This is a genomic window from Ensifer sp. LC384 (assembly GCF_001695865.1).
Classification (GTDB): Bacteria; Pseudomonadota; Alphaproteobacteria; order Rhizobiales; family Rhizobiaceae; genus Ensifer.
Genome location: NZ_MBST01000025.1, coordinates 1 through 56205, shown reverse-complemented (window position 1 = coordinate 56205; position 56205 = coordinate 1). Strand labels below are relative to the sequence as shown.

Annotated in this window: 53 protein-coding genes (1 of these 53 only partly in view); 38 read left to right on the top strand and 15 right to left on the bottom strand. The window is 62.8% G+C overall.

All coding sequences use genetic code 11. From position 1 onward, the window contains the following. From BC363_RS19975 to BC363_RS19960, 4 genes are all read right to left on the bottom strand, one after another. Nucleotides 1-639 carry the 5' portion of a sugar ABC transporter permease gene (locus BC363_RS19975; RefSeq protein ID WP_065783628.1) on the bottom strand. It extends 294 nt beyond the left edge of the window, so 639 of the gene's 933 nt are visible here — the first part of the coding sequence; its start codon is at nt 637-639; its stop codon lies off the left edge, out of view. A 101-nt stretch (nt 640-740) separates the two neighbouring features. Continuing rightward, on the bottom strand, nt 741-2000 hold the full coding sequence (locus BC363_RS19970) for a sugar ABC transporter substrate-binding protein (protein WP_065783629.1): 1260 nt from the start codon (nt 1998-2000) through the stop codon (nt 741-743). An 86-nt stretch (nt 2001-2086) separates the two neighbouring features. Further along, on the bottom strand, nt 2087-3259 hold the full coding sequence (locus BC363_RS19965; RefSeq protein WP_065783630.1) for a PLP-dependent transferase: 1173 nt from the start codon (nt 3257-3259) through the stop codon (nt 2087-2089). Beyond that, nucleotides 3256-3972, bottom strand: coding sequence for a FadR/GntR family transcriptional regulator (locus tag BC363_RS19960; RefSeq protein ID WP_065783631.1), 717 nt, complete (start codon nt 3970-3972; stop codon nt 3256-3258). Before BC363_RS19960 ends, BC363_RS19965 begins: the two co-directional genes overlap by 4 nt. A 144-nt stretch (nt 3973-4116) precedes the next feature. Between BC363_RS19960 and BC363_RS19955 the strand changes: the two genes are divergently transcribed. Next, complete coding sequence (locus BC363_RS19955; protein ID WP_065783632.1) at nt 4117-4362, top strand: hypothetical protein; 246 nt, start codon at nt 4117-4119, stop codon at nt 4360-4362. A gap of 79 nt (nt 4363-4441) precedes the next feature. Here BC363_RS19955 and BC363_RS19950 read toward each other — a convergent pair whose 3' ends face one another. The 3 genes from BC363_RS19950 to BC363_RS19940 form a co-directional block, all read right to left on the bottom strand. After that, on the bottom strand, nt 4442-5545 hold the full coding sequence (locus tag BC363_RS19950; RefSeq protein ID WP_083223511.1) for an aminopeptidase P family protein: 1104 nt from the start codon (nt 5543-5545) through the stop codon (nt 4442-4444). A gap of 279 nt (nt 5546-5824) precedes the next feature. Then, the gene (locus BC363_RS19945) at nt 5825-6511 is read right to left on the bottom strand and encodes an XRE family transcriptional regulator (RefSeq protein WP_202618588.1); all 687 of its coding nucleotides are present in this window, start codon (nt 6509-6511) and stop codon (nt 5825-5827) included. Nucleotides 6512-6704: 193 nt separating this feature from the next. Next, on the bottom strand, nt 6705-7397 hold the full coding sequence (locus BC363_RS19940; RefSeq protein WP_065783633.1) for a GntR family transcriptional regulator: 693 nt from the start codon (nt 7395-7397) through the stop codon (nt 6705-6707). A gap of 123 nt (nt 7398-7520) precedes the next feature. Between BC363_RS19940 and BC363_RS19935 the strand changes: the two genes are divergently transcribed. From BC363_RS19935 to BC363_RS35520, 4 genes are all read left to right on the top strand, one after another. Then, complete coding sequence (locus BC363_RS19935; protein ID WP_065783634.1) at nt 7521-8888, top strand: glutamine synthetase family protein; 1368 nt, start codon at nt 7521-7523, stop codon at nt 8886-8888. After that, nucleotides 8885-10198, top strand: a complete 1314-nt coding sequence (locus BC363_RS19930) for an FAD-binding oxidoreductase (protein WP_065783635.1) — start codon at nt 8885-8887, stop codon at nt 10196-10198. The genes BC363_RS19935 and BC363_RS19930 overlap by 4 nt, the downstream gene beginning before the upstream one ends. Before the next feature lie 495 nt (nt 10199-10693). Then, nucleotides 10694-11608 (top strand): transglutaminase family protein, encoded by a 915-nt coding sequence (locus BC363_RS19925; RefSeq protein WP_065783636.1) that lies wholly within the window; start codon nt 10694-10696, stop codon nt 11606-11608. A 132-nt stretch (nt 11609-11740) separates the two neighbouring features. Beyond that, nucleotides 11741-11890, top strand: a complete 150-nt coding sequence (locus tag BC363_RS35520) for a hypothetical protein (RefSeq protein ID WP_025428181.1) — start codon at nt 11741-11743, stop codon at nt 11888-11890. Between the two features lie 16 nt (nt 11891-11906). Here BC363_RS35520 and BC363_RS19920 read toward each other — a convergent pair whose 3' ends face one another. Both BC363_RS19920 and BC363_RS19915 read right to left on the bottom strand, forming a co-directional pair. Beyond that, complete coding sequence (locus BC363_RS19920; RefSeq protein WP_065783637.1) at nt 11907-12299, bottom strand: nuclear transport factor 2 family protein; 393 nt, start codon at nt 12297-12299, stop codon at nt 11907-11909. A 28-nt stretch (nt 12300-12327) separates the two neighbouring features. After that, complete coding sequence (locus BC363_RS19915; protein WP_065783677.1) at nt 12328-12945, bottom strand: TetR/AcrR family transcriptional regulator; 618 nt, start codon at nt 12943-12945, stop codon at nt 12328-12330. Nucleotides 12946-13059: 114 nt separating this feature from the next. Here BC363_RS19915 and BC363_RS19910 point away from each other — a divergent pair, with 114 nt between their 5' ends. From BC363_RS19910 to BC363_RS19880, 7 genes are all read left to right on the top strand, one after another. Next, nucleotides 13060-14157 carry an extracellular solute-binding protein gene (locus BC363_RS19910; RefSeq protein ID WP_141690377.1) on the top strand — a complete coding sequence of 366 codons (1098 nt, stop codon included), beginning with the start codon at nt 13060-13062 and terminating at the stop codon, nt 14155-14157. Between the two features lie 128 nt (nt 14158-14285). Further along, complete coding sequence (locus BC363_RS19905) at nt 14286-15149, top strand: ABC transporter permease (protein WP_065783638.1); 864 nt, start codon at nt 14286-14288, stop codon at nt 15147-15149. Then, complete coding sequence (locus tag BC363_RS19900) at nt 15149-15940, top strand: ABC transporter permease (protein ID WP_065783639.1); 792 nt, start codon at nt 15149-15151, stop codon at nt 15938-15940. The genes BC363_RS19905 and BC363_RS19900 overlap by 1 nt, the downstream gene beginning before the upstream one ends. Continuing rightward, a complete protein-coding gene (locus tag BC363_RS19895) occupies nt 15937-17037 on the top strand; it encodes an ABC transporter ATP-binding protein (protein ID WP_065783640.1) in 1101 nt (366 codons plus the stop codon). The genes BC363_RS19900 and BC363_RS19895 overlap by 4 nt, the downstream gene beginning before the upstream one ends. A 4-nt stretch (nt 17038-17041) precedes the next feature. Further along, nucleotides 17042-17776, top strand: coding sequence for an MBL fold metallo-hydrolase (locus BC363_RS19890; RefSeq protein WP_065783641.1), 735 nt, complete (start codon nt 17042-17044; stop codon nt 17774-17776). A 16-nt stretch (nt 17777-17792) separates the two neighbouring features. Next, nucleotides 17793-19226 carry an aldehyde dehydrogenase family protein gene (locus BC363_RS19885; RefSeq protein ID WP_065783642.1) on the top strand — a complete coding sequence of 478 codons (1434 nt, stop codon included), beginning with the start codon at nt 17793-17795 and terminating at the stop codon, nt 19224-19226. A gap of 226 nt (nt 19227-19452) precedes the next feature. Further along, a complete protein-coding gene (locus BC363_RS19880; RefSeq protein WP_065796761.1) occupies nt 19453-20298 on the top strand; it encodes a DMT family transporter in 846 nt (281 codons plus the stop codon). Between the two features lie 6 nt (nt 20299-20304). Here the strand turns inward: BC363_RS19880 and BC363_RS19875 are convergent, their stop codons facing one another. Then, nucleotides 20305-21483 carry an aminotransferase gene (locus BC363_RS19875; protein WP_065783644.1) on the bottom strand — a complete coding sequence of 393 codons (1179 nt, stop codon included), beginning with the start codon at nt 21481-21483 and terminating at the stop codon, nt 20305-20307. 18 nt (nt 21484-21501) lie between these two features. Continuing rightward, nucleotides 21502-22548, bottom strand: a complete 1047-nt coding sequence (locus BC363_RS19870; protein ID WP_065783645.1) for a LysR substrate-binding domain-containing protein — start codon at nt 22546-22548, stop codon at nt 21502-21504. Nucleotides 22549-22773: 225 nt separating this feature from the next. Between BC363_RS19870 and speB the strand changes: the two genes are divergently transcribed. The 11 genes from speB to BC363_RS19815 all read left to right on the top strand — a co-directional run bounded on the left by speB (nt 22774) and on the right by BC363_RS19815 (nt 32692). After that, nucleotides 22774-23835, top strand: a complete 1062-nt coding sequence (gene speB, locus BC363_RS19865) for an agmatinase (protein WP_065783646.1) — start codon at nt 22774-22776, stop codon at nt 23833-23835. Nucleotides 23836-23928: 93 nt separating this feature from the next. Then, a complete protein-coding gene (locus BC363_RS19860) occupies nt 23929-24723 on the top strand; it encodes a transporter substrate-binding domain-containing protein (RefSeq protein ID WP_065783647.1) in 795 nt (264 codons plus the stop codon). A gap of 62 nt (nt 24724-24785) precedes the next feature. After that, nucleotides 24786-25454: an amino acid ABC transporter permease gene (locus tag BC363_RS19855; protein ID WP_065783648.1), complete on the top strand. Its 669-nt coding sequence runs from the start codon at nt 24786-24788 to the stop codon at nt 25452-25454. Then, entirely contained in the window at nt 25451-26098 is a 648-nt protein-coding gene (locus tag BC363_RS19850) for an amino acid ABC transporter permease (protein ID WP_065783649.1), read from the top strand. Before BC363_RS19855 ends, BC363_RS19850 begins: the two co-directional genes overlap by 4 nt. Nucleotides 26099-26171: 73 nt before the next feature. Beyond that, nucleotides 26172-27251, top strand: a complete 1080-nt coding sequence (locus BC363_RS19845) for an ABC transporter substrate-binding protein (RefSeq protein ID WP_065783681.1) — start codon at nt 26172-26174, stop codon at nt 27249-27251. Between the two features lie 125 nt (nt 27252-27376). Continuing rightward, nucleotides 27377-28414 carry an ABC transporter ATP-binding protein gene (locus BC363_RS19840; RefSeq protein ID WP_065783650.1) on the top strand — a complete coding sequence of 346 codons (1038 nt, stop codon included), beginning with the start codon at nt 27377-27379 and terminating at the stop codon, nt 28412-28414. Then, nucleotides 28411-29265: an ABC transporter permease gene (locus BC363_RS19835; RefSeq protein ID WP_065783651.1), complete on the top strand. Its 855-nt coding sequence runs from the start codon at nt 28411-28413 to the stop codon at nt 29263-29265. The genes BC363_RS19840 and BC363_RS19835 overlap by 4 nt, the downstream gene beginning before the upstream one ends. Beyond that, on the top strand, nt 29262-30062 hold the full coding sequence (locus BC363_RS19830) for an ABC transporter permease (RefSeq protein WP_065783652.1): 801 nt from the start codon (nt 29262-29264) through the stop codon (nt 30060-30062). Before BC363_RS19835 ends, BC363_RS19830 begins: the two co-directional genes overlap by 4 nt. Beyond that, nucleotides 30059-30838, top strand: a complete 780-nt coding sequence (locus tag BC363_RS19825; protein WP_065783653.1) for a carbon-nitrogen hydrolase family protein — start codon at nt 30059-30061, stop codon at nt 30836-30838. The genes BC363_RS19830 and BC363_RS19825 overlap by 4 nt, the downstream gene beginning before the upstream one ends. Nucleotides 30839-31053: 215 nt before the next feature. Further along, nucleotides 31054-32007 carry a ring-cleaving dioxygenase gene (locus BC363_RS19820; protein ID WP_065783683.1) on the top strand — a complete coding sequence of 318 codons (954 nt, stop codon included), beginning with the start codon at nt 31054-31056 and terminating at the stop codon, nt 32005-32007. A gap of 121 nt (nt 32008-32128) precedes the next feature. Beyond that, a complete protein-coding gene (locus tag BC363_RS19815; RefSeq protein WP_065783685.1) occupies nt 32129-32692 on the top strand; it encodes an NADPH-dependent FMN reductase in 564 nt (187 codons plus the stop codon). Between the two features lie 293 nt (nt 32693-32985). Here BC363_RS19815 and BC363_RS19810 read toward each other — a convergent pair whose 3' ends face one another. Both BC363_RS19810 and BC363_RS19805 read right to left on the bottom strand, forming a co-directional pair. Further along, nucleotides 32986-34542: a VOC family protein gene (locus BC363_RS19810; RefSeq protein ID WP_065783654.1), complete on the bottom strand. Its 1557-nt coding sequence runs from the start codon at nt 34540-34542 to the stop codon at nt 32986-32988. Nucleotides 34543-34636: 94 nt separating this feature from the next. Next, a complete protein-coding gene (locus BC363_RS19805; RefSeq protein ID WP_065783687.1) occupies nt 34637-35494 on the bottom strand; it encodes an SDR family NAD(P)-dependent oxidoreductase in 858 nt (285 codons plus the stop codon). Between the two features lie 263 nt (nt 35495-35757). On the opposite strand from BC363_RS19805, the gene BC363_RS35165 reads away from it, so the two are divergent. From BC363_RS35165 to BC363_RS19790, 4 genes are all read left to right on the top strand, one after another. Further along, the gene (locus tag BC363_RS35165; RefSeq protein WP_161952480.1) at nt 35758-35901 is read left to right on the top strand and encodes a hypothetical protein; all 144 of its coding nucleotides are present in this window, start codon (nt 35758-35760) and stop codon (nt 35899-35901) included. Nucleotides 35902-36148: 247 nt separating this feature from the next. Beyond that, on the top strand, nt 36149-37207 hold the full coding sequence (locus tag BC363_RS19800; protein WP_141690376.1) for an efflux RND transporter periplasmic adaptor subunit: 1059 nt from the start codon (nt 36149-36151) through the stop codon (nt 37205-37207). Further along, complete coding sequence (locus BC363_RS19795) at nt 37204-38283, top strand: efflux RND transporter periplasmic adaptor subunit (RefSeq protein ID WP_065783656.1); 1080 nt, start codon at nt 37204-37206, stop codon at nt 38281-38283. The genes BC363_RS19800 and BC363_RS19795 overlap by 4 nt, the downstream gene beginning before the upstream one ends. Next, on the top strand, nt 38280-41378 hold the full coding sequence (locus BC363_RS19790; RefSeq protein ID WP_065783657.1) for an efflux RND transporter permease subunit: 3099 nt from the start codon (nt 38280-38282) through the stop codon (nt 41376-41378). Before BC363_RS19795 ends, BC363_RS19790 begins: the two co-directional genes overlap by 4 nt. Nucleotides 41379-41411: 33 nt before the next feature. On the opposite strand, the gene cysQ is transcribed toward BC363_RS19790, so the two are convergent. Together cysQ and BC363_RS34550 are read right to left on the bottom strand one after the other, a co-directional pair. Next, nucleotides 41412-42188 carry a 3'(2'),5'-bisphosphate nucleotidase CysQ gene (cysQ, locus tag BC363_RS19785; protein ID WP_065783658.1) on the bottom strand — a complete coding sequence of 259 codons (777 nt, stop codon included), beginning with the start codon at nt 42186-42188 and terminating at the stop codon, nt 41412-41414. A gap of 13 nt (nt 42189-42201) precedes the next feature. Beyond that, nucleotides 42202-42420: a hypothetical protein gene (locus BC363_RS34550; RefSeq protein WP_139110034.1), complete on the bottom strand. Its 219-nt coding sequence runs from the start codon at nt 42418-42420 to the stop codon at nt 42202-42204. Between BC363_RS34550 and BC363_RS19780 the strand changes: the two genes are divergently transcribed. From BC363_RS19780 to BC363_RS19730, 11 genes are all read left to right on the top strand, one after another. Continuing rightward, nucleotides 42419-43669 carry a sarcosine oxidase subunit beta family protein gene (locus tag BC363_RS19780; RefSeq protein WP_065783689.1) on the top strand — a complete coding sequence of 417 codons (1251 nt, stop codon included), beginning with the start codon at nt 42419-42421 and terminating at the stop codon, nt 43667-43669. The two genes, BC363_RS34550 and BC363_RS19780, sit on opposite strands and share 2 nt — an antisense overlap. Nucleotides 43670-43752: 83 nt before the next feature. After that, entirely contained in the window at nt 43753-44031 is a 279-nt protein-coding gene (locus tag BC363_RS19775; protein ID WP_065783659.1) for a sarcosine oxidase subunit delta, read from the top strand. Beyond that, nucleotides 44028-46985, top strand: coding sequence for a sarcosine oxidase subunit alpha family protein (locus tag BC363_RS19770; protein WP_065783660.1), 2958 nt, complete (start codon nt 44028-44030; stop codon nt 46983-46985). Before BC363_RS19775 ends, BC363_RS19770 begins: the two co-directional genes overlap by 4 nt. Before the next feature lie 10 nt (nt 46986-46995). Then, entirely contained in the window at nt 46996-47550 is a 555-nt protein-coding gene (locus BC363_RS19765; RefSeq protein ID WP_065783661.1) for a sarcosine oxidase subunit gamma family protein, read from the top strand. A gap of 244 nt (nt 47551-47794) precedes the next feature. After that, nucleotides 47795-50221, top strand: coding sequence for an FAD-dependent oxidoreductase (locus BC363_RS19760; RefSeq protein WP_065783662.1), 2427 nt, complete (start codon nt 47795-47797; stop codon nt 50219-50221). Nucleotides 50222-50512: 291 nt separating this feature from the next. Further along, entirely contained in the window at nt 50513-51415 is a 903-nt protein-coding gene (locus tag BC363_RS19755; RefSeq protein ID WP_065783663.1) for a branched-chain amino acid ABC transporter permease, read from the top strand. A 4-nt stretch (nt 51416-51419) separates the two neighbouring features. After that, nucleotides 51420-52805 (top strand): high-affinity branched-chain amino acid ABC transporter permease LivM, encoded by a 1386-nt coding sequence (gene livM / locus BC363_RS19750; RefSeq protein ID WP_065783664.1) that lies wholly within the window; start codon nt 51420-51422, stop codon nt 52803-52805. After that, the gene (locus BC363_RS19745; RefSeq protein WP_065783665.1) at nt 52805-53698 is read left to right on the top strand and encodes an ABC transporter ATP-binding protein; all 894 of its coding nucleotides are present in this window, start codon (nt 52805-52807) and stop codon (nt 53696-53698) included. Before livM ends, BC363_RS19745 begins: the two co-directional genes overlap by 1 nt. Further along, entirely contained in the window at nt 53695-54420 is a 726-nt protein-coding gene (locus BC363_RS19740) for an ABC transporter ATP-binding protein (protein ID WP_065783666.1), read from the top strand. Before BC363_RS19745 ends, BC363_RS19740 begins: the two co-directional genes overlap by 4 nt. 24 nt (nt 54421-54444) lie before the next feature. Beyond that, the gene (locus tag BC363_RS19735; protein WP_065783669.1) at nt 54445-54789 is read left to right on the top strand and encodes a DUF6867 family protein; all 345 of its coding nucleotides are present in this window, start codon (nt 54445-54447) and stop codon (nt 54787-54789) included. A gap of 115 nt (nt 54790-54904) precedes the next feature. Then, complete coding sequence (locus tag BC363_RS19730; RefSeq protein ID WP_065783671.1) at nt 54905-56023, top strand: branched-chain amino acid ABC transporter substrate-binding protein; 1119 nt, start codon at nt 54905-54907, stop codon at nt 56021-56023. Nucleotides 56024-56205: the final 182 nt, after the last annotated feature.

Here is a 56205-nt window from a genome sequence, read left to right as displayed (position 1 = left end):
AGCGCCGTCGATGCTGGCCGCCTCATAGAGATCGCGCGGGATCGCCTGCAGTGCGGCGAGCAAGGTGATGGCGAAGAACGGGATGCCCCACCAGACATTGGCGATGATCGGCCCCCACATCGCCAGCTGTGGGTCGGACAGGATGTTGGACGGCTCACTCATGATGCCGAGCGCGTAAAACCAGTGCGGCAGCGGCCCGACGACCGGATTGAACAGCCAGGACCAGTTGAGGCCGGCAAGGAAGCTCGGCACCGCCCAGGGCAGGAAAACGAGCGCCTGTGCCAGACCACGGCCGTAGAACGGCTTGTCGAGCAGCAGCGCGAGGATGAGCCCGAGGAGGAACTGCAGGAAGACGGAGGCGCCGGTCCACCACAGGGTGTTGCGCAGCGCCCGGTAGAACGCCTGATCCTGCGACAGCGCCCGGAAGTGATCGAGGCCGATGAAGGCACCGGAGAACGGATTGAGCAGCTGGATATCGCGGAAGGCGTAGGACACGCCCAGCGCCAACGGCACCAGCATGACGGTGACGATCAGGATCAGCGCCGGTGCGCTGTAGAGATAGGGTGCGGCCCCATCGGCGATATTCTTCATCAGCGGCCGGCGTGCGGGCAGGCCGTCATGGCGGGCGGCATAGGCCATCGGTCGAAATTTCCCCTGTGCGGCCGCCAGTTTTCTCGGCGTGCCCTGTTCTCAAGACATCGGGTGACCGGCGGCAGTCAGGGCCGCCGCCGGTCGAAGGCTCACTTCTTGGCGAGGTGCTTCTGCTGCGCCTTGGTGAGATACTCCGCCCACTGGGTGGCCAGATCCGTCGGCGTGATGTCACCGAGCAGGGCTTCCTGGGTCGTCTTGATCGCCAGCGAATCCTTGAAGAAGGCGAATTCTTCGAGGTAGGTCGGCATCACCGTCAGGACGACGTCCTTGTCGGCAAGCTCGTCGAACCAGCCCTTGAACTGCGGGCTGGCATAGAAGGGGTCCTTTTCCGCCGACTTGTGCACAGGCAGCGCGCCGGTGCGCTTGTTCCATTCAATGTTGCCTTCAGGCCCTTCGAGCGTTTCGATCAGCTTCCAGGAGAGGTCCTTGTTCTGGCTGGCGGACAGCATCGACCAGCCGGCAAAGCCGATGGTGGTGAAGGCCTTGCCGCTCGGGCCCTTCGGCATGGTGGTGACGCCGAAGTCTTCCGACTTCATCCGTTCGGCAATGGCGATCAGCGCGTCCGGATCCTGGTCGAGGAAGGCGCAGGTGCCGCTGTAGAAACCGGCGACGATTTCGTTGAAGCCCCAGTTGACGCTGTCCTTCGGTGCGAGCCCGTTCTTATAGAGGTCGATCACCCAGGTGAGACCCTTGACCCAGCCTTCGCTGTTCATCGTCGAGGTGCCGTCCTCGTTGAAGAAGGTGTTGCTGCCGGCCATCGTCGCGCCGAACATCACCCAGCCGTTGAGGCCGCCCGGACCGCCGCGCAGGCAGTAGCCGGACTTGCCCGGCAGCTTGGAGACGGCTTCCGACGCCTTGACGAAATCGTCCATGGTCTTCGGCGGCTCGCTGACGCCGGCTTCCGACAGCAGCTTCTTGTTGTAGAACATCGCGCGCAGATAGAAGCCGTAGGGCAGCATGTAGGCTGTGTCGTTGATGTCGCGGCCGAGCTCGAGCGTGCGCTCCGTCAGGCCCGGCGTGTGCTCCCACTTTTCGAGATAGGGCTCGAGGCTTTCGAGCATGCCGTTGTTGGCGTAGAGCGAAAGCCAGGTGTCCGGCATCTCCATGACGTCGGGCAGTTCGCCGGCCGAAACCATGGTCGCGAACTTCTGGAAGGCTTCGCCCCAGGGCAGCGAGATGATCTCGACCGTAGTGCCCGGATTTGCCGCCTCGAACTTGGCGACGATCGACTTCAGCGTTTCGGTGCGCTCGGGGCTGGTGATGACTTCGACGAGCTTCAGCTTGGTGTCGGCCAGCGCGCTTCCTGCCATCAGGGTGGCAAGCAGAGTGGCGGTAATCAGTTTCCTCATTTTTGTTCCCTTTGTTTTTTGATGGTTGATCCACATTCGAAGAGCGGGCGCGGAAAAACGTTGGCGCTTTCCTCATCCCGCTCCTGTCAGCCTGCTGAAGCGGTTGACATCGCCGCTTCAAGATCGCTCCAGAGGGCCTCCGTTCCCTCCAGGCCGACATGGAGCCGTACCGACCGCGGTGAGATGCCGAAGGCGGCCGCGGAATTGGGCTGGGCTTTCTGCGCCAGAACGACTTCGCCCGGCACGATGAGGCTTTCGTGTCCGCCCCAGGAAACGCCGAGCTTGAACAGGTCGAGGTGGTCGGCGAAGCGGCGCACGTCGACGCCGTCGCGGAAGATGAAGGAGAAGAGGCCGGATGTGCCGGAAAGGCCCGGCGGCAGGGTGTTGCCAAGGCCGGGGTGGCAGACGGTTTCGACCAGTGGATGCGCCTGCAGTCGCTGCGCCACCGTCAGCGCCGAGCGCTCGTGTGCCTTCATGCGGATCGGCAGGGTGCGAAGGCCGCGGATCAAGAGCCAGGCGTCGAAGGGCGAAAGCTTGCCGCCGAGATAGGGATAGGCTTCCGAGCGGATGCGGCCGATGAGTTCCTTCGAGCCGGCAACCACGCCGGCGACCACGTCGCTGTGTCCGCCGAGATACTTGGAGGCGGAATGGATGACGAGATCGACGCCGAGCGACAGCGGTTGCTGGAAGATCGGGCTTGCCCAGCTGTTATCGATGGCGGTGATGATACCCTGCTCCTTGGCAAGGCGGGCGAGCGCGGCGACGTCGTGGGTGTCCATCACCCAGCTCGTCGGGCTTTCCATGTAAAAGAGCTTGGCGCCCGGCAGGGCCCTGGCGACCGCTTCTTCGTCGCGGCCGTCGACATAGGTCACTTCGATCTTCATGCGCTTCAGATGCGTGCCGAACAAGCGGAACGCGTCGGGATAGACATGGTTGACGGCGACGATGCGGTCGCCCGGCTCGACGAAAGACAGCACGGTCGACGAGATCGCCGACATGCCGCTGGCAAAGCCGATCGCATCCTCGCCGCCCTCGAGTTTCGCCAGCATCTCCTCGAACATGCGCACGGTCGGGTTGAGGCCGCGGGTGTAGATCGGCCGCACGCGCTCGCCTTTGTAGGACGCGACCATGTCGTCATAATCCCTAAAGGTGAAAAGCGAGGTCTGGACGATCGGCGGTACGACGGCGTCGTAGGCATTGCCTTCGTCATGCGCGACGATCAGCGAGGCGTGGTCGAACGGATCGAGGCCGTTGTTCATTTGGACATTTCCTTGATGTCTTCCTCGACGATCGCGAGGATTTTCAGTGTTTCTTCGCGCGCCGCCTCGGGGTCCTGTGCGACAATCGCGTTGAAGAGGGTGCGGTGGAATGGAAAGGAGCGGCGGGCGAAATCCGACCGATCGAAGGGCTCTTCCCAGAAGCGTTCGAAGGCCTCGCGCATCTGTTCGAGCAGCTGCCGGAACAGGGGATTGTGGGTGGCGTCGTAGATCGCCAGATGGAAGGCGAGGTCTTCCGGGCCGGAGGTGCCCTTGGCGAGTTGCACGCGCTCCATCTCGTTGAGCTTTATCTCGATGATCTTCAGGTCGTCTTCGGTCCGCCGGCGCGCAGCGACCATGTTGGCCTCGACCTCGATGCCGCGGCGAACCTCGAGCGTCATCAGCATGATGTCGCGCAGATGGCCGGCGTCGAGGGTGAGCGGCATATGGACGGTGGCGGCGGATATGGTGCGCAGCAGATAGGTGCCGCTGCCCTTGCGCGCCTCGACGACGCCGAGCGCCTGGAAATGGCGGATGACCTCACGCACGGTCGAGCGCCCGACGGCAAGCGCCGTCATCAATTCGCGTTCCGCCGGCAGCCGATCGCCGGGTTTCAGGCCTGAATGCTGGACGTAGTCGGCAAGCGCGGCAATGACCTGCTGCGCCCGATCGGCGGGCGGCAGTGGCAGAAGCGCTGCTCTTGCTTGTTCAGTCATTCAGCCTCCCCCTCGGCGCCAAATTGGTCTGACATCTGATCAATATGACCAATGCATAGGTGCTGGTCAAGCAGGAACTTATAAAGTCCTCTGTCGGTTGACCTCGCCGCGGGCAGGCGTAGACATGGGGCAGGGAGCTTGAAGATGATGAAATCGGGATATCTGCTGGTCGCTGCCGCAATGATCGGCGCGGTGACGGTCGCCGGCGATACGCAGGCGCAAATGCGGACCAGGAAGGGCGAATATTACGAGGGCATTCAGCGTAAGCCTTATGGCCACTATTTCTGGATCTGGCCGCCGGAGGACAGGCAACCTGCCTATGAGCCGCGTCGGGGCAGGGACGCGGACGGCAGTCGACCGCAGAAGGGTCGCAAACCGCCGACCCGATAGCTGCTCATTCCTACATCCTGCCAAAGCGAGGCGGAGCGTACAGAAAAGTGGCGCCCGAGGGCGCCACCCAAATACTGTATCAGATCTGCACGATATGTGCGTCGCGCGGCAGCGACGACAGCACTTCCGGACCGTCCTCGCGCAGGATGACGATATCTTCCAGTCGGATGCCGAAGCGACCGGGCAGGTAGATGCCGGGTTCGATCGAGAAGACCATGCCTTCCTCCAGCACCGTTTCCGAAGTGGCCGTGATATACGGCGGCTCGTGGCCGTCGATGCCCATGCCGTGACCGGTGCGATGGACGAAATATTCGCCATAGCCGGCGTCCGCGATCACCTTGCGGGCAGCATCGTCCACATCCTTGGCGAGTGCGCCGGGGCGCGCGGCCTTGAGTGCCGCCTGAACGGCCCGCTCGACGATCGTGTGGATCTGGCCGTAACCTTCCGGTGCACGGCCGACGATCGCCATGCGGGTGATGTCGCTCGGGAAGCCCTGCTTGCGGCCGCCGATGTCGACAACAACGGCATCGCCTTCCTCAATCAGCCGCTCGCTGGCGGAATGGTGCGGGAAAGCGCCGTTGCCGCCGGCGCCGACAATCCAGAAGGCCGGTGCCGCACCTTCGGACGAGAAGTGCGCGCGGATTTCTGCGGCCAGTTCCTTCTCGGTCATGCCGGGGCGGATCTTGGAAAATGCCGCCTGCATGGCGCGGTCGGCAATGCCGGCATTCATCTTCAAAAGTTCGTATTCGCTCCTGTCCTTGCGCATGCGCAGGGCGCCGAGTGTTTCCGGCGTGAAGTCGCGGGCGGTGTCATCGGGCAGGTTGTCGATGAGCAGCAGCGCGAAATCGGCGCGCATGGTCTCGTCGATCACCACGCGGCCCGGCTTTTCGGCACCGATCCCGGCAAGCGCCAATCTCAGAGCCTCGAGCGGGCCTTCGGCGTCGGACCAGTTGTAGAAATCGATATCCGTATGTTCGCGCGTTCCCTCGGCATTGAGCGCCGGCATCAGGAAGGCTTCCTTCTGCGGGCCGATCAGCAGCAGGCAGGGGCGTTCGTCAGGATGCGGGTGATAACCGATCAGCCAATCCATGTGCGACCCGGGGGCGAGCGCAACCAGGCCGCTACCGGTTTCATTCATCTTGGCCCGCAGGGCGGCGAGGCGTGTTTTCGTCTGTTCTTTCATGGCGTTTCCAGTTCTGGTTCCGGCAGGGTTTAAGTGAGGTGAGGGGCCGCGCGCCGATCTCGTGTTCGGGCGTCGATCGACGCGCGGCGGTCGCCGGGCGCAGGCGCCCGGACGAAAGGCTGGTGATCTGAAGGGCGCAATCGCTGAAGCGCTCGTGCGGCCGGCTTCTGCATAATTCCTTAAATCGGTTTCGATTTAAGGAGAAAATTATGCAGCAAATTTAACGTGTTACAGCGACCTTAGCGCGTCATGTCTGACGCGCGGCGCTGTAAGGCGGGGCTATCCAGTGCCCTTGCCTGGGGTTGCCGCGGCACTGCGGCGGCCCTCGGCGCGTGTCACCGCGAACGCGCCTTCCGGCGTTTCGGCGGTCTGCGCGTCGCCGAAGACATCCATCGTGCAGGTGTGCAGGATGACCGTCGGTTCGCTGGTGTGGTTCCAGGTGAGGTGAGTCAGACCCGACAGGAAGTGTGCGGAATCGCCGGTTTCCAGCACCGTCTCTTCGCCGTCGATCTCGATCGTCAGCGCGCCCTGAAGGATGAAGAACATCTCTTCGCCCTCATGGGTCATGGCCTCGCTGCGGTGACCGGGCGGCGTGTGCACCACGGTGCTGCGCAGGATGCTGCCGGGAAAGGAAGCGGACAGGCGTTCGTAGGAGACATTGTTGTCGAGCGAACCGGCAAGTGCATAGGCGCGGCGTTGGTGATGGCGGGTAAACGGCGTGGCCACCCTGGGCGAGTTCAGGAACGTCCCGACCTCGACCTTCAGCACCCGGCAGACCGCGACCAGCGAGGTCAGCGACGGCACGGTGATGCCACGCTCGATCTGGGAGATGAAGCCCACGGAAAAATCGGCCCGATCCGCAACTTCCTTGAGCGTCAGCTTTAGGGCTTTGCGCCGCTCGCGCAGCCGATCCCCGAGCGGGGGAAGCTCCGATGCCGCACCGTCTGGCTGAGACTGCGAATCCACTGCGAAATCCCCCCTGATCCCACATCTTCGCTCGAGGAAGATCTCCTGCGTGGGTGCAAGCATCCGCGCCCGGAAATCTCAGGGATTTCATGGCTATGCGCTTGTATTTTCTGAACTTTGGTGCGGAGACTGCGGCTTGTCAATGGAAATTTTAGCCACACTAAAATTTCACCGGCGCAGCGAAGCTCAAGCGTCAGGCTGCGAGCTTCAGCAGGCGAGCGACGGCCTGCTGGTCGAAGCCGCCGATGCCCTCGCGAATGTCGGCTGCAATGGCATCGGCAACGGCATCCTCGTCGCGGCGGCGCAAGGCTTCGATCGCCTCGCGGTGCCGGTCGACGACATAGAGTTCGGTGACGTGCTCCATGGCGATGCCGAGGATCGGACCCAGCTGCAACCAGACGCTTTCGATCAGCGGCATGACGATCTGGTCGGGGTTGGCGGTGTAGATCGTGCGGTGGAAGGCCTGATTGGCGATCAGCGCCGCCGCCTGGTCGCCGCGGCGGATTTCGTCTTCGATGCTGTCGTCGATCGCGACGATGCGTTCGATCTGCCGCTCGGAGAGATGGGCGACGGCCCGGCGGGCGGCATGGCTCTCGAGCGCGATGCGAAGCGATATCAGCTCCTCGAAGCGGGCGGGCGTAATGCGCGGCACGACGATGCGGCGGTTTTCGAGGAACTGCAGCGCGCCGATGGAGGTCAGTTGCCGCAGCGCTTCGCGCACCGGCGTCGGGCTGCTTTCCAATGCCTCCGCAAGCCCCCTGATCGTCACCGAGGTGCCCGGGCGGAAGCTGCCGACCATGATCGCCTGACGGAGCCTGGCAAAGGCATAGTCATGCGTGGTCATGCCTTCCGGACGCTCGAGAAGAGGCAGCGATGGGATCTTCAAATCAGCAGGCTCCTTCTGCCACACGGGGAATAGTCGCGGGCTGATAGCATCAGTCGAGGTTGACTCCAACTCCTGAATTGTGTCAAGTTTCTGAAAATGTGATCACAAAATGAGATTTGCGATATGTCCCTCGACGCGGAAGACCCGAGTGCCTTCAAGGCCTGGCTGGAGCAGAACGGCCCTATCGAAAGCATCCAGGCCGTGGTCTGCGATCTGAACGGCATCATGCGCGGCAAGCGCGTGCCGGTGGAGCAGGCCTCCAAGGTGCTTGGCGGCGGCATCCGCATGCCGCTGTCGATCGTCGGCGTCGACGTCTGGGGCGAGGACATCATCAACAGCGAGCAGGTGTTTGCGAGCGGCGACAGGGACGGCATCTGCGCCGTCACCGGGCGCGGGGCGCTGCCGGTCAACTGGACCTCACGGCCGAGCGCTCTAGTGCCGCTCTGGCTGCTGCTCGAGGACGGCAAGCCGTTCCTCGCCGATCCGCGCCAGGCGCTGGCGGCGATCGTGCGCGAGTACGAAGAACTGGGCTTGCGCCCCGTGGTCGCGACCGAAATGGAATTCTATCTGATCGATCCGGAACCCGACAGCGCGGTGCCGCCGATCTCGCCCTATACCGGCAAGCGGCTCGATTCCGATGCGATCCTGTCGATCGACGAACTCGACGATTTCGGCGAATTCTTCTCCGACGTCTACAAGGAATGTGCCCGCCAGAACGTGCCGGCGGATGCGGCGATCGCCGAGAACGGCATCGGCCAGTTCGAAATCAACCTCTTGCACACAGACGATCCCTTGAAGGCGGCCGACGACGCGATCTTCTTCAAGCGCATCGTCAAGGGGGTTGCCCGCAAGCATGGGCTGGCGGCGACCTTCATGGCCAAGCCCTACGGCACCCGCTCGGGCAACGGCATGCACATTCACTTCAGCCTGCTCGACGCGGACGGCAACAACGTCTTCAACGACGGCAGCGACGAGGGGTCGGCGGTCCTCAAGAACGCAGTCGCGGGCCTGCTGCGCGGCATGTCGGAAACGACGTTGCTGTTTGCGCCGCATTTCAATTCCTACCGCCGGCTGCGCCCGGACACGCACGCGCCGACGGCGGTGTGCTGGGGCTACGAGAACCGCACGTCGGCGATCCGCATCCCCGGCGGCAATCCGGCGGCACGCCGTATCGAGCACCGCGTTGCCGGCGCCGATGCCAATCCCTATCTCGTCATCGCGGCGATCCTCGGCGCGGCCCTCGTCGGCATCCGCAACAAGTGGAAACCCTCGGCGCCGGTGACCGGCCGGGCCTATGCGGCGGAGAAACTGCCCAAAATTCCCGCCGATTGGGGGCAGGCGGTCGATGCCTTCGAGGCAGGGCCGATTGCCACCGAAATCTTCGACCCGACGCTTCGCTCGATGCTGATCGCCTGCAAGAGACAGGAGATCGCCGGTTTTGCCGAGCAGGTGACGGACTATGAATTCAGCGCTTACCTGGAAATCGTATGATGTCGACGCAACAGAAATCCTACGCCGGCGACGGCAGCTACCCCACGAGCTACTACGCCGCCTCCCGCAACATCATCCGCACGCCGGTGTCGCTCAAAGGACGCGTCGAGACGGATATCTGCGTCGTCGGCGCCGGCTATTCCGGCCTGTCGACGGCCATTCATCTCGCAGAGAAAGGCTACGAGGTCGTTGTGGTCGAGGGCGCACAGGTCGGCTGGGGCGCATCTGGGCGCAATGGCGGCCAGGTCGTCAATGGCCTGAACGCCAGCCTTGCCACCATCCAGCGCCGCTACGGCGAGGATGCGGCCCGCTTCGTCGGCGGGCTGGTGCAGGAGGGCGGCAAGATCATCCGCCGGCTCGTCAGCCAGTATCAGATCGACTGCGACCTGAAGCCGGGCAATATCTATGCGGCCTATACGCCGGCGCATATGAAGGAACTGGAAGCCAAGCAGGTGCTTTGGCGCAAATACGGCATGGACGACCATCAGTTTCTCGACCGCGACGCGCTCAGCAAGCTGGTGAACTCGGATGCCTATTGCGGCGGCATGCTGGACACGACGGGCGGGCACATGCATCCGCTCAATCTGGTGCTTGGGGAAGCGCGCGCCCTCGAAAGCCTCGGCGGCACGATCTATGAACAGTCGCCGGTCACGCGGGTCGACCATGAGGCGGCGAGGCCGACGGTCTATACCGCCGACGGCGAAGTGTCGGCGCGGATCGTCGTTCTCTGCGGCAACGCCTATCTCGGCGATGCGGTACCGAAGCTCGTCTCGCGTGTCATGCCGGTTTCCACCCAGATGATCACCACCGCGCCGCTCGGCGAGGAACTCGCCCATTCGCTCATTCCAAGCGACATGTGCGTCGAGGACGTGCGCTACATCCTCGACTATTTCAGGCTGTCGGCCGACAAGCGCATGATCTTCGGCGGCGGCACCGTCTATGGCGGCACCGATCCGGCCGACGTCGTGGCCAAGCTGAAGCCCAATCTGGAAAAGGTCTTCCCGAAGCTCAAGGGCGTGAAGATCGACTATGCCTGGAGCGGTAACTTCGCGCTCTCCTTCACCCGTGTACCGCAGATGGGCCGCATCGGTGCGAATACCTATTTCGCGCACGGCTATAGCGGCCATGGGGTGACGGGATCCCACCTTTTCGGACGCACGCTCGCCGAGGCGATCGACGGCGACGCGACGCGCTTCGACATGTTCGAAAAGCTGCCCTGGTATCCGTTCCCGGGCGGGCGGATGTTCCGTGCGCAATATTCGACGATCGGCTCCTGGTGGTATTCGTTCAAGGATGCCGTTGGCTGGTAAAAACCGTCTTCGGATTTTTCGTTTGCCTGGAACAAAAAGGCGGCAGGATCGTTTCCTGTCGCCCGATCGCCTGCACGCATCCGTCTCTCTGGAGGCTTTTCTCGGCTCGTCGGCGCTAGAGCGTTTCCGGTTTAGACGGAGCCGCAGAAACGCTCTATCTCCTTGTTTGTACGCATTTCCTGACGGAAAACCGCTTCGCACTTTTCCTGGAAAGGCTCTAGGGAAGCCGGTTGTTGCCGGCGGCATTCGGGCATAAGATCGGGCACCGAAAGGCGGGAATGAACGGCTCTGCCGGCTTCGTCGAAGTAGAGGTTTGCGCTGCCCGATGACGTGTCTTTTGCCGACCGTCACCATCCACATTTCGCGCTCTGGTCGCGGCTGCGGCGCGTCTCAATTTCAGTTGTTTCTTGCGTGCACAGGCAGCACTGATTTCGTCCTCCTATGAGGGAACAAAAGGGTTCGCGAAACATTCCTGCCGAACGAGGGAGGTTGGAGATGTTCGTACGCTTTGGCTATGAGATCGGCATCCGCTGCCCCCAGCCGACGCCGATGATGACTTACCTTTCCGTCGTCGCCGAGAAGCGCCGCGACATCCGGCGCGAGCGCGGCCCCGTGACCTCGCCGATCGTCAAGATGGAGGAGATCGTCGATCCGCACGGCAATGCATGCCTGCGCATGATCGCGCCCGAGGGGGACTTCAAGCTGAGCTATGATGCTGTGATCGAAGACGACGGCAGGCCCGATGTTTCCGATCCGCTGGCACAGGCTGTGCCCGTCGAGAGGCTACCGCCGAACACACTGCCCTATCTGGCTGCCAGCCGCTATTGCGAAACCGATCGGCTGGGCACGCTTGCCTGGAGGCTTTTCGGGGACGTGGCACCCGGCTGGCCGCGCGTGCAGGCGATCTGCGACTATGTGCACGAACGCCTGGTGTTCAGCTATGGCTATGCCCAGGCGATGCGGACCGCGCTCGAGGCCCATGAGGATCGTCTCGGCGTCAGCCGTGACTATGCGCACCTCGCCATCGCGCTTTGCCGTTGCATGAACATGCCGGCGCGATACGTCAACGGCTACATGGCCGACCTCGAAACCGAGCAAAGGGTGGCGCCGATGGATTTCAATGCCTGGTTCGAGGTTTTTCTCGGCGACCGCTGGTACACGTTCGACGCCAAGAACAATGCGCGCCGGGCGGGGCGCATCGCCGTCGCCCGTGGCCGCGATGCCGCCGACATCCCGCTCATCCAGACCTTTGGAAAACACGAGCTGACTGGGTTTACGGTGTGGACCTGCGTCGAGGCGGATGGCGGGCTGAGCCGCTCGCACCGCGATGCCAATGTGTCACTTTTGACGCCATGGTTCAGCGAAAGCTGGTCGAGGCACGTGCAGGAACGCGACCGCAATCGCCACTGAAGGCGCCGCCCGGCGGACGATTTTTTACTTTCGGGGTGGAATCGAGAAATTAATATCTATAAACTCAATCGAGAATATCGGAGAACATGGCTATTGCCGGCCTGTTCCCGGCCTGAACGACGGAGAGACGCGATGAACGCTGCGAAGCCGACAATCCAGTCCCGATATGCGTCTTACGCGGCAGCCCCGCCGCGTCGATCGCCCATCACCCTGTTTCCGCACGCGATCGCCTTCGTGGCCGCGTTCTGTTTCGTTTCCGCCGTCGTCATCGGCGCCCTCTAAACGCTCTTCGAGACTGCTAGCCGGCGCGTGACAGATGCTCGTGGACCGCCAGCCAGGCTCCAGTCCCGTCCCGTTCGAACACGATTGTTTCTCTTTCCTGCGACGTCAGTGCTTCACCGCCGATCTCAAGTTCGGTCTGAACGCCGTGCGTGAAGACGGCAACGTTACCCATCACTTGCACATGCCGGTCACTGGACTGGCAGGCTCGGACGCGGAAGCTGTCGCGGGTCTCCCACAACGCCCATTCGGCCTCGTATTCCGCCCGGCTGCGCAAGGGGCGATCGAGATTGTGGAAGATGAAGGTGGCATTCGGCGCGAAGGCCGAAAAGTAAGTGGCGGCATCATGGCGGGCAAAGGCTGCGACGAGCCGATCGGCGGCGGCAAGCACCGACTGTTCCAAGTCTTGCATCGATACTCTCTTCATTGTCCGGATTGAATTATGGCGCCGCGATCAGCGTTGCGAGCGGCCGGTTCTGTCTGCTGACGCGTGCCTTGAGTTCTTCAAGCGGCATCGCCTCGTGCTTGGCGAATTCGATGAACATCATATTGAGATTGTTGAACAACATCTCGCCGATCGCGCGAACGTCGGTGCCCGGGGAGACGAGGCCCTTCACCTGCAGCTTGTGGATGAGTGTCGAGACCTGGTCGCAAAGCCGGCGGTCAAGCTCGGTATAGCGCTTGCTGAAAGGGCTCTCCGGCTGCTGGATCGAAATTGCCATGGCGGTGCGCCACATCTCCTTGCTGAGATAGACGAGCGAGTGATCGTAGTATTGGCCGATCAGGGCCTCCAGCGCGCCTTCGACGGAGGAGGGCGGGTTGTCGACGATGGTGCGTCCGGCGGCAAGAACTTCCTCCACTTCCATGGAGACGGTGGCGACCAGGATGTCGCCCTTGTTTTCATAGTAGTTGTAGAAGGTTCCGACCGAAACTTCGGCCCGTTCGGCGATGTCCTCGATGCGGGCGCTGTCGTAGCCGACCTCGCGAAACAGGAGAGCCGCGGCGTCCAGGATACGTCTGTTCCGCTCGGCTTTCTGCCGTGCGCGCAGCCCTGTCATATGCATGTCCTTGAATTCTGAATGTCCTCAAAATTGAGATTGACTTAAAAAATGAATTCATTCAATCTTTTTTTGAAGACGCCGAAACGAGCGTCAAAACAAGAGGGCAACAGCATGATGCAGTCAGTTCGTGACGGCGCGCACCTGCGCCGATTTTTCTCCTCGGTCGCCGCAAGCGCGATCGTCGCCGCCTCGCTCGTCTCGGTTCCGGCACCGGCTTTTGCCACCGAAGAACTCAACGCGCTCGTCTGGTGCGACCACACGGATCCGGCCCTGGTCGAGCCGTTCGAAAAGGCCAACGACGTCAAGGTCAACCTGAAGGTTTATGAGGGCACCGGTGCCGCGCTCTCGATCCTCGACCAGTCCCGTCCGGGCGATTGGGATGTGCTGGTGATCGACGGCGTCGACGTGCACCGTGCCATCGATCTCGATCTGCTCGCAGAAATGCCGGCCGATGCCCTGCCGACGGCCGATATCTTCCCCGAGGTCCGGATGGAGGCCAACAACATGAAGGACGGCAAGACCTACGCCGTCACGGAGAAGTTCGGCTACAACACCATCTCCTACGACAAGTCGAAGGTCGATCCGAAGGACATGCAGGATCTCTCGGTGATCTGGTCGGACAAGTACAAGGGCCGCATCGCGCTTTACGACTACTACCTGCCGATGATCGGCCTCGTCGGTCTCGGGCTGGGCAAGAAGACTGCTGATCTGACCGAGGCCGACATGCCGGCGATCAAGGAAAAGCTGGCGGTGATGCGCGCCATGTCGAAGCAGGTCAGCGACGTCGTCTCCTCGCAGACGGCGCTGGCGACGGGCGAGGTCGATATCCTGGTCGGCGGCGGCGAGTGGATCACCGCGGTGCTTTCGGCCGACAAACCCAATCTCGACTGGACGATCCCGGAGCAGGGGGCGGTGCGCTGGGCGCAGTCGATCGGCGTGATGAAGGATTCGTCCAAGCAGGATCTGGCGCTGAAGTTCGTGCAGTACATCGTCAGCCCCGAGGGCCAGGCGCGGCTTGCGACATCCTCCTGCTACTGGGCGATGCCGGCAAACAGCAAGGCGGGCGAGCATCTGACGGACCAGCAGAAGGCGGCGCTGCGCTTCAACCAACAGGCCGAATACCTGAAGAAGACGCAGCTCTATCCGATCCCGTCCACCGAACTGGATCAGCAGTTCCAGGATGCCTGGACGGAAATGCTGCAGCAGTAACGCCCCGCGCGCGGTGAACGTATAGGCGTTCATCCGTGGGGCAGCCCGATCGCCGCCCCACCGTCCGGCGGGTTGTTGAACTGCGCCCATCATCCTTGTCATGGTGGGCGCTCAAATCTGGAGCTTTCATGACTGCGACAACGCTCGAAGATGCCGACCGCCGGAAAGCCTGGGGCTTTGCCGCCCCTGCGCTTTTGTGGACGCTCGCCTTCTTCGTTGTTCCTTTCCTGTTCATGGCGGCGATGAGCCTCTGGAAGCGCGAGGGGCGGGAGATTGTCCGCGTCTGGAATCTCGACAATTATCTGCGCTTCTTCTCCGAGAGCGCCCTGTTGCAGGGCCTGGTCAATTCGCTGGAAATCACTGTCATCGTCACGGTGCTTTCGGTGCTGCTTGCCTATCCGCTCGCTTGGATCATTGCCGAGCGCGTGCCGAAGCGGTTTCAGCGCCTGGCTCTGATCCTGGCAATCCTGCCGTTCTGGACCTCCTATGTCGTCCGCTCCTATTCCTGGCTGCTGGTGCTGTCGAAGAATGGCGTCATCAACCAGATGCTGACGGGTCTGGGGCTGATAGCCGAGCCGCTGGAGATCGCCAGCACGCGAACGGCGACGGTGATCGGCTTCGTGCACTTCTTCATCATGCTTTTGACGCTGACCATCTATTCGAACCTGATCCAGCTCTCGCCGAACTATCGCCGCGCGGCCGCCGACCTTGGCGCCAACGCCTTCCAGACTTTCTGGCACGTGGTCTTGCCGCTGACATTGCCCGGTATCATGACCGGTGCATTTCTCACCTTCGTGCTTTGCATCGGCGACTACGTCACGCCGCAGATCCTCGGCGGCAACAACGAGCTGGTGCTGCCGCAGATCATCATGCTGCAACTGGGCCGGCGCGCCGATTTTCCGATGGCAGCGGCGCTGTCGATCATTCTGATGCTGGCCGTCACCGCCGCCTACGTGCTGTGCGCCCGTTGGCTGAAGATCGAGAGGGCCTGATGCTGCGCAGAATTCTCGTCAGTGGTGTGTCCTGGGCCTACCTTGCTCTCGTCTACGCCTTCATCTTCCTTCCGGTGGCGGTGCTCGTGCTGTTCTCCTTCCAGGACGGGCGGCTGCCGGTGCCGCCGTTCAACGGCTTTTCCACCCAGTGGTACGAGGCGGTCTTCGTCGACCGCAAGCTGATGGCGGCGCTCGGCAATTCGATGCTGGTCGCGATCTCTTCATCCGTGGTCTCCTGCGTGCTCGGCTTTCTCGCCGCCTATTCGCTGGCGCGCTACAAGCTGCCGGGCTCGGCCTTGCAAAGGGGCCTGCTGATCGCGCCGATGACGGTCAGCTATCTCATCATCGCGCTCGGGCTGCTGGCGCTGCTCAACGCGCTGCATATGCCGCTGTCGCTTCTGACGGTCGGCATCGGTCACGTGGTGATCAACCTGCCGCTCTGCTTTGCGATCATCTATGCCTCGATGGGCGATCACCAGATCAACATCGAGCGGGCGGCACGCGACCTGGGCGCTAGCGATTTCAAGGTCATGACGCTGGTCACCGCGCCGATGCTGATGCCCTCGATCCTGGCCGCCTTCTTCCTGTCGGTGACCTTCAGCTGGGACGAGTTCATCATCGCTTTTCTGCTGTCGCGCTTCGACGTGACCCTGCCCGTCGAGATCTGGAGCATGCTGCGCTCCGGCCTCAACCCCAAGACCAATGCGATCGGCTCGCTGGTCTTTCTTGCCTCGGTGGCGCTGCTGCTGATCCTGGAGTTTTCCCTGTTCGGAAGGACGAAGAAACAATGACCGCTCCCGTCTCGATCGAAAACGTCAGCAAGACGTTCGGGCACTTCAAGGCGCTGGACAAGGTTTCGCTCGACATCCGAGCAGGAGAGTTCATCGTTCTGCTCGGCCCGTCGGGCTGCGGCAAGACCACGCTCCTTTCCATTCTCGGCGGGTTCCTGTCGCCAAGCTCCGGCCGCGTCGTGATCGGCGATCGCGACATGACCTTCGTGACGCCGGCCAAACGCCCGACGACGACGATGTTTCAGGACTATGCGCTGTTCCCGCATATGCGGCTTGTCGACAATGTCGGCTTCGGGCTCCGGATGCGCGGTCTCGGCAAGGCCGAGCGGGACAAAAAGGCGCTCGGTTTTCTCGATCTCGTCGGCCTCAAGGCGTCCGCCGGCAAGCGGCCGCACGAACTCTCCGGCGGACAGCGCCAGCGGGTGGCTCTTGCCCGCGCCCTTGCGGTCGATCCCGAAGTGCTGCTGCTCGACGAGCCCCTCGGCGCCCTGGATCTGAAGCTTCGCCGGCAGATGCAGGATGAGTTGAAGGCGATCCAGAAGCGGGTTGGCACCACTTTCGTCCATGTGACCCACGACCAGGAGGAGGCGATGGCGATCGCCGACCGGATCGTCGTCATGAACCAGGGGCGGATCGAGGATTTCGGTCCGCCGTCGCAGATCTACATGCGGCCGCGGTCGCTGTTTTCGGCGGGCTTCATGGGCGAGGTCAACTTCGTCTCCGGCCGGGTGCGGGCCGCCGACGCATCGTCGGCCGAGGTCGAAACATCGCTCGGCAACCTGGCGCTTCCCGCCGCCAACTTCACCGCTGCAGCGCCGAAGGCCGGCGACGCGATCACGCTCACCATCCGGCCGGAGCATTTTCGCGGCGCGGACAAATCGGATGATCCGATGTTCACGCTCGGCGATGCGCGCGTCGCCGGCAGCGCCTTCTTCGGCACCCACTACCGTTGCCATCTCCAGCCTTGCGCGACCGACGGCGACGCGCTGGTGGCGCACCTGCCGCAATCCTCCGACGTGCGCGACGGCGAGATCATCCCCCTTGCGGTGCGGGCTGCCGACGTCGTAGCCTTACCGGCGGCAAGCGGAACCCTTTAGCAACATGCGGCGAATTGCTCCGAAAGACTGGTATGCGGTGAAACGTCTCGACGACGATGTCACCTACATCTGCGAACCCTTCATCCAGGAGTTCTACCGTTGCAACATGTGGCATGTGCGCGGGCGCGACCGCGACATGCTGGTCGATAGCGGCATGGGGGTCGTGTCCTTGCGCGAGTGGGTGCCGCTGGTCACCGAGCGCAAGCTGACCGCCGTCGCCAGCCATACGCATTTCGACCATATCGGCTGCCATCACGAATTCGATTGCCGGGCAGTGCATGCGGCGGAGGCCGAACTGCTGGCGCATCCGACGCGTGCCAACACGCTCGCCGATCCCTATGTCGCCGACGAGATCTTCGAGGCGCTGCCGCCCGAGCCCTATGCCTCGACCACCTATGCGGTGAAGGCTGCGCCGGCGACCATCGTTCTTGCCGATGGCGACCATATCGATCTCGGCGATCGCCGCTTCGAGGTGATCCATACGCCCGGCCATTCGCCCGGCGGCATCGCTCTTTGGGAAGAGAAGACCGGCGTGCTCTTTTCCGGAGACATCCTCTACGACGGGCCGTTGATCGAGGATACCTACCACGCCAATGCCGACGACTATCTGGCGTCGATGGAACGGTTGCTGCGCATTCCGGCGCGTATCGTCCATGGCGGACATTTTCCGAGCTTTTCAGGCGAGCGCTACCGCGCGCTCATCAAGGACTGGCTCGCGAAGAAAGAAAAGACAATCTGACGGGAAGGAGGAGCGCATGCTCGACAAGAGGAAGTTTTATATCGATGGCCAATGGGTCGACCCGATCGCGCCGAACGATCTGGAGGTGCTGAACCCGGCGACCGAGAAGGCGGTTGCGGTGATCTCGATGGGGACCGCTGCGGACATCGATCGCGCCGTCGCCGCCGCGAAAAAGGCCTTCGCCACCTATAGCCGCAGCAGCGTCGACGAGCGGCTGGCGCTGCTTGAAAAGCTGCTGGCGATCTACAAGCGCCGCTATGACGAAATGGTCGCGACCATCACCATGGAGCTCGGTGCGCCGACGACGATGACGCGCGAGCAGCAGGCGGACGTCGGCGTCGGTCATCTGCAGGGCTTCATCGATGCGCTGAAGCGGCTGAAGACGCGCGACACGCTGCCGAACGGCGACGTGATCCTGCGCGAGCCGATCGGTGTCTGCGGCCTGATCACGCCCTGGAACTGGCCGATCAACCAGATCGCGCTCAAGGTCGTTCCCGCACTTGCGACCGGCTCAACCTGCGTGCTGAAGCCGAGCGAATTCACCCCGCTCAACGCCATGCTCTATGCCGAAATGATCGATGAGGCCGGTTTCCCTGCCGGCGTCTTCAACCTTGTCAACGGCGACGGCATCCATGCCGGAGCGGCGCTGTCGAAGCACCGGGACATCGACATGATGTCGTTTACCGGTTCGACCCGCGCCGGCATCGCCGTCAGCAAGGATGCCGCCGAAACGGTCAAGCGCGTGACGCTCGAACTCGGCGGCAAGTCGCCGAACATCGTCTTTGCCGATGCCGACCTCGAAGACCGGGTGACCGGAAGCGTGTTCGAGTGCTTCAACAATTCCGGCCAGTCCTGCGATGCGCCGACGCGCATGCTGGTCGAGCGCAGCGTCTACGACAAGGTCGTCGAGATCGCCGGCCGCGTCGGTCGTGGAGCCGAGGTCGGCGATCCGACCAAGGAGGGCAGCCATATCGGACCGCTGGTGAGCGACGTCCAGTTCGGCCGCGTCCAGGCGCTGATTGAGGCCGGCATTGCCGAAGGCGCGCGTCTTGTCGTCGGCGGTGCCGGCAAGCCGGAGGGCTTCGAAACCGGCTACTTCGTCAAGCCGACCATTTTTGCCGACGTCAACAACACCATGCGCATCGCCCGCGAGGAAGTGTTCGGCCCGGTGCTGGCGATTATCCCCTTCGATACTGAGGAGGAGGCGATCGCCATCGCCAACGACACCAACTACGGCCTTGCCGCCTATGTGCAGACCGGTGACCCCAAGCGGGCGGAGCGGGTGGCTTCGCGGCTGCGCGCCGGCATGGTTCACATCAACGGTGGGCCGCATCGTTACGGCAGCCCGTTTGGCGGCTACAAGCAGTCCGGCAATGGTCGGGAAGGCGGCATGTTCGGCCTTGAGGATTTCCTCGAGGTCAAGACGGTGCATATTCCCGACGCCGCCTGACGAGACGAAGCATTGCGCCGACGAGGCGCAACAGAACCATCTGGCGGCCGCCGTGTTTCCGCATGGCGGCCGTCTTTGTTGCATCGGGCGATTTATTGCGACTGTCGCCGATGTCGCTCTTCTGCTAGCTGCCTTGTCACGGGTGCCATGATCGCCCGCCAGCAGATAGCCGGACATTGCCGTGACCTCAGCGCCCGCCACCGCCTCTTCCCGTAACCGCCTTGCCATGGCCGCTCTCCTGATCGGCGGGGCTGCGATCGGCGGCTCGCCGATCTTCGTGCGGCTGTCCGAGGTCGGGCCGATGGCGACTGCCTTCTGGCGTGTGGCGCTGGCGCTGCTTCCTCTGCTCGCCTGGTCGTGGTTTCGCGGGGCGCCGGCATCGGACCGGCGGCCCGAGCGGCTCTCGGAATATGCGCTGCTGGTGCTGCCGGGTGTCTTCCTCGCGATCGACCTTGCCGCCTGGCACTATGCGCTGACCAAGACGTCGGTTGCCAACGCTACGCTGCTTGCCAACCTTGCGCCTGTTTTCGTGACGCTCGCAAGTTGGCTGCTTTTCCGCGCGCGCATCAGCGGCGTCTTCGCCGCCGGCCTCGTGACGGCGGTCGCCGGCGTGGTCATCCTCAAGGGCGGGCCGATGGCGCTTGGCGACGGTGATCTGCTGGGTGATGGCGTCGCCGTCGTCGCAGCGATGTTTTATGCCGGCTACATTCTGGCGATCGGCCGGCTGCGTAGCCTGTTCAGCACCATCCGGATCATGGTCTGGAGCACGGCATCGGCCGCCATCTGCATGCTGCCGATCGTGCTTCTCTCCGAGCCGACATTGTTGCCTCCGACCCTCTTCGGCTGGTCGATGCTGTTCGGTCTGGCTTTTGTCAGCCATGCGGGCGGGCAGGTCGCGATCACTTATGCGCTTGCCTACCTGCCGCCAGCCTTCTCGTCGCTGACGCTGCTGCTGCAGCCCGTCGTCGCTGCGATCCTCGCCTGGATCCTGCTTTCCGAGCCTGTCGGGCTGATGCAGGCGATCGGCGGGGCGATCGTGCTCGTCGGCATCCTGATCGCCCGCCGCGGTTAGACGCCACTACAGGCCGGGGAGGTTGAAGTCGGCGAGCCGCTCTTCCAGCTGGCGGATCGTGTCGGCGTCGGCATTGGCAAAGGCAAAGCGCAGGTAATTTTCCTGGCCCTCGCCGAAATAGTCGCCCGGCAGGCAGACGACGCCGGCGAGTTTCGCCAGTTTCTCGGCAACGAACTGCGAATCGATATCCGGGAACGGATGCCTGACATAGGCGAAGTAGGCACCGATCGCCTGTAGCTTCCATTGCGGCAGCCGGCTCATGACATCGCGCAGCGCATCGGCACGCGTGGCGATTTCGGCGCGATTGCCAAGGCGCCAATCGGCAAGCGCGGGAATAGCTTTGGCGACCGCGGCCTGGGCCGAGCGGGGTGCGCAGATCTGCAGGTTGTCCATGATCTTGGTGACCTGCTCCACGAGCGCTGGCCCGGCCGTGATCGCGCCGAGACGATGGCCCGGAATGCAGAAGGATTTCGAGAAGCTGTAGAGGCCGATGAAACTGTCCTGCCATCCTTGCGCCTGCAGCAATTCGTGTGGGGCCGCGGCGGCGTCGGGCAGGAAGTCGCGGTAGGTTTCGTCGAGAATCAGCCAGGTACCGTTGGCGCGGCAGACGTCGTGAATGCGCGACAGAAGCTCGGGCGGATAGATCGCACCGGTCGGATTGTTCGGCGACACGAGCGCAAGCGCGCGGATACCCGGGCGCAGCGTTGCCGCGATTGCGTCCACCTCCGGCAGGAAACCGGCACCGGCATCGCAGGGCACCAGTTCGACATTGATGCCGAGCATGGCCAGCGTCGTTTCCTGGTTGAAGTAATAGGGGTTGGTCATCAGGATCGTATCGCCGGCCGCGGCGATCGCCATTGCGGCACAGATGAAGGCCTGGTTGCAGCCCGAGGTGATGTGGATGTTGTCGGCCGTGATCGCAGAGCCATAAAGGCTTGCCACATGCGCGGCATAGGCCTCGCGCAGCACGGCTTCGCCCTCGATCGCGCCATAGCCGGTATAGGCAGTCGATGCCGCCGCTTCGCCGAGCCATGCCAGCATGTCCGGGTGCGCCGGATAGCCGGGCACCGCCTGCGACAGGTCGATCAGCGGCCCGCGGGCGCCATCATAGCTTTTCGCCCAGGCAAGCACCGACGGCACGGGCGGCGGCGAGAGCTTTTCGACGAGCGGATTGAAATGCGGCATGGCGGGTGTTCCTATGTCTCAGGCTTTGTTCTTGCGTTTCTGTGGGCGGTCCAGCCGCCGGCCACGGGCCGGGGCTGAAACCGGCTGAAAACCGTCGTTTACCGATTTACGGTCTGTCGGATCGGATTTCGAGGCTCGGCTGCGAATAATCGTGCGCGCCGAAGTCTGGAGTTCCGGCATCGGGTCGTTTTCCAGCGCCGAGAACATCCAGTCGATGAAGATGCGCACGATCGGCGCGGCCAGTACCTCGTTGCGGCAGGCGACGTAAAAGGCGTCGTTGGCCGGAACCGTCAGGTCGAAAGGCGCGATCAGTTCGCCGCGCGCGATCAGGCTGCCGGCGGTGATGGTGTCGCCGAGCGCGACACCCTGATTGTGCAGCGCCGCTTCGGTCGAAAGCCGCGCATCGCTCATGAAATGCTGGCGGCCGCGCTGCAGGTCGCTGGCGTCGGCTGCCGCCAGCCAGGTGTTCCATTCGCGGCCGTCGTCGCCATGCAGCATCACATGGTCGCGCAGGTCGCGCACGGAGCGCAACGGCCGCATGTTCAGCAATGTCGGGCTGACCACCGGGAACAGTTCCAGCCGGCTCCAGAGCTTCGACCAGCAGCCAGGCCAGTTGCCGTCGCCGTAGATCAGGCAGACGTCGACATCGGACGCATCGAGATAGGCGGCGTCATTGGAGGCGATCAGGGTCAGGCGCACGTCGGGAAACTGCTCGGTGAAGAGATGCAGACGCGGGATCAGCCAGAAGGAGAGCAGGGCGGGAACGCAGGTGATGCGCAATTCGCCGCTGGTCGTCGGGCGCGTCATGGCCGCTGTCGCCGCAGCGATCTCGGCAAACGCATGGGTGACGGCCGGCAGCAGCAGGGCGCCCTGCGGCGTCAGTTTCAGCCGCTTGCCGCCGCGCTCGAACAGCGTGGCGTTGATCGACAGTTCGAGCGCGCGGATCTGGTGGCTGATGGCGCCATGCGTCACGTTCAGTTCGCGCGCGGCAGCCGACACGGAGCCACGGCGCGCCGTTGCCTCGAAGGCGCGCAAGGGGTTCAAAGGCGGCAGGCGGCTGGACAAGGAGGTCAGTTCCGGCGGGCTGTTGTTATGTGAATTTTTCTCACACGAAACGCTATAACAATGTCAATTGATTTTCCAGAGGATTTGTCACCTAATGCTGGTCAACAAGGGCAAAAAAAGCCTGGGGAACATGATTGCGCCGGAGAGAACCGGCCCCATCCGCAGATAATGATCTGTGGCGCCTTTGTGCGCATTCCCCGGCTGACATGACGGAGGTTTGTAAGGATGGCCTGGGACGAAAAGAAGCTTGGCGAACTCAAGGCGAAATACGGCGAGAGCCATGGCGGCGAACTGTTCGACCCGACTTTCCGCCGCGTCGCCGACAAGATCTTCACCAAGAGCGGCACGCGCCTTGCGCCCTATTCCGGCATCCCGACATTCCTGACCGCGCCGCATATGGCTGTCGATGCCGACGAGCCTGATTTCGGCAATCTGCAGGTCGCGATCGTCGGCATTCCGATGGATCTCGGCGTCACCAACCGTCCGGGTTCGCGCTTCGGACCGCGGGCGTTGCGTTCGATCGAGCGCATCGGCCCCTACAACCACGTGCTCGGCTGCGCGCCGGTTCACGAACTGCGTGTTGCCGACATCGGCGACGTGCCGTTCCAGAGCCGCTACCGGCTGGAACTCAGCCACGAGGACATCGAAAAGCGCTTTAACCAGATCGTCGATGCCGGCGTCATTCCGCTGTCGGTCGGTGGCGACCATTCGATCACCCATCCGATCCTGAAGGCCGTCGGCAAGAAGAAGCCGGTCGGCATGATCCATATCGATGCCCATTGCGACACCGGCGGCGCCTATGACCTCACCAAGTTCCACCACGGCGGTCCGTTCCGCAACGCGGTGCTCGACGGCGTGCTCGACCCGACCCGCGTGGTGCAGATCGGCATCCGCGGCTCGGCCGAATATCTCTGGGAGTTCTCCTACGAGTCCGGCATGACCGTCATCCATGCGGAGGAAGTGACCGGTCTCGGCATTCCCGCGATCATCGAGAAGGCGAAGAAGATTGTCGGCGACGGCCCGACCTATCTCTCCTTCGACATCGACAGCCTCGATCCGAGCTTTGCGCCGGGCACCGGCACGCCTGAGGTCGGCGGCCTCACCACCCGCGAAGTGCTGGAACTGATCCGCGGCTTCAAGGGCGTCAACCTGGTTGGCGGCGACGTCGTCGAGGTCGCGCCGCAGTATGACTCGACGACCAACACGGCGCATGCCGGCGCCCAGGTTCTGTTCGAGATACTCAGCCTCATGGTCTTCAGCCCGGCCGTTACCGGCAAGTCCGCCTGACGCCTGAGAAAAAGATTGTCGGCTGCCGGACTGGAAGCGGCGGCCGGCCAACAAATGCCACAACCAACAATGCTTCCGGACAGGGGAACGACAATGACAATTCACAAGACGATGAAAGCAGCATTCGCCGCCGCTCTGATGCTGGGCGCGGCAACCGGTATCGCGCGTGCCGACGCGCTGGCCGACATCAAGTCGGCGGGCCAGATCAATGTCGGCATCTTCTCGGACTTCCCGCCCTTCTCCTCGGCCAGTGCCGATATGAGCATCAAGGGATATGACGTCGATGTCGCCCAGCAGATTGCCGACGGCCTCGGCGTCAAGCTCAACCTGGTCAGCGTCACCGGCCAGAACCGCATTCCCTATCTCAACGACAAGCGTGTCGACATCCTGATGAGCGTCGGCTTCTCGAAGGAACGGGCGGAGGTGATCGACTTCGCTGCGGCTTACGCGCCTTACTACATCGCCGTCATCGGTCCGGCCGAACTCAAAGTGGCTGGCAAGGATGACCTGGCCGACAAGACGATCGCCGTCAACCGCGGCACGCTCGAAGATACCTCGCTGACCGAGGCGGCGCCGTCGACGGCTGAGATTCAGCGCTTCGACAACTACAATGCCGTGATCCAGGCATTCATCTCCGGCCAGACCCAGCTGATGGTCGTCGGCAACGACGTCGGCGCGCAGGTGCTTGCCCGCCAGGAAGCGCTGAAGCCGGAGCAGAAGTTCCAGCTCTTGACCTCGCCCTCGCATATCGGCCTCAACAAGAACGAGGAAGGCCTGAAGACGGCCGTCAACGACGCCGTCGCCAAGATGCTTGCCGACGGCAAGCTGAACGCCAGCTCCGAGGCCTGGCTGAAGACGTCGCTCAACCCCGAAAACCTCAAGGACTAATCAGTACTTGACGCCCACGGGGACATGCGTCTCCGTGGGCTTTTCGGGGGAAGGTTGCGACGATGGGTTACGGCCTCGATTTCGGGTGGCTTCGGGACGCCGCGGGCGCAATCGCCCATGGCGCCGCGATGACGCTCTTTCTGATCGCCTGCACGACGGTGCTCGGCATTTTGATCAGCATTCTCTTTGCCGCCGCCCGCCGCAGCCGCTACGGCGTCTTGCGCAAGGCGGTTGCCGTCTATGTCGAAGTGATCCGCAACACGCCGTTTCTGGTGCAGTTGTTCTTCATCTTCTTCGGTCTGCCGAGCATCGGCATCCGGCTCGATCCGATCGTCGCCGCGATCCTGGCGATGACGCTCAACATGGCGGCCTACACCACGGAGATCGTCGGCGCCGGGCTCGATGCCGTGCCGAAGGGCCAGGGTGAGGCGGCGTTTGCACTCGGCCTCAGGCGACGCCAAGTGTTCGTCAAGATCATCCTGCCGCAGGCGCTGAAGGTCATCTTTCCGGCGCTCGTCAGCCAGGTGATCATCATGATGCTGGAATCGGCCGTCGTTTCGCAGATCGCGGTGCGGGAGCTTGCCCATGAGGCCGACCTGCTGCAGGCGCGAACCTTCCGTTCGTTCGAGACCTATTTCGTCGTCACACTGATCTATCTCGGCCTGTCGATGGCGATCCGCCGTCTGTTCGTCGCCAGCGGCCGGCGGATGCTCGGAGCGGGCGTGTCATGATCGAATTCACCTTCTGGGACATCCTGCGCAACCTGGTGTTCGCCACCCGCTGGACGCTGCTTCTGTCCCTCGTCGCCTTTGCCGGCGGGGCCGCCGTCGGCCTCATGATCCTGTTCGCGCGCATATCGAAACAGACGTGGCTGCGCCGTTTCGGCTCGGGCTACATCGCGCTCTTTCAGGGCACGCCGCTGCTGATGCAACTGTTCCTGATGTTCTTCGGCCTGCCGATGCTCGGCTTTCGCATCGAACCGTGGACTGCCGCGGCACTGGGGCTGACCTTCTATGCCAGCGCCTATCTCGCCGAGATCTGGCGCGGCGGCGTCGAAGCGCTGCCACTCGGTCAATGGGATGCCGGCGCCAGCCTCGGGCTGCACCGCCTGCAGGAACTGCGTCTGGTGATCCTGCCGCAGGCGTTCGCGATCACCCGGCCGCCGGCCGTCGGCTTTCTCGTCCAGCTTATCAAGAGCACGGCGCTGACGTCGATCATCGGCTTCGAGGAGCTTCTCAGAACTGCGAATGCGATCAATAATGCAACCTTCGAACCTTTCACGGTCTATGGGCTGGTCGCGGTGATCTTCTTCGTGCTGTGTTATCCACTGACGCAATATGCACGGACGCTGGAGCGCAAAATGCCCGCGCACTGAGACCGAAAATGTGCAAGAAATCAAAGAGAACAGGGAACAAGGCGGATCACCGCCGAAACAAAGGAGACAGATGATGATCACCACTTCCATCAAGCGCCGCACGCTGCTCGGTGCTGGCCTTGCCGGCGCCTCGATGCTGGCCATGCCCTCGGTGCTGCGCGCCCAGGAGAAGTCGCTGAAGGTCGGCGTTTACGGCGGCTATTTCAAAACCTCGTTTGACAAGAACATCTTCCCCGAATTCACCAAGGCGACGGGTATCGCCATCGAATCGATCGCCGAGCCGACCGGCGAAGCCTGGCTCGTCCAGCTGGAGCAGGCCGCTCGTGCCGGCCAGGCCCCGGCCGACGTTTCGATGATGTCGCAGGTGGCAATGCTCAAGGGCCAGTCGACCGATCTGTGGACGCCGATCGATATGGCGAAGATCAAGAACGGCTCGAACCTGCTCGACCGCTTCGTCAACAAGTACCCGGACGGCCGCATCGCTGGTATCGGGGCCGTCTCCTGGTACATCACGCTGGTGACCAATACCGATGTCTACAAGGAAGCGCCGACCTCCTGGTCCGCCTTCTGGGATCCGGCGAACGCTGACAAGCTGGGCCTGTTGGCGCTGGTCTCCAACTCCTTCCTGCTCGAAGTGACGGCAAAGACCTTCATGGGCGGCACCAATGCGCTCGATACCGAAGAGGGCCTTCTCAAGGCCTTCGAAAAGCTTGCCGAAGTGAAACCGAACGTTCGGCTCTGGTATCGCGACGAAGCGCAATTCGAGCAGTCGCTGAAGTCGGGCGAAATCCCGATGGGCCAGTACTACCACGACGTGACCGGTCTTGCCGCTGCCGACGGCAATCCGGTGCGCTCGACCTTCCCGAAGGAAGGCGGCATCCAGGATTCCGGTTGCTGGGCGCTGTCGCGCGCGTCGCAGAAGTCCGAGGAAGCCCATATCTTCATCGACTACATGTGCCAGCCTTCGATCCAGGCGACGCTGTCGCGCAAGGTCGGGACGTCGCCGACCGTCCAGCGCGAAGTCACCGACCTCACGGACAAGGAGTTCGCATCCGTTTCGTCGGACATCGAGCCGATCGTGCCGCGCTACGACCTCTACCAGACCAAGTCGGATTGGCTGAACCAGAAGTGGACCGAGCTGATCGTCGGCTGATGACAAGAGTTGGCCCGCCACCATCCACGGGGCGGGCCGGAGCTTAAACGAAGGGGAGGGCATGGCCTTCATCTCCCCTTACTACCCCTCCCGCAATCGGGAGGGGCCTATCCCGCGGAGAGACAATGTCCGGACTTGCCCTTCAAAACGTCGTCAAGGAATTCGGATCCTTCAGAGCCGTCAACAATGTCGACCTCAACGTGCCGCACGGGACGTTCGTCTGCATGCTCGGCCCGTCCGGCTGCGGCAAGACCACGCTTCTGCGCATGATCGCCGGCCTTGACCTGCCGACCGGCGGGGCGATCCAGCTCGACGGCGACGACATCACCCATGTGCCGACGCACAAGCGCAATCTCGGCATGGTGTTTCAATCGCTGGCGCTTTTCCCGCATCTGACCGTCGGCGAGAACATCGCCTATCCCTTGCGCATCCGCGGTGCGGCAAAGGAAGACCAGAAGAAGCGGGTCGACGAGCTGCTGTCGATGATCCACCTGTCCGGCTACGCCGACAGGCCCGTCGCCAAGCTCTCCGGCGGCCAGCGCCAGCGTGTCGCGATTGCCCGGGCGCTTGCGATCTCGCCCAAGCTTTTCCTTCTCGATGAGCCGCTCTCCGCACTCGATGCCAAGCTGCGCGAGGCGATGCAGGTGGAACTGCGCCAGCTGCAGCAGAAGCTCGGCATCACCACCATTGTCGTCACTCACGATCAGCGCGAGGCGATGACCATGGCCGACACGGTCGTCGTCATGAATGGCGGCGAGATCCGCCAGGCGGCGTCGCCGATCGAGATCTACCGTCGCCCGGCCGATAGTTTCGTCGCCGATTTCATCGGCCAGACCAATCTTCTCGAACTGCAGGCCGACAGTGCCGGCCGTGTCGAAGTGCTGGGGCAGCCGATCGCCGGTCTCTCTCTGCCGGCTGGCGCTTCCAAGGGCACGCTGTCGGTTCGCCCTGAAGATGTGCATCTGACCGCGCCCGGTGCCGGCGCATTGACCGGCAAGGTCACCTTCGTGCGCGATCTCGGCGGCACGATCGAAACCTTCGTCGACATTGCCGGCCGGCAGATCGTCGCGGTCTCGACGCCGCGCGCCCGGCCGGACGTCACCGTCGGCCAGGAGGTCGGCATCGCGCTTACCCCTGACGTTTGCGTGGTCTTGAAGAAATGAGACGCGAACCGCCCCAAACCCTTGGCGATTACGCGCCGCTCCTCTTTCCCGCGGCGATGCTGACCATCTTCTTCGTCGTGCCCTTCGGCACCATGATCGCCGTCAGCTTCTTCCAGCGCCAGCAGGGCGGCTTCTATACGCCGGCCTTCGTCTTCGACAATTATGCGCGCTTCCTTTCCGCCTTCTTCGGCGGCGTGCTCGGCTTCTCGCTCCTGTTGGCGATTACCGTTGCGATCTGCTGCGTCGTGCTGGCGTTGCCGTTTACCTACATGCTGACGCGGATGGGACGAAAGGTGCAGGTGGTCTGGCTGGTGGCGCTCTTGTCGATCCTGTCGCTGTCGGAAGTCATCATCGGCTTTGCCTGGTCGACGCTGTTTTCGCGCACGGCCGGCATCACCAACATTCTGGTGGCGCTCGGCATCATGAGCGAGGCGAAGGCGCTGACGCCGAGTTTCGGCGCGGTGTTGACCGGCATGGTCTACCAGGCTTTCCCCTATACGGTGCTCGTGCTCTTCCCTGCGCTTGTGCGGCTTGACCCAACGCTGACGGAAGCGGCCCGGACGCTCGGCGCATCGCCGCTCAAGGCCTTCTTCACCGTCGTCGTGCCGGCGCTCAGAAACACCATTACCGCAACGCTGATCATGGTCTTCATCTTTGCGCTCGGCTCCTACCTGCTGCCGCAACTGCTCGGTCGTCCGCAGCATTGGACGCTGTCGGTGCTGATCACCGACCAGGCGATCTACCAGTCGAACATGCCTTTCGCGGCGGCCATGGCGGTGTTCCTGGTGCTGGTGACGCTCGGGCTCGTGGCGCTGACCGTGATTGCCGGACGCAAGGGAGAAGCGGCATGACCACGATCTTCCGCAAGGCCTATTTCTTCCTGATCGGGCTCTTCCTGGCGCTGCCGCTGATCGTCGTGGCCGGTGTCTCGGTCAATGCCAAGCAGACGCTCGCCTTTCCGCCGCAGGGCTTTTCGCTGTCCTGGTATGGCGAGATCTTCCTCAATCCCGAATGGCGCAGCGCGCTTTTCGCCTCCGTCACGCTGGCACTGCTGTCGGCGGCATTTGCGGTTGCGATCGCGCTGCCGCTCGCCTGGTTCCTCTGGCGGCGGATCGCGCCCTGGGCCAATATCTTCCAGCTGCTCGGCGTCGCCCCCTTCACGCTGCCGCCCGTCATCACGGCGCTGGGCCTGCTCACTTTCTGGGCGACGGTCGGCTTCTACGGCCAACCCTGGACGGCGGTCGTCAGCCACGCGATCTTCTTCGTGACGCTGCCATTGGTGACGCTGTCGCTCGGCTTCACCTCGATCGACCGATCGCTGGTCGAGGCAGCCGCGACGATGGGGGCCGACGAACGCACGATCTTCCGCACCATCGTCTTGCCGCTGATCCTGCCCTATATCGTCTCGGGCTATGCGTTTGCCTTCGTGCTCTCGCTCAACGAATATATCGTCGCCTATATGACCGTCGGCTTCACCATGGAAACGCTGCCGATCAAGATCTTCAACGCGCTTCGCTACGGCTACACGCCGACGATGGCGTCGGTGACGATCCTGTTCGTCACCACGGCAGCCGTGATCTTCGGTCTCGTCGCCCGCTTCGGTGACCTGCCGAAGCTGCTGGGCGCCATGTCGTCGGACGGAAAATGATGAAACTCGCCGCTCTCCAGATGCAATCTGTCTGCGGCGATGTCGCCGCCAATCTCGACCGCCTTGCGCGAGCGGCGAAGGAGGCGGCAGCGAAAGAGGCGACGCTGCTAATGACGCCAGAACTCGGCCTTACCGGCTACGGCGCGGGGGACGCGATCCGCGATCTCGCCGAGCCGGCGGACGGGCCGATCGTGCAGCGCCTGGCGCAAATATCGCGGGAAAACGGCATCGCGCTGATCGCCGGTTTTGCCGAGCTCGATGGCAACGACATCTATAACAGTGCCGTCTATGTCGATGGCGATGCGACGCCGACGGTCTACCGAAAATCGCATCTCTACGGCAACTACGAGCGCACGCTGTTTACGGCCGAGAAACCGTCGACAGGGCTGTTCGTCCATCGTGGCGTCACCTGCGGCATGCTGATCTGCTACGACGTCGAGTTTCCGGAGAATGTCCGCAGGCTGGCATTGGCAGGCGCCGAAGCCGTGCTGGTGCCGACGGCGTTGCCGGCCGGATGGTCGGGCACCTTCATCACCGATCACATGATCCAGACGCGTGCGTTCGAGAACCAGGTCTTCGTCGCCTATATCAACCATTGCGGTTCCGACCCGCTGTTTTCCTTTGCCGGCCTGTCGCGCATCGCATCGCCAGACGGACAGGTGCTCGCAAAGGGTGACGCCGGTCACGAAACGCTGATTTTCGCCGACATCAATCCGGCGAGCTTCGCGATCTCGCGAATGGAGAATACCTACCTGGGTGACCTGAACCGCGCTTAGAGCGTTTCCGGTTTGGGCGGAGTCGTGGAAACGCTCTATCTCCTTGTTTACGCATTTCCTGACGGAAAGCAGCTTCGCACTTTTCCTGGAAATGCTCCGAGACGGGCGGAGATCGTTCACTCCGGAAGAACATTCCGTTCGTCATTGTCTACTTTCGCAATCGCAGCGCCGACCCATATTGTGCTCAACGGAAAAGCCACACATTGGAGGCAATCATGAGTTTGCAACTGACGGGTATTCACCATCTGACCGCGATCACCGCGAACGCGCCGGAGAACCTGCGCTTCTACACCAAGGTTCTCGGCCTGCGCCTGGTCAAGAAGACCGTCAACCAGGACGATACCACCGCCTATCACCTCTTTTATGCCGACGGCAAAGCGACGCCCGGCACTGACCTGACCTTCTTCGACTGGCCGGTCGGGAGCGAAGGTCGCGGCACGCACAGCATCTCGCGCACCGGCCTGCGCGTCGGCAGTGCCGACAGCGTTCGCTGGTGGAAGGGTCGCCTCGACGAGATGAAGGTGACTGCCAGCGACGTGAGCGAAATCGACGGGCGCACCTCGCTCGACTTCGAGGACGGCGAAGGCCAGCGCTTCCGGTTGATCGACGACGGTGGTCTTTCGCCTTCGCACCCCTGGGAGAGAAGCCCGGTCCCGGCCGAGCACCAGATCAAGGGTCTTGGGCCCATCACCATCAGCGTTCCTGACATCACCAATACCGAATTGGTGCTGACTCAGGTGATGAACATGACCGAAGCGAGACGCTATCCGTCGCCGGATGGCGAGGGCCAGGTGCATGTGTTCTCGATGGGCGAGGGTGGTCCGGCGGCCGAGCTGCATGTTGCCGTTCAGCCGGGCCTGCCGATCGCCCGCCAAGGGGCCGGCGCCGTGCATCACGTCGCCTTCCGTGCGCCGGATACGCATGCGCTGACGGCGTGGACGGAGCGCCTGCAGGGCTTCCGCCTGCCGTCGAGCGGTGAGGTCGAGCGCTACTATTTCCGTTCGCTCTATTTCCGCGAGCCGAACGGCGTGCTGTTCGAGATCGCCACCGACGGACCGGGTTTTGCCGTCGACGAACCGATGGAGACGCTGGGCGAAAGCCTTTCGCTGCCGCCGTTCCTGGAGCCGAAACGAGCCCAGATCGAGGCGCGGCTGAAGCCGCTGGAGTAACGATCGAAAACAGAAAGCCGGGGCTCGTCCCCGGCTTTTTCCGTCTTATATCCCTCTGATCCCATTGGCTTTGCCGCCGCGTCGACCCATGATGGCGGCAACAAGCAAAAAGGGTCAGATCATGGTGAAACTCCTCGGCATATCCGGAAGCCTCAGGCAGGCGTCGTTCAACACCGGCCTGATGATGGCCGCCGCTGCCGGTGCGCCCGATGGTGTCGAATTCGAAACCGCGACGCTGCATGGCATTCCGCTCTATGACGGCGATTTGGAAGCCAGGGACGGAATCCCAGAGGCTGTCACCGCGCTGAAACAAAAGATCATGGCGGCTGATGGCGTGATCCTGTTCACACCGGAATACAACAATTCGATGCCGGGTGTTTTCAAGAATGCGATTGATTGGTTGAGTCGGCCCTCCGCCGATATCGCCAAGGTGTTTCGTGGCCGGCACTTTGCGCTGGCGGGCGCGTCGCCGGGCAATTTCGGCACGATCCTCAGCCAGAACGCCTGGCTTCCGGTGATGCGCACGCTGGGGGCGGAACTCTGGTCGGGCAAGCGGCTGATGCTGCCGCGTGCGGAAACCCTGTTTAATCAGGATGGGGTGCTGACGGACGCTGAGGCGGGCGACCGCCTGCGCGCCTTCGTCAAGGCTTTCGCCGATTTTGCCGGGGCGCAGAGCGGCAGGTAGGGGCTCCAGTCCTGAGGGCCGCTTTAGGTGGGGCCACGGCAACAAGCCATCTCCTGCTTTTTACGCACTGACGGAAACCGCTTCGCTTTTTTTGCTAGAAATGCTCTCACGAAAGACTGAATTTTGTCATCCTCGGGCTTGACCCGAGGATCCACAATGGTTGTGCGCAAGGACCCGTTTTGCGCTCAGAGCCCGGGGGCACGGATGCTCGGGTCAAGCCCGAGCATGACGCAGAGAACGGGTCGCCGTCTATCGGTCTGCACTGAACCGAACCGCCGACGGCCCGCAAGCGCTCAAGCGCCGCTTTCTGCCAGCCATTGCTGGATGGCAGCGATGTCGGGGGCACCGATTTCGTGCCCCATGTCGAGATCAATGGCCGTGAGCCTTGCACCGGTCTTCTCCAGCTCGGCTTTCAGGCGCGGCGCAAACTCACCGTAGCTGTCGCTACGGCCGGTCAGGAGCAGAATATCCGTGCCAGTGAGATCCGGCGTCGGCATATCGTCGAGCACGATCATCGAGCGCATCAGCACCACGTGCCGGATCAGCCCCGGATGCAAGGTCATCAACGCGACCAGCAGATTGGCGCCGTTGGAATAGCCGATGAACACGGCCTTCGCGAGATCGATGCCGTAGCCGTCGCGCGCGCCTTCGAGAAAGGCGGCAAAGGCATCGGCCTCGGCGCGGGCGTCCTTCTGGTCGAAGGTGGTCGAGGAATAGCGCCGGAACCAGCGCGGCGAGCCTTCTTCGTTGGAACGGCCGCGAACACCGAGGAGCGTTGCCTGGCCGTCCACCTGATGGCCGAGGTGAAGGAGTTGCGTCTCGTTGCCGCCGCTGCCGTGCAGGAGCACGAAGGTGCGCTCGTCGGGCGTATCAGGATGATAGAAGCGGTGAACGAAGGGAAGATCCCGTTCCGTCAGGCGCGGCTCGCCCGGTAGCGCGAACTGCGGCAGGCTGACCAGCGTTTCCGCGGTCCGGTCCGCAAAATGGGCAGGGATGAACAGCCGCGTGCCGAGCGTCTCCTTGGGCTCTTCGATCGTAAAGCCGGGCTTGTCGGTTGCAAACTCATAGAGCGAGCCACCGGGTTCGCGGACATAGAGCGAGAAGAAGTACTTGCGATCATGGGCGTTGATGACGCCGGCATCGTCGCGCTTCAGGTCGTCGCGGACCTTCAGCACGGTGTCCTTGTCCGGGGCGCGAAAGGCAATGTGGTCGATCGTGCCGGTTCCGGGTGCCGAGGTCCAGAAACCGGTGGCGTCGCGCACGTCGATGATGTCGCCCGATTGGGAGGTGAAGCGGCGGATCGTGTCGGTGGCGCCGGTTTCGACATAGCCGAAATGCGTGGCGAGGAAACGGGCGGATTCGGTCGGCTGCTCGGTCAGGATCGTGGCGCCGCGCAGGCGCCGGATCGCGTCCGCCTCGGGAATATCGCGCGTGCTCCAGGGTGCTGCAGCGGGCAGCGCGTCGGTGCCCACGAGCTTGACGATGACGCCATCGGGGTCCTTGAGCCGCAGCACCGGTTCGCCGAATTCTTGGGCGGGACCGGAAATCTTGATGTTGTACTGGAGCGCCCGCGTCAGCCAGAAGCCGATGCTTTCCGGCGCGATGGCAAAGGCGATCTCGCTCGGCTGGCCGTGGCCGACACGTCCGGGCGCGCCGTCTTCCCACATCAGGAAGGTTACGAGCGAGCCGGGCGAACCCTCGGCGTCGCCATAGAAGAGATGAAGCTGGGTGGCATCCTCGTAGCCGCCGGTTCGCTTCACCAGGCGCAGGCCGAGGAAGCCGACGTAAAAGTCGACATTTGCCTGCACCTTGCGGGCGATCAGCGTGATGTGGTGGATGCCGCTCGTCATTTTTCGTCTCCCGATATCATGCCTCACAAACCACATGCGGGTCAGCCGCGCCAGAACCGCGCCGGCGAACGCTGTGTCAACGTGGGCGGAAAAGTCAGCTCCGGCCCTTGGCGAGGAAGGCCTTGAAGGCATCGGCATAATCCGGATGCCAGCGCGACAGCGGCGGCCGGTTCTCGACGATATCGCCGGCGGCCCACAGAATGCGCTTCTCGTCGGTCGACCTGATGACGTCGTTGTCGGGGCAGAGGATGTAGAAGTCGCCGCGCTCAAGGCTTTCCATCATGAAGTCGACGGTCTGATCCGGCGTCCAGGCGCCCTCGGGCTTTTCCGTGCGGCCACTTGCCGTGAGCGACGTATAGACGAAGCCGGGGATCAGCAGATGGGCGTGGACCTGTCCGCCCGCAATGTTGCGCAATTCATGCTCCAGCGCCTCGGTGAACGCTTTCACGCCGGCTTTGGAGACATTGTAGGCGGCGTCGCCGGGCGGTGTGGTGATACCCTGCTTCGAGCCGGTGTTGATGATAACCGCCGGCTGGCCGTGGGCGGTCATGGGCGGTGCGAAGACGCGCGAACCGTTGATAACGCCCCAGAGATTGACCGCGAGCACGGCCTCCCAGTTTGCCTGTGGGCCAAACATCGCGCTGCCTGGCTGAATGCCGGCGTTGTTCATCAGCACATGGACAGGCCCGAAGCGCTCGCGGACGGCGCGCTCCAGCGCCTCGATGTTCTCCAGGCGAGAGACGTCGGCAGGGATGGCTGCAACGTAGTCCGCGCCATGCGGCGAAAGGTCAGCAACCTCCACTGCGGCTTGCGTCAGGCGCTCACCCTCGAGATCGGCAAGCACGACACGCATGCCGAGCCGCGCGAAGCGGCAGGCGGCGGCAAGGCCAATGCCGGAAGCGGCACCGGTGACGACGGCAAGGTGATCGGGGGCAAAGGCGGGATGAGACATGGCGGTGGCTCCAGCGGGCAGGATCGAATGCAAGAGATAGGGCGCGATGCGACGGCTGTCCATCGCCGCGAGCAGTTGCCGGAAGCGATGAAGCACCTGAAATCTATCCGTTTTTGGCAGGGAAACCTTGCCGCCCCGGCCGTGCACGCTAGTTCCAATCAGGACCATGGTCGCCAAAGCGGCCTGCCGCAACAGGTATCGGATGGATTGATGCAGGAACGGCAACCTGCAACGACAAACGCATCCCATGCGAAGGCTTCGGCATGTGTTTCGGCTTTACCGGCGGTTACGGCGATGCCGAGATCTTCCCGGCACATCTGCGTGGTATCCCGAGGATCGAGAAACCCTTCAACGAGAGCTCGGTGGGAAACCTGATCGCCACAGCTGCCAAGCGCGAAGGCGCATAACGCCGTCGCCTTGTTACCCTTCATAGCGTGTGTCGCGTGGCGCTGCCACCATCGGTCGCAGTGCCGTTTGCCATTGCGGGACTTCCAGACGACGGCCAAGTATGCGACTTTATTGGCATCCTCGCGATGAACGCGGTGTGCATCCTGCATATTGAGGGATCTCGATAACAGCCCCGATTAATGCCTAAGCCGGGTGGAGCGTATGAAGCAATTCACATGCAGGGTGCGGCAATGTGGTTGGGGCGTCATGCTCGCTTCCACCGTCTTGCTGGCGTCGTGCCAGAAGCAGGAAGCAGAGGCCAAAAGGCCGGAAACGACCGTCCGGATCGTCGAAGCACAACTCACCGATTACCAGCGGACTGTCACCTTGACCGGCGAAGTCGTGGCACATGTGCAGGCGAACCTTGCCTTTCGCGTCAGCGGTCAGGTCACGCAGTGGTTTGCCGATGTCGGCGCCCATGTCGATGAAGGCGAGCTGCTGGCGAAGATCGACCCGCGCGAGCAGGAAGCCGATGTTCAGGCGTCCGAGGCGGCGGTGAAGGCCGCAGAAGCGCAGTTGCGGCAGGCTTCGGCCACGTTGACCCGACAAAACACTCTGATGACGCAAGGCTTTACGACGCGGCGGGATCTCGTTCAGGCGGAGACCGCCGAACGCACCGCTGCAAGTGCGCTCGATGCCGCAAAGGCAGAACTCGGCGCGGCCCGCACGGCCCTTTCCTATACCGAGTTGCGTTCGAGTGCCGCCGGCATCGTGACGGCGCGACATGCCGAAGCGGGGCAGGTGGTGCAGGCGGCGCAAACCATGTTCTCCGTTGCCAAGGACGGGCCGCGTGACGCCATCTTCAACGTTCACGAGGGCCTGTTGTTCATGAAGCCGGCGAGCCAGGACGTGACGTTGGCGTTGGTCAGCGATCCCTCGGTCACGGCGATCGCCCGGGTGAGCGAGATCTCGCCTACCATCGACGCCAAGGCCGGTACGGTGCGGGTGAAGCTGGCGATGCTACAGACGCCGGAGCGCATGACGCTCGGCTCGTCGGTGACGGGCGTCGCCCGCTTCGAACCCGCCAAGGTCATCGCGCTGCCATGGACGGCGCTCACCGCCGTCGACGGCAAGCCGGCGGTCTGGATCGTCGATCCCAAAGACAGCACGGTCGGTCTCAAGCCGATCGAGGTGAAGACCTATGAGAGCGGCCGGGTGCTGGTCGCCTCCGGGCTTTCGGTCGGAGACAGGGTCGTGGCGGAGGGGGCTAAGTTCCTGCGCCCGGGCCTGGCGGTGCATGCGGTGGCAGAGGAGCAGGCGAAATGAGCTGGTCGACATTCAATCGTCTGGTCGTGCCGGTTGCTGTCCTTCTGCTGGCCGGTTGCCAGAAGGAAGAGGAGCAGGCGACCGGCGTCGTTCGTCCGGTGCTGTCGATGGTGGTCAGCCAGCGCGTCGACGCGGCCGCGAGCTTTGCCGGAACGGTGCAGCCGAAGGTGCAGACGGAGCTTGGCTTCCGGGTGATCGGTCGGCTGGTCGCTCGCGATGTTACGGTCGGGGATGAGGTGGTCGCCGGTGCCGAGCTTGCGGCGCTCGACCCGACCGCTTTCGAACTGGCGCTGCGGTCCGCCAAGGCCGATCTGGCGAGTGCCGAGGCAACGCTTGCCAACGCGGCGGCGGCCGAAGAACGCCTGACCGCCCTCTTGAAGACCGACACGGAATCGCAAGCCACCGTCGATAGCGCCCAGCAAGCCCGCGAGGCGGCACAGGCTTCGCTGATACGCGCGACGGCGGGGCTCTCGAAGTCCGAGGAGCAGCTCTCCTATACCAAGCTGAAGTCCAATTTTGACGGCATCGTTACCGCGACCGGGGCCGAGGTCGGCCAGGTGGTGTCGGCGGGCGAGATGGTGGTGACCGTCGCCAGGCCGGGCGAGCGCGACGCGGTCGTCGACGTACCCGACGGCATCGCGCTGTTTCCGATCGGCACGCCGTTTTCGGTGGCGCTGCAGATCAATCCGGACCTGCGGGTCAACGGCACGGTGCGTGAGGTCGCGCCGGCGGCCGACCCTGTCACCCGGACGCGACGCGTAAAGATCGCGCTCGACGACCCGCCGGTCGGGTTCAGGCTGGGAACGACCATCACCGCGACGCGCCAGGGCTCCGAGCACGAACTTATGCTCGTTCCTTCAACCGCCGTGTTCGAGCGGGAGGGCAAGAACTTCGTCTGGATCGTCAACGAACAAGGCGGCGATGTCGCGGCGCGCGAAGTCGACGTCGGCGCCGATGTCGGCGGCTTGAGGCCGGTCAACGCCGGGCTCAAACCGGGGGAGCGGATCGCCACGGCGGGCGCGCACAGCCTCGAAGAAGGCCAGAAGGTGAAGATTTCCGACGGAGCGCGTTCATGAAGAAGTTCAACCTTTCGGACTGGGCGCTCGATCACAGCTCCATGGTCTGGTACTTCATGATCGTCTTCGTCGTGCTCGGCATCACCTCCTATGTGGAGCTCGGCCGCGAGGAGGATCCGTCCTTCACCATCAAGACGATGACGATCTCGGCCGCCTGGCCGGGCGCTTCGGTCGAGGAAACGACGCTGCAGGTCACCGAGCGCATCGAGCGCAAGCTCGAGGAACTGGAGTCGCTCGACTACACCAGGAGCATGACGACGCCGGGCCAGACGCTGGTCTTCGTCAACCTGAAACCGGAGACGAAGGCGCGCAATGTGGCGGCGACCTGGGTCACGGTTCGCAACATGATCAACGACATTCGCGGGGAGTTCCCTTCCGGCGTCGTCGGCCCTGCCTTCAACGACCGCTTCGGCGACGTCTTCGGCAATATCTACGCGTTCACCGGCGACGGGCTGACCCACCGGCAGCTGCGCGACTATGTCGAGGATGCGCGCCGCGATATCCTGACGGTGCCGAATATCGGCAAGGTCGATTTGATCGGCGCGCAGGACGAGGTGATCTACCTCGAGTTTTCGCCGCGCCAGCTCGCGGCACTCGGCATCAACCAGCAGCAGGTGATCGAGACGCTGCAGGCCCAGAACGCCGTATCGCCATCGGGCGTCATCCAGACCGAAGGCGAACGTGTCAGCATCCGCGTCGGCGGCCAGTTTTCATCGGAAGAGAGCATCCGTTCCGTTAACCTGCAGGTCAACGACCGCTTCTTTCGCCTGAGCGACATCGCCACGATCAGCCGCGGCTATGTCGATCCGCCGTCCGCCTTGTTCCGCTTCGAGGGCAAACCGGCGATCGGCTTGGCGATCGGCATGAAGCAGGGCTCGAACCTGCTCGATTTCGGCAAGGCGATCGAAGAGAAGATCGCGCTCCTGGAAGAGAGGCTGCCGGTCGGCGTCGACATTCATCTCGTGTCCGACCAGCCGCTCGTGGTCGAAGAGGCTGTCTCCGGCTTCACGCAGGCGCTGTTCGAAGCGGTGATCATCGTCCTTGCGGTCAGCTTCGTCAGCCTCGGCATGCGCGCCGGCCTTGTCGTGGCGCTTTCCATCCCGCTGACGCTGGCGATTACCTTCGTCTTCATGTCCTATTGGGGCATCTCGCTGCAGCGCGTTTCGCTCGGGGCGCTGATCATCGCGCTGGGCCTGCTTGTCGATGATGCGATGATCGCGGTGGAAATGATGGTGGCGCGGCTTGAGGTCGGCGATTCGCTGCGCAAGGCGGCGACCTACGTCTATACCTCGACCGCCTTTCCGATGCTGACGGGCACGCTCGTCACCGTTGCCGGTTTCATTCCGATCGGCCTCAACAACAGCGCCGCCGGGGAGTTCACCTTCACGCTGTTCGTCGTCATCGCGATTTCGCTGCTCGTTTCGTGGATCGTGGCGGTGATCTTCGCGCCGCTGCTGGGCGTTACGATCCTGCCGAAGACGATGAAGCAGCATGCCGGCGAAAAGGGTCGGATCGGGCGACTGTTTTCCAGGCTGCTCGATCTCTGCATGCACTGGCGCTGGACGACGATCATCGCCACGGTCGCGGTCTTCTGCCTTTCGGTCTTCGGCATGGGCTTCGTCCAGCAGCAATTCTTTCCGTCCTCCGACCGACCCGAGATCATTGTCGACTGGTCGCTGCCGCAGAATTCCTCGATCGAGAAGACCAATGCGCAGATGGCGAAGTTCGAGAAGGAGAAGCTCGCCGGCAACCAGGATGTGCTGCGCTGGTCGAGCTATGTCGGCGAGGGGGCGGTGCGTTTCGTGCTGTCCTTCGACGTGCAGCCGCCGCATCCGTCGTTCGGGCAGATGATCATCGTCACCAAGGGGCTCGACGTCCGCGACAAGGTGCGCGCCGATCTGCAGGCCTATCTCAAGCAGACGTTCCCGGGAACGGATGCCTATGTGAAGCTGCTCGACATCGGCCCGCCGGTCGGGCGTCCGATCCAGTATCGCGTCAGCGGGCCGGATATCGATCAGGTGCGCAAACATGCGCTCGAGCTCAGCACCGTTCTCGGACGCAATCCGCTGCTCGGCGAGATCGTCTACGACTGGAACGAGCCGGCACGCATGATCAAGGTCGATGTGCTGCAGGACAAGGCGCGCCAGCTCGGCGTCACCTCGCAGGATATCGCAACGGCGCTCAACGGCATCGTCGGCGGTACGACCGTCACCCAGGTGCGCGACGACATCTACCTGATCGATGTCGTCGGCCGGGCGCGTGAATCCGAGCGGCAGTCGATCGAGACGCTACGCGATCTCCAGCTTCCCGGCGCCAGCGGCAATTCCGTGCCCTTGGCCGCCGTTGCCAACTTCCGCTACGAGATGGAGCAGCCGGTCGTCTGGCGCCGTTCGCGCCTGCCGACGATCACGGTCAAGGCGGCGATCAACGGCTCGGCGCAGCCGTCGACGGTTTCGGCGCAGCTGGAAAAGGAGGTGGCGGCGTTTGGCGCCGGCCTTCCCGACGGCTACAGAATAGAAATCGGCGGCACGATCGAGGAAAGCGCCAAGAGCCAGGCGCCGATTGCCGCCGTCGTGCCCTTGATGCTGTTCACCATGGCGACGATCCTGATGATCCAGCTTCAGAGTTTCTCGCGTCTGGTCCTCGTCTTTGCGGTGGCACCACTGGCGCTGATCGGTGTCGTCGCGGCGCTGCTGCCGAGTGGCGCACCGCTCGGCTTCGTCGCCATCCTCGGCGTGCTGGCGCTGATCGGCATTCTCATTCGCAACTCGGTCATCCTCGTCGTGCAGATCGAGGATCTGCGAAGGGAAGGGGTGGCCGCCTGGGATGCGGTGCGGGAGGCGACCGAACATCGCATGCGGCCGATTATGCTGACGGCAGCCGCCGCAAGCCTCGGGCTGATCCCGATTGCGAGGGAAATCTTCTGGGGGCCGATGGCCTATGCGATGATGGGCGGCATCATCGTCGGAACGGTGCTGACGCTTCTGTTCCTGCCGGCGCTTTATCTCGCCTGGTTCCGTATCAAGCCACCGGCCGAGAACCGCGCTGCCGATGGGGCGGCGACGTCGAGTGACGGCGAGGCGGTGCCGGTCTGATCCCGGCTCCGCCGGTTCAGGCTGACGGCTGTCTCAGATCTTCCCGCGCGAGACGAACCAGGGATTCGCGAAATCGCTGTCGCTTTTCTGGTTGCGCTTGCCATAGGTGAGCGGCATGCCTTCCATCGTCAGCGTCTCGCCGCCTGCCGCACGCAGGATGGCATCGCCGGCGGCCGTGTCCCATTCCATCGTACGGCTGAAGCGCGGATAGACGTCGGCAAGCCCTTCGGCCAGCAGGCAGAACTTGAGCGAGGAGCCGACGGCCTCGTAGTCGGTGACCCCATGTTCGGCGAGATAGGCGATGGTCTCGGCGCTGTTGTGCGAACGGCTAGCCAGCGCCACCAGCCGATCGCCGCGACTGCGGCAGCCGATCACGGTTTCCGGCTGGACCTGAAAGGTTTCGGAGACCACTACCTTCAACGCCTTGCCGCCGGCCGCGGCGTAGAGGATACCGAGTGCTGGCGCATAGACGACGCCGGCAACCGGCGCGCCGTTTTCGATGAGCGCGATGTTGACGGTGAAGTCGTTGTGCCGGCCGATGAATTCCTTGGTGCCGTCGAGCGGATCGACGAGGAAGAACGATTTGCCCGAGATCTCGGGGATGGAACCGGCCGCAACCGATTCCTCGGCCACGACCGGAATCTCCGGAAAAGCGGCGGCAAGATCGGCCAGGATGATGCGCTCGGCACATTCGTCGGCATCCGTCACCGGCGAACAGTCGGGCTTGTAGGTCACTGCCGGACCGGAATTGTAAATGTCGAGGATTGCGCGCCCGGCGGCGAGCGCGGTCTTTTGCAGAATGTGCAGCATTGCTTGTCGTCTTTCAGGTCTTCATCGGCGCCATACCACACTCGGCGACGGAAGTTGCCCATAGTTTTCGACGGTTCCGGCAAAATGTCTTCTCGCCAAGCGCCAGTGTGGCGAATTTTCCGGCCTTGCGGCAAAACGGCAGCTTGATTTTTGCACCTGCGAGAAGCTTGCATCTTTGCTCCTCGCGTCGGCTGTGCAAATGTGGCGACGCAACTGAACTGGATGCCTTCATGCGTTATTCCGCATTCTCGATCGTCAGGAACGCCCTTTCCGGAAACCTGAACTGGAAACCGCAATGGCGACAGCCGCAGCCGAAATCCCATTATGACGTGATCATTGTCGGCGGTGGCGGCCATGGTCTTTCGACCGCCTATTACCTCGCCAAGGAATTCGGCGTGAAGAACGTCGCGGTGCTCGAGAAGGGCTATCTCGGATCGGGCAATGTCGGCCGCAACACGACGATCGTGCGCTCCAACTACATGCTGCCGGGCAACGAACCCTTCTACGAATTCTCGATGAAACTCTGGGAAGGGCTGGAGCAGGACCTGAACTACAACGTCATGCTGTCGCAGCGCGGCGTCATCATGCTTTACCACAGCGACGCCCAGCGCGACGCCTATGTCAGGCGCGGCAATGCGATGTGGATGGAAGGGGTCTCGGCCGAGCTCATCGAGCGCGAACAGCTGAAGAAGATGATCCCCTTCCTCAATTACGATCATGCGCGCTACCCGATTCTCGGCGGCCTTCTGCAGCGCCGTGCGGGTACCGCCCGCCACGATGCCGTCGCCTGGGGTTATGCCCGCGGGGCCGACCAGCACGGCGTCGACATCATCGAGCATTGCGAAGTCACCGGCATTCGCCGCGAGAACGGCGTCGTCACCGGGGTGGAGACGTCGAAGGGTTTCATCGGCTGCGGCAAGCTGGCGCTGGCGGCGGCCGGCAATTCTTCGCGCGTCGGCGAGATGGCGGACCTGAAGCTGCCGCTCGAAAGCTATGTATTGCAGGCTTTTGTGACCGAGGGGCTGAAGCCGTGCATCGATCACGTGATCGTCTATGGCGGTGGACATTTCTACATCTCGCAGTCAGACAAGGGCGGACTGGTCTTCGGCGCGGAGATCGACGGTTATTCGTCCTATGCCCAACGCGGCAATCTGGCGACAGCCGAGCATGTGATGGAGGAGGGGGTGTCGATGATCCCCGGCCTGTCGCGCGTTCGGGTGTTGCGCGCCTGGGGCGGCGTCATGGACATGAGCATGGACGGCTCGCCAATCATCGATCGCACCTCGATCGACAACCTCTACCTCAACTGCGGCTGGTGCTACGGCGGCTTCAAGGCGACGCCGGCGTCTGGCTACTGTTTCGCGCATCTGATCGCCAGGAACGACACCCACCCGGTGGCGCGCGCCCTGCGGCTCGATCGTTTCGCGCGCGGTTATGCGGTCGACGAGGCAGGGGCCGGGCCGCAGCCCAATCTGCACTAGATCGGCGCAAGCCGGATGACGACACATCCGGCTGACCAGGAATATTGAGGGAGCCAGGTTGAGGCTCCAGGATACGGAAGATAATGGCAAGCCTGATCACCTGCCCCCATTGCGGGGTCCGCCCGAAGGAAGAGTTCGCAATCCGCGGCGATGCCTCGCTCATTCGGCCCGCGCCCACGGCGTCGGATGAAGCCTGGCATGACTATGTCTATGTGCGCGCCAACCCGCGGGGCCGGACGCTGGAACATTGGCATCATGTTGCCGGCTGTCGCCGTTTCCTGGTCGTCGAGCGCGACACGGTCACCCATGAGGTCTATTCGGTCGTCGACGGCGTAGTCGCCGCGCGGGAGGCCCAGCGATGACGGCCTATCGCCTGTCCTCCGGCGGTCTTGCCGATCGCAGCAAGGCACTGAGCTTCACCTTCGACGGTCGGCCGCTGCGCGGCTTTGCCGGCGACACGCTCGCGTCCGCCCTGCTTGCCAACGACCAGTTGCTGGTCGGCCGCAGCTTCAAATACCACCGGCCGCGCGGCATCGTCAGCGCCGGGCCATCTGAGCCGAACGCGCTTGTGACCCTCGGTTCGGGTGTCCGCAGCGACCCGAACACGAAGGCGACGGTCGTCGAGCTTTATGCCGGCTTGACGGCGAAGAGCCAGAACCGCTGGCCCTCGCTCGGTTTCGATGTCGGTGCGGTCAACGGCCTGCTTTCGCCGTTTCTCGGTGCCGGCTTTTACTACAAGACCTTCATGTGGCCGCGGCAGCTCTGGGAAAAGCTCTATGAGCCGGTGATCCGGCGGGCAGCTGGTCTCGGGCGGGCGGTGCTCGAACGCGACCCGGAGAGCTACGAAAAATCCTGGGCCTTCTGCGATCTGCTTGTCGTCGGTGGTGGCCCTGCGGGTTTGATGGCGGCCCTGACGGCCGGCCGCGTCGGGCTTCGCGTTATCCTTGCGGACGAGGATTTTCGCCTCGGCGGATCGCTGCTCTCGGAAACCGAAACGGTCGACGGCGCGTCGGCGCCGGCGTTTGCGTTGCGGGCCGTCGCCGAACTGCAGTCGCTCGAAAACGTCACCCTGCTTTCGCGCACCACGGTCTTCGGCTGGTATGACGACAATGTCTTCGGGGCCGTCGAGCGGGTGCAGAAGCACGTGGCCGAACCATCGGCCAAGCTGCCCACCGAGCGCGTGTGGCGCATCGCCGCCAAGCGTGCATTGCTGGCGACCGGTGCCGAAGAGCGGCCGCTGGTGTTTGGCGGCAATGATCGCCCCGGCGTGATGATGGCCGGCGCGATTGGCACCTACGCCCATCGCCATGGCGTTTCTGCCGGCAAGTCGGTCGCGATCTTCACCAGCGGCAGCAGCGGCTATCGCACGGCGCGGGGCCTGTCGGCGAAGGGTGTGACCGTTTCGGCGATCATCGACAGTCGGCCGGAGGCCAGCGACGCAGCGCCCGATGGCGTGCGCGTGATCCGTTCGGGCGCGATCGTCGACACCAAGGGTCGGCAACGGCTGTCGGGCATCGTCGTCGAGCGCTCGGGTTTCGAGGAACTGGTTGCCTGCGATGCGCTCGGCATGTCCGGGGGGTGGAGCCCGGTCGTTCATCTCGCCTGCCAGCGGGGCGCGCGGCCGGTGTGGTCGGATGCGTTGAAGGCATTCGCAGCACCCGATGTCGGCGACACTCTTCGCGTCGTCGGTGCGGCCAATGGCGTCTATACGCTTGCCGGCTGCCTGCGCGATGGCGCCGAGACGGCGACTGCGATGGCCGCGGAACTGGGCTTCAACGCCGCCGCGGCGCCGCTGCCGGTCACCGAGACCGAGGCGGACCCTTCTTTTGCAGCCCTCTGGTATGTGCCGGGCGCCAAGTCGAAAGCCTTCGTCGATTTCCAGAACGATGTGCATGCCAAGGATCTCGGCCTCGCGCTGCGCGAGGGTTTCGGTCATGTCGAGCACGCCAAACGCTATACCACCAGTGGCATGGCCACCGACCAGGGCAAGCTTTCCAACATCAATGCGGTCGGCATTCTTGCCGGCATGCGCGGGGTGAGCCCGGCCGAGGTCGGCACGACCACGTTCCGGCCGTTCTACACGCCGGTCTCCTTCGGTGCACTGGCGGGGGCAGCCCGCGACAGCCACGCGACACCGACCCGCAAGTCGCCCTTGCATGAATGGGCGAAGAAGCACGGTGCGACCTTCGTTGATTCCGGGCTCTGGTTCCGCTCGGCCTGGTTCCCGCGCGCCGGCGAAAAGACCTGGCGGGAAAGCGTCGATCGGGAGGTTCTCAACGTCCGTGCCAATGTCGGGCTTTGCGATGTGTCGACGCTCGGCAAGATCGAGGTTTTCGGGCCCGATGCGGCGGAGTTTCTCAACCGCCTCTACTGCAACGCCATGCTGAAGCTGCCGGTCGGCAAGGCCCGTTACGGGCTGATGCTGCGCGAGGACGGCTTCGTCTTCGACGACGGTACGGTGAGCCGGCTTTCGGACGACCATTTCTTCGTGACGACGACCACTGCCATGGCCGGCGCCGTCATGTCCCACATGGATTATTGCGCGCAGGTGCTGTGGCCCGACCTCAAGGTGCGGTTCTGCTCGTCCAGCGATCAATGGGCGCAGATGGCCATTGCCGGCCCGAAGGCGCGCGAGGTGCTGCAGCAACTGGTCGACGAGGACATTTCGGAAACGGCGTTCCCGTTCCTGTCGGCACGGGCAATGGCTCTTCGCGGCGGCATCAATGCCCGGCTGTTCCGCATTTCCTTTTCCGGTGAACTCGCCTTCGAGCTCGCGGTTCCCGCCGGTTATGGCGAAGCGGTTGCTGACCAGATCATGGAGGCGGGAAGGGCGCACAATGTCTGCGCCTATGGCGTCGAGGCATTGAACGTGCTGCGGCTGGAGAAAGGTCTGCTGACCCACGCCGAATTCGACGGTCGCGTGACGCCCGACGATGCCGGGCTCGGACGCATGTTTTCGGCGCAGAAGCCCGACTTCATCGGCAAGCACCTGTCGGCGCGCTACGGCCTGACGGCGGCAGACCGCATGCAGCTTGTCGGGCTGAAGCCGGTGGACAAGGACAAGGACATACGCGCGGGCGCCCATCTTCTCAAGGAAGGCATGAAACCGTCGACGCTCAACGATCAGGGCTGGGTCAGCTCCGCCGGCTACTCACCGGTTCTGGGGCACCACATCGCGCTCGCCTTCCTCAAATCCGGGCGCGAACGTTATGGCGAGAAGGTCGTCGTCTGGGACAAGCTGCGCGATCACGAGGTCATCGCCGAGGTCTGCGATCCGGTGTTCGTCGATCCCCAGAACAAGAAGCTGAAAGCCTGAGGAGGCGGTGATGGTTCGCGACTACAACAACCGGCATGCGCTCGACCAGAAGCTGCGGGGCACGCCGAAGCCCGCCAATGCGGATCACCTCGAGGTCGGCCATTGGCAGGCGATCGCAACGGTGCTTGCCCATGTCGGGCTCGAAGCGGCCGTGCAGCGGGCGCTTTCGTCGACGCCGGAGCTGTCATTGCGCTATTGCGGACCCGGCGAGTGGCTGGTCGTATCCGAGGTCGACACACCGATCGGCCTCATGCGCCGTCTCGACATGCTTTGCGGCACGCAGGCGCATGTCGTCGACCAGAGCGACGGCCGCGTTCTTATGCGTCTGTCCGGGCCGTGCGCGCGGCGGATCCTTGCCAAGGGCATCGGCGTCGATCTCCACCCCGGCGCCTTTGCGCTCGGTGGCAGCACCAATGTGCTTTGCGGCCATATCGCCATCAACCTGGCGCGCACCGGCGAGGATATCTTCGAACTCATCGTTTCGCGCAGCTTCGCCGAATCGCTGTTCGAAGACCTGATGACGATGGGTCGCGCGTTCAACCTATCGGCCGCTTTTTCCGAATAAAAACAAATGCGGCATCGAATGCCGCATTTGGGTCGCCGATCCGCCAGCAGATGGCGGAAACGGACAAGCCTCCTTCGCAGCCACGTCTTTATCGCAGCCGTCTTTCTGACTAGGCTTTCCTCGTTCGCCACTTGCCGTTCCCCGTGCCGGAACAGACATGGGCGGGCGGCAGTCGTGCCTGATCCTTTTCCCCTAGAAACTGAGCCGCGCTTCGTCAGGATGCGCGGGAAAGCGGAGTGCTCGCATGAAAAGCCATGCCAGAGTCGTCGTGATCGGTGGCGGTGTTGTCGGTTGCTCGATCCTCTACCACCTCACGAAGTTCGGCTGGACCGACGTGGTGCTTGTCGAGCGATCGGATCTGACCTCCGGCTCGACCTGGCACGCAGCCGGCGGCATGCACACGATCAATGGCGACCCCAACGTCGCCAAGCTGCAGAAATACACCGTCGAGCTCTACAAGGAGATCGAGGAATATTCCGGTCAGGACATCGGCCTGCACATGACGTCGGGCATGATGCTGGCTGCGACCAACGAGCGTTTCGACTGGATGAAGTCGATCCTCGCCAAGGGCCGCTATATGGGGCTCGAGGCCGAGCTGTTGACGCCCAGGGAAGCGCACGATCTGATGCCGCTTTTGGATCCGGATCAGTTCGTCGGCGCGGTGTTCGATCCGGTCGAGGGGCATCTCGACCCCTATGGCACGACGCATGCCTATGCCAAATCTGCCAAGAAGAATGGCGCCGAGATCTATCTGCACACGAAGGTCGAGGATCTGGTGCAGCGCGAGGACGGGTCGTGGCGCGTCATCACCAATCAGGGTGAAATCATTGCCGAGCATGTGGTCAATGCCGCGGGCCTGTGGGCGCGCGAGGTTGGTCGCATGGTCGGCCTGGAACTGCCTGTTCTGGCGATGGAGCATATGTATCTCATCACCGAGGATATGCCCGAGGTCATCGAGTTCAACCAGACGCGCGGCAAGGAGCTGATGCATTGCGTCGATTTCGACGGCGAGATCTATCTGCGCCAGGAGCGCAACGGCATGCTGATGGGCACCTATGAAAAGGCCTGCCGCCCCTGGTCGCCGGTGACGACACCGTGGGATTTCGGCCACGAACTGCTGGCGGAAGACATCGACCGCATCTCGCCTGAGCTTGAGGTCGGCTTCCGACATTTCCCGGCCTTCAACAAGGCGGGCATCAGGAAGGTCATCAACGGCCCCTTCACCTTCTCGCCGGACGGAAACCCGCTGGTCGGGCCGGTGCGGGGCTTGCGCAATTTCTGGTCGGCCTGCGCCGTCATGGCCGGCTTCAGCCAGGGCGGCGGCGTCGGCCTGGCGCTCGCCAACTGGATGATCGAGGGCGATCCCGGCTTCGACGTCTTTGCCATGGACGTGGCGCGCTATGGCGATTTCGCCACGCTCGCCTATACCAACGCCAAAGTGCGCGAGAACTACTCGCGTCGCTTCTCGATCCGCTACCCCAACGAGGAGCTGCCGGCGGCACGACCGCTGCTGACGACGCCGATCTATGACAGGCTGAAGGCCGCCGGTGCCGTGTTCGGCGCTTCCTATGGCCTGGAAACGCCGCTGTGGTTTGCGCCTCCCGGTGTCGAGGATCACTTCTCCTGGCGCCGCTCGACCGACTTCGACACTGTCGGCGATGAAGCCCGCGCGGTGCGCGCCGCCGTCGGGCTGATGGAGACCTCCGGCTTTGCCAAATACGAGATCAAGGGGGCGGGGGCGGAAGCCTGGCTCGACCGGATGCTCGCCTGCCGCATTCCGGCGACGGGTCGGATGGCGCTGGCGCCGATGCTGAAGGGTGACGGCAAGCTGATCGGCGACTTCACCCTCGCCAAACTCGGCGAGCAGGATCTCCTCCTGATCGGATCCGGCATCGCCGAGGATTATCATATGCGCTGGTTCGAGACGCATCTGCCGTCGGACGGCTCGGTCTCGATCCGTCCGTTGAAGCTGGAACTGGTCGGCCTGTCGATCGCCGGTCCGAGGGCGCGCGACGTGCTGGCGGCGCTGACACATCTCGATGTCGGTGATTCGGCCTTTGCCTTCATGGATATTCGCCGGATGGATCTCGGCATGGCGCCGGCGATCGTCGGTCGCGTCAGTTATACCGGCGATCTCGGCTACGAGATCTGGATGAAGCCGGAATACCAGCGCTATCTTTTCGATCTGATCCTGGAGAAGGGAGCGGCGTTCGGTATCAGGCTGTTTGGCCTTCGCGCCCTCAATGCGCTCAGGGTCGAAAAGCCCTTCGGCAGCTGGTCGCGTGAGTTTCGGCCGCTCTACGGTCCGCTGGAGGCCGGCCTCGGCCGGTTCGTGGCGCTCGGAAAACCGGCGGATTTCATTGGAAAGGCGGCAGCGATCCGCGAGAAAGCAGAGGGCGGGCAGCTTCGACTGCGCACCTTCCTGCTGGAGACGAGCGATGCCGATGTCATCGGCGACGAGCCGATCTATTTCGACGGCGCCGTGCGCGGATGGGTGACATCAGGCGGATACGCCCATGCCAGCGGCGTGTCGGTGGCCCTGGGTTACGTGCCCAAGGAGATCGCCGATGAAGCGGAAGGCTGGGCGATCGAGCTGCTTGGCGAGATCCTGCCGGCGCGGTTGCAGCCCTACCCATTGTTCGACGCAAACGGTGAGCGCATGCGTGCCTGAAACGGCCGAACCGGCAAGCTGGTCTTGTTGCTTGCCGATTCATCCACGGCCCGGATGGCTCGCCGTTTTAGACTAAAGTTGACTATCCCGCAGGCGAGGCGTGCATTTTTTTTGTTTTTTCTGACTTCAAAAGCGTCAAATCGATTTTATCGGCGAAGATTTTGCCGGTCCCACGTTTTTTAGCTTTTCTTTTCGTTTGAAAGAGGTATGGAATCGATCAAACAGAACGCTCAACAATGAGCTCAAAAAACAAGAGACCGGACCTTATGGATCTGGTCCAGGGGAAGATTGATGGAGTATTTCGTCCAGCAGCTCGTCAACGGGCTGACTCTTGGGTCTATTTATGGTATGATCGCAATTGGTTATACCATGGTCTACGGCATCATTGGCATGATCAACTTCGCCCACGGCGATATCTTCATGCTCGGCGGTTTTGCCGCTTTGGTTGTCTTTCTGCTTCTCACTTCATTTATAGCAGGCGTGCCGGTTGTACTTGCGCTTTTGCTGATGATGGTCGTGGCTATGCTCGCGGCGTCGCTGTGGAACTGGACGATCGAGCGGGTGGCTTATCGGCCGCTGCGCGGGTCGTTCCGGCTGGCGCCGCTGATTACCGCGATCGGCATGTCGATCGTCTTGTCGAACTTCATCCAGGTGACGCAGGGCCCGCGCAACAAGCCGATTCCGCCGCTCGTTTCCTCGGTTTATGAGCTCTTCGGCATCACGATTTCGCTGAAGCAGATCATCATCATCATCATTACGGCGATCCTCTTGTCCGTCTTCTGGTACATCGTCAACAAGACGCCGCTCGGGCGCGCCCAGCGCGCCACCGAGCAGGACCGCAAGATGGCGGCGCTGCTCGGTGTCGATGTCGACCGTACCATCTCGGTAACCTTCATCATGGGCGCAGCGCTCGCTGCTGTCGCCGGCACCATGTACTTGATGTATTATGGTGTGGTCGTCTTCACCGACGGATTTGTTCCGGGGGTCAAGGCCTTTACTGCGGCTGTTCTTGGCGGCATCGGCTCCTTGCCGGGCGCTGTTCTCGGCGGACTGCTGATCGGTCTCATCGAGTCCCTCTGGTCCGCTTATTTCACCATCGACTACAAGGATGTTGCGACGTTCTCCATTCTCGCAATCGTCCTGATCTTCAAGCCGTCTGGCATACTCGGACGACCGGAAGTCGAGAAGGTATAATTCAATGGCAAACATTGCTTCTACATCTGCAAGCGCCGGCAGTGACCTGACGGCGCGGGCCCTACGCGAGTCTGTCTTCGCGGGGCTCATCACGCTCGGACTGTTCGTCCTCTTCGTCGGCCTCAAGACCGACCAGAACATCCGCAACGAACTGATTCTCACCGAGCGTTGGGGGCTCTTGGCGATCTTCGTGATCGTTGCCATGGTTGGCCGCTTCCTCATGGTCGCCTATGTCCAGCCCCGGCTTGCCCAGCGAAAGGCCGCGAAGGCGGCGGCACCGGAAATCGCTAAGGAAGAAAACTTCTTCAGTCGCAATTTCTCGATAATCGCAATCGTTGCCTTGATCCTCTATCCGCCAGTCATCCTCGCCCTCACCGGTGTTCAGGGCTCGTTGAAATGGGTTGACAATTTCGGTGTCCAGATTCTGATCTATGTGATGCTCGCCTGGGGCCTCAACATCGTCGTCGGGCTCGCTGGTCTGCTCGATCTCGGATACGTTGCCTTCTATGCGGTCGGCGCCTATAGCTATGCGCTGCTGTCGACCTATTTCGGCCTGTCCTTCTGGGTGCTGCTGCCGGTGGCCGGTCTTCTATCCGCCTGCTGGGGTTTGGTCCTCGGCTTCCCGGTGCTGCGCCTGCGGGGCGACTATCTGGCGATCGTCACGCTCGCCTTCGGCGAAATCATCCGCCTCGTCCTGATCAACTGGACCGAGGTGACCAAGGGTACCTTCGGCGTATCGGGCATTGCCAAGGCAACGCTGTTCGGCATCAAGTTCGATGCGTCCAAGGATGGCTTTGCCGCACTGATGGGTCTGCCGATCTCGTCGGCCTACTACAAGATCTTCCTGTTCTACTTGATCCTCGGCCTTTGCATGCTGACGGCCTTCGTCACGATCCGCATGCGTCGCATGCCGATCGGGCGTGCCTGGGAAGCTCTGCGCGAAGATGAGATCGCCTGCAAGTCGCTCGGCATCAACACGGTTACCACCAAGCTGACGGCCTTCGCCATGGGCGCCATGTTCGGCGGCATCGCCGGGTCCTTCTTCGCCGTACGCCAGGGCTTCGTGTCGCCGGAATCCTTCGTGTTCCTCGAATCCGCGGTGATCCTCGCAATTGTCGTTCTGGGCGGCATGGGATCGCTGACCGGCATTGCGATCGCAGCGATCGTCATGATCGGCGGCACCGAAATCCTGCGCGAGCTCACCTTCCTGAAGGCCGTCTTCGGGCCGAACTTTACGCCGGAACTCTACCGAATGCTGATCTTTGGCCTGGCCATGGTCGTCGTCATGGTCTGGAAGCCGCGCGGCTTCGTCGGATCGCGTGAGCCGACCGCGTTTCTACGCGAACGCAAGGCCGTCTCCGGCAGCTTTACCAAGGAAGGGCATGGCTGATGGCCCTCGAGACCACGACGATGACAATGACACAAGACCCCATTCTCAAGGTTGAGCACCTGTCGATGCGCTTCGGCGGTCTGATGGCCATCAACGACTTCTCCTTCGAGGCCCATCGCGGCGAAATCACCGCGCTGATTGGCCCGAACGGTGCCGGCAAGACCACGGTATTCAACTGCATCACCGGCTTCTACAAGCCTACGATGGGCATGATCACCATGAAGCAGCGGTCCGGAAGGGAGTATCTCCTGGAGCGGCTGCCGGACTTCGAGATCACCAAACATGCCAAGGTGGCACGCACGTTCCAGAACATCCGGATGTTCTCGGGCATGACTGTGCTCGAGAACCTGCTGGTCGCGCAGCACAACAAACTGATGCTGGCGTCCGGCTATACGGTGCTCGGGCTAATTGGATTTCCTGCCTATCGGCAGGCCGCGAAGGAGGCGACGGAACTCGCCAAGCATTGGCTCGAAAAGGCGTCGCTGATCGACCGGGCTGACGACCCGGCCGGGGATCTGCCTTATGGCGCGCAGCGACGGCTGGAGATTGCCCGTGCCATGTGCACGGAACCGGAGTTGTTGTGCCTCGATGAGCCTGCAGCCGGCCTCAACCCGCGCGAGTCGCATGCTCTCAATGAACTGTTGCAGAGCATTCGCCGTGACACCGGTACCTCCATCCTGCTGATCGAGCACGATATGTCCGTGGTCATGGAGATCTCGGACCATGTCGTCGTGCTCGAATATGGTCAGAAGATTTCCGACGGCACCCCGGATTTCGTGAAGAACGATCCAAAGGTCATCGCGGCCTATCTGGGTGTCGAGGATGAAGAGGTTGAACAGGTGATCGAGCAAATCGAGCAAATCGAAGGCGGGCAGGGAGGCACCAAGCAATGACTGCGCCGCTGCTGCAAGTGAGAGCCGTCGAAGCCTACTACGGCAACATTCGGGCGCTGAGCGGCGTCGATGTCGAGGTCCATCGCGGAGAAATCGTTTCTCTGATCGGCGCCAACGGCGCGGGCAAGTCGACATTGATGATGACGATCTGCGGTAGCCCGCAGGCACGCACCGGCACGGTGATGTTCGACGGTCATGACATCACGCGCCTGCCGACCCACGAAATCGCGCGTATGAGAATTGCGCAGTCGCCGGAAGGCCGCCGCATCTTCCCGCGCATGACGGTTTTCGAAAACCTGCAGATGGGTGCGAGTCTCGACAATCTGAAGCATTTCGCTGAGGACGTGGAAAAGATCTTCCGGCTGTTTCCGCGGCTCAAGGAGCGGCAGGCACAGCGTGGCGGAACGCTGTCCGGCGGTGAGCAGCAGATGCTGTCGATCGGCCGCGCGCTGATGGCTCGGCCGAAGCTGTTGCTTCTCGACGAGCCGTCGCTGGGTCTCGCACCGCTGATCGTCAAGGGCATCTTCGAGGCGATCAAGAAACTCAACAAGGAAGAAGGCCTGACGGTCTTCCTCGTCGAGCAGAACGCTTTCGGCGCGCTCAAGCTCTCGGACCGCGGCTACGTGATGGTCAACGGGCGGGTGACGATGAGCGGCACCGGCAAGGACCTGCTCGCCAATCCGGAAGTTCGCGCGGCCTATCTCGAAGGCGGCCGTCATTGACGGTTTGCATCTGGAGCAAGTGACATGCAGGGAATTCTCTACGAAGAAGTGTCGATCTGGCAGTTTCTTTTCATAAGCTGCGTGCTTGGCGGTTGGACTGCCTGGCGCACGGGCAAGAGCGTCGCCGAAAGCTGGCAGGGCATGCAGCGCCTGCTTCTCTACGTGGCGTTGTTAGGGTTGGGGATCCGTTTCATCCACCATGCCCTCTTCGGCGGCACGATGTTCAGCCTGCAATACTATATCGTGGACACGGTCGTGCTTTTGTTGTTTGCTACCGTAGGTTTCCGGTACTACCGGACCAAGCAAATGACCAATAACTATTACTGGCTCTACGAGAAGGTCTCGCCCTTCTCCTGGAGAACCAAGTAAAGGGAACAGCGCGCGCCGGCCGCCGCGGCCGGTGCGAAAGAAACACCGGCGCAAATTATGGTGGGCATTGCGCAGGTTCATAACGAGACCCGCTCGAATAATTGGGAGTAACAAGATGAAAAAGTCTCTTCTGTCGGCCGTTGCGCTGACGGCAATGGTCGCTTTCAGCGGCACCGCATGGGCTGATATTCTCGTTGGTGTCGCTGGCCCGCTGACCGGCCCGAACGCCGCCTTCGGCGCGCAGTTGCAGAAAGGCGCCGAACAGGCCGCTGCCGACATCAATGCTGCCGGCGGTATCAATGGGGAACAGATCAAGGTTGTGCTCGGCGACGACGTTTCGGACGCCAAGCAGGGCGTTTCGGTCGCCAACAAGTTCGTTGCTGACGGCGTGAAGTTCGTTGTCGGCCACTTCAACTCGGGCGTGTCCATCCCGGCTTCGGAAGTCTACGCCGAGAACGGCATCCTGCAGATCACGCCGGCTTCGACCAACCCGCAGTTCACCGAGCGCGGCCTGTGGAACACCTTCCGCACTTGCGGTCGTGACGACCAGCAGGGCGCAGTTGCCGGCGCCTTCCTCGCCGCTAACCACAAGGACGCGAAGATCGCCGTCATCCACGACAAGACGCCTTATGGCCAGGGCCTTGCCGACGAAACCAAGAAGGGCATGAACGAAGCCGGTCTCACCGAAGCCCTCTATGAAGGCATCAACACCGGCGACAAGGACTTCTCGGCACTCATCGCCAAGATGAAGGAAGCCGGCGTCTCGATCGTCTACTACGGCGGTCTGCACACCGAAGCCGGCCTGATCATGCGCCAGATGAAGGACCAGGGCCTCAAGGCTACCCTGATGTCGGGCGACGGTATCGTTTCGAACGAACTGGCTTCGATCGCAGGCGATGCCGTTGACGGCACGCTGATGACGTTCGCTCCGGATCCGCGCAAGAACCCGGCCGCCAAGGAACTCGTCGAGAAGTTCCGCGCTGCCGGCTTCGAACCGGAAGCCTACACGCTCTACGCCTACGCTGCTCTGCAGGTTGTCGCCGAAGCTGCCAAGGCTGGCGGCACGACCGATCCGCAGGCCGTTGCCGAAGCGGTCAAGGCCAAGGGCCCGTTCAAGACCGCAATCGGCGAACTCGGCTATGACGAAAAGGGCGACATCACCCGTCCGGACTACGTCATGTACACCTGGAAGAAGGGTGAAGACGGCAAGTACAGCTACTTCGAAAACGAGTAAGTCTCGCTTCGGGTTCGCTGAACCACGTCAGAACTTCGAAGGCCCGGCGAGTGATCGCCGGGCTCAGACCGCTGACAAACCCCTGGCACCGTCCAGGGGTTTATGATTCATTGGGACATGTTGAAGAAACCCGTTCCCGAACAGACGGCGCTCGAGATGGTGACGCTCGACAGTCTGGTGCC

Excerpts from the sequence above, each read along its gene's own strand:
- BC363_RS19825 (WP_065783653.1), top strand. The coding sequence starts at position 30,059 with ATGATGAAACTCGCCGCTCTCCAGATGCAATCTGTCTGCGGCGATGTC.
- BC363_RS19965 (WP_065783630.1), bottom strand. The coding sequence starts at position 3,259 with ATGAACAACGGCCTCGATCCGTTCGACCACGCCTCGCTGATCGTCGCG.
- speB (WP_065783646.1), top strand. The coding sequence starts at position 22,774 with ATGGCCTGGGACGAAAAGAAGCTTGGCGAACTCAAGGCGAAATACGGC.
- cysQ (WP_065783658.1), bottom strand. The coding sequence starts at position 42,188 with ATGCTGCACATTCTGCAAAAGACCGCGCTCGCCGCCGGGCGCGCAATC.
- BC363_RS19845 (WP_065783681.1), top strand. The coding sequence starts at position 26,172 with ATGATCACCACTTCCATCAAGCGCCGCACGCTGCTCGGTGCTGGCCTT.
- BC363_RS19755 (WP_065783663.1), top strand. The coding sequence starts at position 50,513 with ATGGAGTATTTCGTCCAGCAGCTCGTCAACGGGCTGACTCTTGGGTCT.
- BC363_RS19810 (WP_065783654.1), bottom strand. The coding sequence starts at position 34,542 with ATGACGAGCGGCATCCACCACATCACGCTGATCGCCCGCAAGGTGCAG.
- BC363_RS19930 (WP_065783635.1), top strand. The coding sequence starts at position 8,885 with ATGATGTCGACGCAACAGAAATCCTACGCCGGCGACGGCAGCTACCCC.
- BC363_RS19805 (WP_065783687.1), bottom strand. The coding sequence starts at position 35,494 with ATGTCTCATCCCGCCTTTGCCCCCGATCACCTTGCCGTCGTCACCGGT.
- BC363_RS19900 (WP_065783639.1), top strand. The coding sequence starts at position 15,149 with ATGCTGCGCAGAATTCTCGTCAGTGGTGTGTCCTGGGCCTACCTTGCT.
- BC363_RS34550 (WP_139110034.1), bottom strand. The coding sequence starts at position 42,420 with ATGAAGGCATCCAGTTCAGTTGCGTCGCCACATTTGCACAGCCGACGC.
- BC363_RS19955 (WP_065783632.1), top strand. The coding sequence starts at position 4,117 with ATGATGAAATCGGGATATCTGCTGGTCGCTGCCGCAATGATCGGCGCG.
- BC363_RS35165 (WP_161952480.1), top strand. The coding sequence starts at position 35,758 with ATGTGTTTCGGCTTTACCGGCGGTTACGGCGATGCCGAGATCTTCCCG.
- BC363_RS19925 (WP_065783636.1), top strand. The coding sequence starts at position 10,694 with ATGTTCGTACGCTTTGGCTATGAGATCGGCATCCGCTGCCCCCAGCCG.
- BC363_RS19820 (WP_065783683.1), top strand. The coding sequence starts at position 31,054 with ATGAGTTTGCAACTGACGGGTATTCACCATCTGACCGCGATCACCGCG.
- BC363_RS19855 (WP_065783648.1), top strand. The coding sequence starts at position 24,786 with ATGGGTTACGGCCTCGATTTCGGGTGGCTTCGGGACGCCGCGGGCGCA.
- BC363_RS19800 (WP_141690376.1), top strand. The coding sequence starts at position 36,149 with ATGCTCGCTTCCACCGTCTTGCTGGCGTCGTGCCAGAAGCAGGAAGCA.
- BC363_RS19840 (WP_065783650.1), top strand. The coding sequence starts at position 27,377 with ATGTCCGGACTTGCCCTTCAAAACGTCGTCAAGGAATTCGGATCCTTC.
- BC363_RS19850 (WP_065783649.1), top strand. The coding sequence starts at position 25,451 with ATGATCGAATTCACCTTCTGGGACATCCTGCGCAACCTGGTGTTCGCC.
- BC363_RS19760 (WP_065783662.1), top strand. The coding sequence starts at position 47,795 with ATGAAAAGCCATGCCAGAGTCGTCGTGATCGGTGGCGGTGTTGTCGGT.
- BC363_RS19895 (WP_065783640.1), top strand. The coding sequence starts at position 15,937 with ATGACCGCTCCCGTCTCGATCGAAAACGTCAGCAAGACGTTCGGGCAC.
- BC363_RS19875 (WP_065783644.1), bottom strand. The coding sequence starts at position 21,483 with ATGCCGCATTTCAATCCGCTCGTCGAAAAGCTCTCGCCGCCGCCCGTG.
- BC363_RS19970 (WP_065783629.1), bottom strand. The coding sequence starts at position 2,000 with ATGAGGAAACTGATTACCGCCACTCTGCTTGCCACCCTGATGGCAGGA.
- BC363_RS19770 (WP_065783660.1), top strand. The coding sequence starts at position 44,028 with ATGACGGCCTATCGCCTGTCCTCCGGCGGTCTTGCCGATCGCAGCAAG.
- BC363_RS19860 (WP_065783647.1), top strand. The coding sequence starts at position 23,929 with ATGACAATTCACAAGACGATGAAAGCAGCATTCGCCGCCGCTCTGATG.
- BC363_RS19815 (WP_065783685.1), top strand. The coding sequence starts at position 32,129 with ATGGTGAAACTCCTCGGCATATCCGGAAGCCTCAGGCAGGCGTCGTTC.
- BC363_RS19935 (WP_065783634.1), top strand. The coding sequence starts at position 7,521 with ATGTCCCTCGACGCGGAAGACCCGAGTGCCTTCAAGGCCTGGCTGGAG.
- BC363_RS19920 (WP_065783637.1), bottom strand. The coding sequence starts at position 12,299 with ATGCAAGACTTGGAACAGTCGGTGCTTGCCGCCGCCGATCGGCTCGTC.
- BC363_RS19730 (WP_065783671.1), top strand. The coding sequence starts at position 54,905 with ATGAAAAAGTCTCTTCTGTCGGCCGTTGCGCTGACGGCAATGGTCGCT.
- BC363_RS19830 (WP_065783652.1), top strand. The coding sequence starts at position 29,262 with ATGACCACGATCTTCCGCAAGGCCTATTTCTTCCTGATCGGGCTCTTC.
- BC363_RS35520 (WP_025428181.1), top strand. The coding sequence starts at position 11,741 with ATGAACGCTGCGAAGCCGACAATCCAGTCCCGATATGCGTCTTACGCG.
- livM (WP_065783664.1), top strand. The coding sequence starts at position 51,420 with ATGGCAAACATTGCTTCTACATCTGCAAGCGCCGGCAGTGACCTGACG.
- BC363_RS19745 (WP_065783665.1), top strand. The coding sequence starts at position 52,805 with ATGGCCCTCGAGACCACGACGATGACAATGACACAAGACCCCATTCTC.
- BC363_RS19915 (WP_065783677.1), bottom strand. The coding sequence starts at position 12,945 with ATGACAGGGCTGCGCGCACGGCAGAAAGCCGAGCGGAACAGACGTATC.
- BC363_RS19740 (WP_065783666.1), top strand. The coding sequence starts at position 53,695 with ATGACTGCGCCGCTGCTGCAAGTGAGAGCCGTCGAAGCCTACTACGGC.
- BC363_RS19795 (WP_065783656.1), top strand. The coding sequence starts at position 37,204 with ATGAGCTGGTCGACATTCAATCGTCTGGTCGTGCCGGTTGCTGTCCTT.
- BC363_RS19780 (WP_065783689.1), top strand. The coding sequence starts at position 42,419 with ATGCGTTATTCCGCATTCTCGATCGTCAGGAACGCCCTTTCCGGAAAC.
- BC363_RS19735 (WP_065783669.1), top strand. The coding sequence starts at position 54,445 with ATGCAGGGAATTCTCTACGAAGAAGTGTCGATCTGGCAGTTTCTTTTC.
- BC363_RS19910 (WP_141690377.1), top strand. The coding sequence starts at position 13,060 with ATGATGCAGTCAGTTCGTGACGGCGCGCACCTGCGCCGATTTTTCTCC.
- BC363_RS19890 (WP_065783641.1), top strand. The coding sequence starts at position 17,042 with ATGCGGCGAATTGCTCCGAAAGACTGGTATGCGGTGAAACGTCTCGAC.
- BC363_RS19775 (WP_065783659.1), top strand. The coding sequence starts at position 43,753 with ATGGCAAGCCTGATCACCTGCCCCCATTGCGGGGTCCGCCCGAAGGAA.
- BC363_RS19960 (WP_065783631.1), bottom strand. The coding sequence starts at position 3,972 with ATGACTGAACAAGCAAGAGCAGCGCTTCTGCCACTGCCGCCCGCCGAT.
- BC363_RS19880 (WP_065796761.1), top strand. The coding sequence starts at position 19,453 with ATGGCCGCTCTCCTGATCGGCGGGGCTGCGATCGGCGGCTCGCCGATC.
- BC363_RS19885 (WP_065783642.1), top strand. The coding sequence starts at position 17,793 with ATGCTCGACAAGAGGAAGTTTTATATCGATGGCCAATGGGTCGACCCG.
- BC363_RS19835 (WP_065783651.1), top strand. The coding sequence starts at position 28,411 with ATGAGACGCGAACCGCCCCAAACCCTTGGCGATTACGCGCCGCTCCTC.
- BC363_RS19905 (WP_065783638.1), top strand. The coding sequence starts at position 14,286 with ATGACTGCGACAACGCTCGAAGATGCCGACCGCCGGAAAGCCTGGGGC.
- BC363_RS19790 (WP_065783657.1), top strand. The coding sequence starts at position 38,280 with ATGAAGAAGTTCAACCTTTCGGACTGGGCGCTCGATCACAGCTCCATG.
- BC363_RS19950 (WP_083223511.1), bottom strand. The coding sequence starts at position 5,545 with ATGAAAGAACAGACGAAAACACGCCTCGCCGCCCTGCGGGCCAAGATG.
- BC363_RS19765 (WP_065783661.1), top strand. The coding sequence starts at position 46,996 with ATGGTTCGCGACTACAACAACCGGCATGCGCTCGACCAGAAGCTGCGG.